This window comes from Pseudomonas acericola (SeqCode) (assembly GCF_053456465.1).
Genome location: NZ_JBRFJB010000008.1, coordinates 115,344 through 173,014, shown reverse-complemented (window position 1 = coordinate 173,014; position 57,671 = coordinate 115,344). Strand labels below are relative to the sequence as shown.

The window sequence follows — 57,671 nt, the reverse complement described above, 5'->3', positions numbered from 1 at the left end:
GCCGTCTGTTGCGCGGCCTGTTTGACTCCTACTACGCCGACAAAACCGCCACGCCCGTGGTGTTCGACACCAATCGCCAATGGTGCGCGCGCATGCCCGCGCTGCATGACCTGTTTCCCCAGGCCAAGGTCATCGCTTGCGTGCGCAACGTCGCGTGGATCATGGACAGCCTGGAGCGCCTGTACCGCGCCAATCCCTTCGAAAACACCAAGCTGTTCAACGATGATGTCGAGCGCAATACGGTGTACAGCCGCGTCGAAACCCTGGCCCAGCGCAACCGCATGGTCGGGTATGCGTGGTCGGCGCTCAAAGAGGCGTACTACGGCGAGCACGCTGATTCGCTGCTGATCGTCGACTACGACCTGCTGGCCCAGGCCCCCGAGCGGGTCATGCGGCTGATCTATGAATTTATCGGCGAGCCGTGGTTCGAGCATGACTTCAACAACCTCAGCTACGACGCTCCCAGTTTCGACCAGGACCTGGGCGTAACCGGCCTGCATAAGGTCAAGCCACGGGTGGCGCTGCAAGCGCGACGCAGCCTGTTGCCGCCGGATCTGTTCGAGCAATTTGCCCATATGGATTTCTGGCGTGACGGCAGCTTGAGCGCCGCCAATGTGATTCGCACCAAAGCCGATGCCGCGATCAGTTGATCGCGGTTTTTTTATTTGCGGGTATCAGCATTCGACAAGCGGGTGAGCAGCATGTGGTGGAGCAAAGGAAAGGCACGGCAAACGACAACAGGCGCCCACACTCAGGCGACGCCGATGATCATGTCCCTGGAACCGCGCATGCTGTTCGACGGCGCGGTCGCCGCCACCGTGGCCGACGTGGCGCAAGCCGACAGTCATGCCACGGCCGCCGATGCGGCCGCCAAGGCGCCGACCACCGAGCACGCCGGCACCGGTAGCGAAACCCATGCGCAAACCGATGCGCCCGTGACCCCGGCCCCGGTCGCCGTACCGGGTGAAACCGTGGTGTTCGTCGACGCGCGGGTCAAGGACTCTGCCGAGTTGCTCAAAGGCGTTGCCCCCGGCACCCAGGTGGTGCAACTGGACGCGAGCAAGGACGGCCTGCAACAGATCGCCGATTACCTGGGCAGCCACCAAGGCGTCAGCTCGGTGCAGATCATCGCCCACGGCAACGCGGGGGACCTGTGGCTGGGCAACACCTATTTGTCGGCAGACAACGTCGCGGCCCGCAGCGAAGTGCTGGCGCAGATCGGCCAGGACATGAACGTCGGCGGCGACATCCTGATCTACGCCTGCAACACGGCAGCGGGCGACAAGGGCATCAACTTTGTCGACTCGCTGGCGCAGCTGACCGGGCGCGATATTGCCGCGTCCACCAACCGCACCGGCGCAGGCAGCGACTGGACCCTGGAAATCGCCACCGGCTCCATCGAGAGCCACACCGCGCTGTCCTACGGTGGGATGTCGGGGTATCAGTACAGCCTGTCGACGATCACGGTGGCCAATGATGGCGACAGTGGTGTCGGCAGCTTGCGTCAGGCCCTGAGCGACGCGGTGTCGGGGGATTCCGTGGCCTTCGCTGCTGACATGACGATCAACCTCAACAGCCAGTTGATCATCACCAAGAACCTCACCATCGACGGCGATCGCAACAATGATGGCGTGGCGGACGTGACCCTCAGCGGGCAGTACAAAACCCAGGTACTGAAGGTCAACGCCGGGGTCACCGCGACCCTGGATGGCCTGATCATCACCAAGGGCCTGGCAGCCGGCAACGGCGCTGCGGCGGGCACCGACGGGACCGCGGCGATGGGCGGCGGGATTGTCAACGCCGGTAACCTGACCTTGAACAATGTCACGGTGACCAGCAACGCAGCCTCGGGCGGCGGCGGCGGTGGCGGGGTGACCTCGCCTTATGTCGGTGGCGCGGTCGGTGGTGGCGGTGGCGGTGGCGGCGCGCTCGGCGGGCAAGCCGGTGGTCACGGTGGTACTTCCGGCTTTGGTACAGGCGTGTATAGCGGTACTTCCGGGAGTACCAACACCGGCGGCAACGGCGGTGGCTATAACCCCAACTACATGGGCGGCAGGGGCGGCAGCAGCTCCGGCGGCGCGGGCGGTGTGGGCGCGGCCAACTACAGCAGTGGCGGCGCCGGTGGTACGGCGAACAATGGCACTATTTCCATTGGCGGCGGTGGCGGCGGCTCCGGTTGGGACAAACCTGGCCGGGCGGGTGCCTCGGCCAGCGGCGGTATCTACAATGCTTCCACCGGCACGCTGACCGTTGTTGGCACGTCGGTGATCTCCAACAACATCGCTGCCGGCGGCGGCGGTGGTGGCGGTGGTGGCCTGGGTGGCTCCGCCTCTTCGGGCGGCGCGGCCGGCAAAGGCGTTGGTGCGATCTGGAACAAAGGCACGCTGTTGATGACGGCTGCCAACTTTGCGGCCATGAGCGGCAACGTCGGTGGCAGCGGCAGTGGTGGCCCTGCGTTGGGCGGCGGTTCCACGGGCGCCTCTGTAGCGGCTGTGGACAACATCTTCAATGACGGCGGCACGCTGAACACGGCTTATTCCCCGGGGCCGACCGCGACCATCGTGATGTCCGATACGGCGCTGAAAATCGGCGATACCTCGCTGGTCACCATTACGTTCAGCCGTGCGGTGACCGGTTTCACCAACGCCGACTTGACGATCGCCAACGGCACCATGACCGGTGTGACCAGCAGCGATGGCGGCATCACCTGGACGGCGACGTTCACGCCGACCACCAGCATCACCGATGCCACCAACCTGATCACCCTCGACAACACTGGGGTGGCCGCGATCAACGACAGCGTGGCAGGCGCGGGCACCACCAATTCGGCCAATTACACGATCGACACCGTGCGGCCAACCGCGACCATTGTGGTCGCCGACAGCGCGTTGAAAATCGGTGACACCTCGTTGGTCACCTTTACGTTCAGCGAGGCGGTCACCGGCTTCACCAACGCCGACGTGACCCTCGCCAACGGCAACCTCACTGCCGTCAGCAGCAGCGACGGTGGCATTACCTGGACCGCGACGTTCACCCCGAGCGCGAGCATCTCCGACACCACCAACCTGATCAGCCTGGACAACACCGGCATCGCCGACGTGGCGGGCAACGCCGGCACCGGCACCACCGACTCGAACAATTACGCGATTGACACCGTGCGGCCAACCGCAACCATCGTGGTTGCCAACCCGACGCTGAGCGTGGGGCAAACCTCACTGGTGATCGTGACCTTCAGCGAAGCGGTGAGCGATTTCACCAATGCCGACTTGACGGTGGCCAACGGCACCCTGAGCGCGGTGAGCAGCAGCGACGGCGGCATCACCTGGACCGCGACGTTCACGCCGACCAGCAGTATCAACGACACCACCAACGTGATCACCCTGGGCAACAGCGGCATCAGCGACTTGGCGGGCAATGCCGGTAGCGGCACTACGACTTCCAACAACTACACCATCGACACCCAGCGCCCGACCGCGACGATCATCGTGGCCGACAACAGCCTGAAAATTGGCGAAACCTCGTTGGTCACCATCACCTTCAGCGAAGCCATCACCGGCTTTACCAACGGCGACCTGACGATTGCCAATGGCACGTTGAGCGCGGTAAGCAGCAGCGACGGCGGCATTACCTGGACCGCGACGTTCACCCCGAGCGCCAGCACCAGTGACGCCACCAACCTGATTACGCTGAATAACACCGGCATCGCCGACCTGTCTGGCAATGCCGGCTCCGGCACCACCGATTCGAACAATTACGCGATTGATACGGTGCGCCCAACCGCAACGGTCGTGGTCGCCGAGAACGTGTTGATCATCGGTGAAACCTCTCTGGTCACCGTGACGTTCAGCGAAGCCGTCAGCGGTTTCACCACCGCCGACCTGACCGTCGCCAACGGCACCGTGACCGGCCTGAGCAGCAGCGACGGCGGCATCACCTGGACCGCGACGTTCACGCCGTCCATCAACGTTACCGACACCACCAACCTGATCACCCTCGACAACACCGGCATCGTCGACCTGGCCGGTAACGCGGGCAGCGGCACCACCGACTCCAACAACTACGCCATCGACACCCAGCGCCCGACCGCGACCATCGTGATTGCCGACCCGAACCTGACCGCCGGTGAAACCTCGTTGGTGACCATCACCTTCAGCGAAGCCGTCAGCGGCTTTACCAACGCCGACCTGGCGGTTGCCAATGGCCAGCTCACTTCCGTGAGCAGCAGCGACGGCGGTATCACCTGGACCGCCATCTTCACCCCGACCGTGGGCGTCAAAAGCGCCACCAACCTGATCACCCTGGTCGGCACGGGCATCGCCGACCTGGCCGGTAACGCGGGCTCGGGCGCCAGCCACTCAGGAAACTACAGCGTTGACACCGTGGTGCCCACGGCGACCATCGTCGTGGCGAACCCGGCCTTGAATATTGGTGCAACCTCATTGGTGACCATCACCTTCAGCGAAGCCGTCACGGGCTTTACCAACGCCGACCTGACCGTCGCCAATGGCACCTTGAGCGCGGTTTCGAGCAGCGATGGCGGCATCACCTGGACGGCGACCTTTACGCCGACCAGCAATATCACCGACGCCACCAACGTCATCGTCCTGGACAACACGGGTATACAGGCAGCGGCGTCGGGGAACGCTGGCGTCGGCACGACCGACTCCAACAACTACGGCATCGATAACCAGCGCCCAACCGCCACGGTGGTGGTCAGCAATCCCGCGCTGGGGATCGGCGGATCGTCCGTGGTCACGATCACGTTCAGCGAAGCGGTCACAGGCTTTACCCTGGCTGACCTGACGGTCGACAACGGCACGCTGTCGGGTCTGTCCACCAGCGACAACATCACCTGGACCACGACGCTGACACCTGCGGCAGGCATCAACCAGGGCAACAATCATGTGGTCTTCGACAACACCGGCGTGGCCGACACCTCCGGCAACTCCGGGTCTGGCACCACCAGCTCGAACGCCTACGCAGTCGACAGCGTGCGCCCGACTGCGACCATCGTCATCGCCGACCCGACCCTGAGCGCCGGTGAAACCTCGTTGGTGACCATCACCTTCAGCGAAGCGGTCACCGGGTTCACCAACGCCGACCTGATCGTGCCCAACGGCACCCTCACGGCGGTGAGCAGCGCGGACGGTGGCATCACCTGGACCGCCACCTTCACGCCGACCGCGGGTGTCCACGACACCACCAACCTGATCAGCCTGAACAATGCTGGCGTGAGCGACCTGGCCGGCAACGCCGGCATGGGCACCACCGACTCGGCTAACTTCACCATCGACACCGTGCGCCCCACGGCGACCATCATCGTGGCGAACCCGGCCCTGAATATGGGTGCAACCTCATTGGTGACCATCACCTTCAGCGAAGCGGTCACCGGCTTTACCAACGCCGACCTGACCATCGCCAACGGCACCTTGAGCACCGTGACCAGCGTCGATGGCGGCATCACCTGGACCGCGAACTTCACGCCGACCAGCAACATCACCGACACTAGCAACGTGATCACCCTGGACAATACCGGCGTCGCCAACGCCTCCGGCAACGCCGGCAGCGGCACCACTGACTCGAACAATTACGCGATGGATACCGCGCGTCCTACGTCCACCATCGTGGTCTCGGAAACGACGCTGAGCATCGGTCAAACCTCATTGGTGACGATCACCTTCAGCGAAGCGGTCACTGGCTTTTCCAACGCCGACCTGACCATTGCCAACGGCACTTTGAGCTCGGTGAGCAGCAGCGACGGCGGTATCACCTGGACTGCAACCTTCACACCAAGCGCCAGCATCACCGATACCAGCAACGTGATCACCCTGGACAACACCGGCGTCAACGACTTGGCGGGCAACGCTGGCAGCGGCACGACGGATTCGAGCAACTACGCTATCGACACCCAGCGCCCGACGGCGACTATCGTGGTCTCCGACGCGAGCTTGAGCGCCGGTGAAACCTCGCGGGTGACCATTACGTTCAGCGAGGCGGTCAGCGGTTTCACCAATGCCGACCTGACTATCCCCAATGGCACCCTGAGCGCGGTGAGTAGCAGCGACGGCGGTATCACCTGGACGGCCACCTTCACGCCAGACGTGGGCATTCGCGACACCACCAACCTGATCAGCCTGAACAACGCGGGCGTGGCTGACCTCGCCGGCAACGCGGGTTCGGGCACCACCAGCTCGGCCAACTTCAGCATCGACACCGTGCTGCCAACGGCGACGATCGTGGTGTCGAACCCTGGGTTGAACATTGGTGAAACCTCGCTGGTCACTATCACCTTCAGCGAAGCCGTCACCGGTTTCACCAATGCTGACCTGACCATCGCCAACGGTACGCTGACCTCCGTGAGCAGCAGCGACGGCGGCATCACCTGGACCGCGACCTTCACGCCGACCACGAGCATCACCGATGCCACCAACCTGATCACCCTGGACAATTCCGGCGTGACCAACGCCTCGGGCAATGCCGGCAGCGGCACCACCGATTCGAACAACTACACGATTGATACCGCGCGTCCTACCTCGACCATCGTGGTGGCGGATACGGCCCTCAGCGTCGGGCAAACCTCGCTGGTGACCATCACCTTCAGCGAGGCGGTGAGCGGTTTCACCAATGCCGACCTGACCATCGCCAATGGCACCTTGAGCGCGGTGAGCAGCAGCGACGGCGGTATCACCTGGACCGCCACGTTCACCCCGGCGGCCGGCATCACCGACACCAGCAACCTGATCACCCTGGACAACACCGGCGTCGCCGACCTGGCGGGCAACGCCGGCAGCGGCAGCACCGATTCCAACAACTACAGTGTCGACAGCCAGCGGCCGACGGCCACGATTGTCATGAGCGACAGCGACCTGCGTCCGGGCGAAACCGCGTTGGTGACCATCACCTTCAGCGAGGCCGTCACCGGCTTCGACAACAGCGACCTGAGCGTGGCCAATGGCACCCTGGGCAACGTCAGCAGCAGCGACGGCGGCATCACCTGGACGGCGACGTTCACGCCGACGCTGAGTGTGACCGACACCACCAACCTGATCGTGCTGAACAACACCGGTGTCTTTGACCTCGCGGGAAACAGCGGCACCGGCACCACCAGTTCCGCCAACTATGCGGTGAACACCGAGGTGCCGACGGCAACCATCGTGGTGGCCGACACGCAACTGAAGGCGGGCGAAACCTCCCAGGTGACCATCACCTTCAGCCAGGCCGTCAGCGGCTTTACCAATGCCGACCTGATCCTCGCCAACGGCAGCCTGAGTGCGGTGAGCAGCAACGATGGCGGCATTACCTGGACGGCGACATTCACGCCGACCAGCAATATCACCGACACCAGCAACCTCATCGTGCTGGACAACAGCGGCGTGGCGAATGCCTCGGGCAACAGCGGCGTCGGCACCACTGTCTCCAACAACTACAGCATCGATACCCAACGGCCGACCGCGACCATCACCGTGGCCGACGCCCTGCTGGGCATCGGGCAAACCACCACGGTCACCGTGACCTTCAGCGAAGCGGTCAGCGGCTTTGATCTGTCGGACCTGAGCGTGGCCAATGGCACCTTGTCCAACCTTGTCTCCAACGATGGTGGCAAGACCTGGACCGCCACGTTGACGCCCACCGTCGCGATCACCGACCCGACCAACCTGGTAGTGCTGGACGCCAGCCTGGTGACCGACGCGGCGGGCAACGCCGGTGCGGGCATCGCGATTTCCAACAACTATGCGCTCGACGCCAGCCGGCCGACCGCGACGATCTCCGTCGCCAACCCGAACCTGACCGTCGGCCAGAGCACCACCGTGACGTTCACCTTCAGTGAAAAAGTCAGTGGTTTTGACCTGGATGATCTGAGCGTGGCCAACGGCACCTTGTCCAACCTCGCCACCAGCGATGGCGGCAAGACCTGGACCGCCACCCTGACGCCGACGGCCAACCTTAACGATCCGAGCAACTTCATCACCCTCGACACCAGCCTGGTGACGGATGCGGCGGGCAACGCCGGCAGCGGTTTCAGCAACTCCGGCAACTACGCGATCAACACCATCGCGTTGACCGGCGACCCGCTGTTCCGCGTCACCGGCCCGACGGCGCCACCGGGCGCGCCGGACGCGCCGCTGCAACCGATCATCTTTGGTCAGCCGAGCGGCAACCTGGGTTCGCCGATTGGCTTCCCGCCGTTGTTCGAGCAGCGTGAGTCGGGTAGCGGCTTGCCGCCGATCGGCAACATCTTTATCCGCAACAACGCCCTGGCGCCGAGCTATATCGCCCAGGTGTTCAGCACCGACGGCGGCAATGCGGCGAGTGCCGCCGGGTTCCTCGGGTTTGGCGGCGGCGATGGCGGGGTGTTCGGTTCCAGCACCTTGTCGGGCTTGTTCAATCGCGAAACCCACGGTGACGACGGTGGTTTCAAGGCTTTCGACGGCAAATCGATCAAAGGCCTGGGCGCCGGGTTGGGTGCACCGACCCTCGGTCAGCAATTGCAGCAGATCAACGACGTACAACAACGCCAGGTGATTGACCTGGCGCAAGCACTGCAACAGGTCGGCATCAACGAAATGCAGGCTTGAACACACTTAATTCAAGGCGCGGTAACAGGGGCAGTCCACGGATGAATAAAAGTCATAAGTTGTTCGGCGCCAGCTTGCTGGCCCTGGCGATCAGCGGTTGTGCGGTCACCAGCAAGCCGATTGAACGCAGTGTCAGCGAGCAGCGCGCTCGCAGCGACCTGCAAGGCATGTACAAGGATCAGGAACCGCTGAGCGGCCCGTTGACCCTGCACCAGGCCATGGCCCGTGCGGTGAAGTACAACCTCGAAGGTCGTTTGAAGGTGATGGAAGAGGCGCTGGCCAAGCGTCAATCCGATCTCTCCAGCTTTGACATGCTGCCGCGCATGGCGCTGTCGGCCGGTTATGCCGGGCGCAACAACACCAACGCCTCCAGCAGCCAGAGTGTACGCACCGGCACCCAGTCCCTGGAACCGTCCACCTCCCAGGACCGCGACCGTCGCGTGGCGGACCTGACCATGGTGTGGAACGTGCTCGACTTTGGCGTCAGCTACATCAGCGCCAAGCAGCAAGGCGACCAACGCCTGATCATCCAGGAACGCCGCCGCAAGGTGATCAACACTATCGTGCAGGACGTGCGCTCGGCCTACTGGCGCGCCGTGGCGGCCGAACGTTTGCTGGGCCAGATCGACAGCCTGATGGCGCGTGTCGATCAGGCCCAAAGCAACAGCCAGAGCATGAGCGAGCAACGCATCGGCGATCCGGTGCAAGCCCTCGGCTACCAGCGTTCGCTGATCGAGGCCACGCGCCAGTTGCAGGAACAGCGCCGTGCGTTGTCCCTGGCCAAGACCGAACTGTCGACCTTGATCAACCTGCCGATGGGCACCGACCTCAAGCTGGCCACGCCGGACGACTACAGCGTGCCGCAACTGAAGGTCAACCTCGCCAGCCTTGAGCAGGAAGCCCTGGCCAACCGGCCTGAGCTGCGCGAGCAGGACTACCAGACCCGCATCAGCGCCGCCGAAACCCGCAAAGCCATGCTGCGCTTGCTGCCGGGCCTGGAATTCAGCGCCGGCGGGCACTACGACAGCAACTCGTTCCTGGTGGACAACCGCTGGGCCGACTACGGCGCCAAGGTCACCTGGAACCTGTTCAACGTGATCTCGGCCCCGGCCGCCATCGACGTGGCCAAGGCCGGTGAAGAAGTCGCCACCGCCCGGCGCCAGGCGATGTCCATTGCGGTGCTGGCGCAGATCTACGTGGCCAACGCCAACTACCAGGACGCCGTGCGTCAGTTCAAGACCAACGAGCAACTGGCGAATATCGACGGGCAGATCCTCACCCAACTGCGCAACCGCCACCAAGCTGCCGGCCTGGGCGAGCTCGACCTGATCCAGGGCGAACTCAACACCCTGCAAGCCGACCTGCGCCGCGACCTGGCCTACGCCGACCTGCGCAACGCCTACGGCCAGATCTTCGCCAGCGCCGGTCTCGACCCGCTGCCCGAACAACTGGACTCCGACCGCGTGCAGACCATCGCCACCGCCCTGGCCGGCCGCGAATCGGCGTGGGCCGCGGGCAACATCGCAGCGCCGGTGCCGCGTGCCGTCGCCCAGTAATTTGGTGGCGCCGACGGCGAGCATCACTCGCCGTCAACGCGAGGCCCGCAATGGGCATCGCGGCATGGCGATCCTGCTCACCGGCTTGCCCGCGTCGGGCAAGTCCACCCTCGCCCAGGGCCTGCAAGCGGCGTTGTTCGAGCAAGGCCGACAGAGCGTGGTGCTTGACGGCGACGCCTTGCGCGGCGGCCTCAACCGAGACCTGGGGTTCGCCGACAGCGACCGCCTGGAAAACATCCGCCGCGCCAGCGAACTCGCGGCATTGCTGGTGGACAACGGCCAGATCGTGATCCTCGCGCTTATCGCGCCGTTGGTGGAGCTGCGCGCGGTATTCGCCGAGCGCCTGGGTGGCGACTATCGGGAAGTCTGGTGCAGCGCCTCGTTGGCGGTGTGCGAACGGCGTGACCCGAAAGGGCATTACGCCCGTGCGCGACGCGGGGAGTTGCCCGGGTTTACCGGGGTTGGCTCGCCCTATGAACCGCCGCCGCATGCGTCACTGGTGCTGGACACTGGCCTACTGTCGGCGCAGCAATGTGTCGAACGGTTGTTGGCATGGCTGGCGCCTGGGCTAGACTCGGGTGACTCATCTTCTTAGGAATCCGTTATGGAACCGCCTGTACATAGCTTGTCGTCGCTGTTCAAGCAGTTGGGTCTACCGAGTGACGCGCAGAGTATTGATCAGTTTTTGGCCGTTCACTCGCCGCTCAAGCCGGATCTGGAACTGGCCGATGCGTTTTTCTGGACGCCAAGCCAGAGTGCGTTTTTGCGTGAAGAGAAACGCAAGGACGCGGATTGGGCGGTGTTGGTGGATGAGTTGGACGTGTTGTTGAGGAAGGGGCGGGGGGTGTAAAAAACTTCGCGAAACCCCCAAAAGTTGAAAAAACGGGGGGTTATTTGGTTTTTAGAAAACGCTGGCATTACAGCGTTTTATATATTCGGTTTAACCGTGCTGATGCTTATTTCCATACCGCTTTCCTGTCTGCTGTTCTTTCTGGTGCTTGACTGACTGGCATTGGGGAAAGCCCGCCCTCGTTTTTCCACTCATCCGCGAAATTGTTTCAAAACTTGACGGCCTCCCGTTCATCCACCATATTGATAGTTAGCAAACTAACTGTATGCGAACTATCCAGTGCCTCAATCCCTCGAACAACTCCAGATGAACCTCAGCAGCAGCATGGTGGTGGGCGCCCGTAACTGGCGCAAAATCTGCCAGACCACGCTGGTGAGCTACGGTATTTCCGAAGCCTGCGCCGTGCCGCTGTTGATGATCGGCCGCCTGGGCGACGGTGTGCATCAGGTCAAAGTAGCCCAGGCGTCGGGGATGGAAAGCCCGTCGCTGGTGCGCCTGCTCGACCAACTGTGCAACGGCGGCTACGTGTGCCGCACCGAAGATATCCACGACCGCCGCGCCAAGGCGTTGAGCCTCACCGAACGGGGCCGTGAGCTGGTGCAAGCGGTGGAAGTGCAACTGGTGCGCCTGCGCAAGGAAGTCCTCGCCGACATAGCGCCCGACGACATGGCCGCCGCCTTGCGCGTGCTGCGTGCCTTTGAGGCGGCGACCCTTTGAACGGATTTTTCAGCGGCTTCCCGCCGGCCCGCGACTGGTTCTACGGCGTGCGCACCTTCGCCGCCTCGATGATCGCGTTGTACATCGCCATGCTCATGCAAATGCCGCGTCCGTATTGGGCGATGGCCACTGTTTATATCGTCTCCAGCCCGTTTGTCGGCCCCACCAGTTCCAAGGCGCTGTACCGCGCCATCGGCACTTTGATGGGCGCGGCGGCGGCGGTGTTTTTTGTGCCGATGTTTGTGCAGTCGCCCTACGTGTTGGTGGTGGTGATTGCCTTGTGGACGGGCATCTTGCTGTTCCTCTCCATGCACCTGCGCACCGCGAACAACTACGCGCTGATGCTGGCCGGTTACACCTTGCCGCTGATCGCCTTGCCGGTGGTGGATAACCCGCTGGCCGTGTGGGACGTGGCCGAAGCGCGTACCGAAGAAATCTTCCTCGGCATCGCCGTGGCGGCGGTGGTCGGCGCGATGTTCTGGCCACGGCGCCTGATGCCGGTGTTCGACGGCTCGGTGAGCAAGTGGTTTGCCGACGCCCAGGTCTACAGCCAGCGCTTTTTGACCCGCAACGTGACGCCGGAAGAAGTCAGCAGCTTGCGCGGCGGCATGGTCGCCACCTTCAACACCCTGGAATTGATGATCGGCCAGTTGCCCCACGAAGGCGCGCGGCCACAGACGGTGCGCAATACCAAGGAACTGCGCGGGCGTATGATCCACCTGCTGCCGGTGGTGGAGGAACTCGACGATGCGCTGTATGCCGTCGAGCAGCGCGCGCCGCAGTACCTCGATCAACTCACGCCCCTGTTGGAAGCCACCAGCCAGTGGCTGCAAAGCAGCGCAGAAAATCCCTCGATGGACAGCTGGCGCGCCCTGCGTGATCAGGTCGAAGCCCTGCAACCCCAAGGCGAAGCGCTGGACGAACGCCCCGCGCTGCTGTTCTCCAACGCCCTGTACCGCCTCGGCGAATGGATCGACCTGTGGCAAGACTGCCGCAGCCTGCAAGCCGCCATCGCCTGCGAAAGCCAGGTCACCTGGCGCGCCGTCTACCGCCACTGGCGCCTCGGTCGCCTGACCCCGTTCCTCGACCGTGGCCTGATGTTCTACTCGGCGTTTTCCACCGTCACCGCGATCATCGTTGCCTCGGTGCTGTGGATTTTGCTGGGTTGGACCGACGGCGGCAGCGCCGTGATCCTGGCCGCCGTGGCCTGCAGCTTCTTCGCCTCAATGGACGACCCCGCGCCGCAGATCTACCGGTTCTTTTTCTGGACGGCGATGTCGGTGCTGTTCGCCAGCCTCTATCTGTTTCTGGTCCTGCCCAACCTGCACGATTTCCCGATGCTGGTGCTGGCGTTTGCCGTGCCGTTTATCTGCATCGGCACCCTCACCGTGCAGCCGCGCTTCTACCTGGGCATGCTGCTGACGCTGGTGAACACCTCGTCGTTCATCAGCATCCAGGGCGCCTACGATGCAGACTTCCTCAACTTCGCCAACGTCAACCTGGCCGGGCCCGTGGGCTTGCTGTTTGCCTTTGTGTGGACGCTGATTGCGCGCCCCTTCGGCGCCGAACTGGCGGCCAAGCGCCTGACGCGTTTCAGTTGGCACGACATCGTCGGCATGACGGAGCCTGCGACCCTCAACGAACACCGTCACCTCGCCGCGCAAATGCTCGACCGCCTGATGCAACACCTGCCGCGCCTGGCGATCATCGGCCACGACACCGGCGTCGCCCTGCGCGACCTGCGGGTGGCACTGAACCTGCTCGACCTGCTGGCCTACTCGCCGCGCGTCCTCGGCGTGCCACGGGTGCTGCTCAACCAGGTTGTCGAAGGCGTCGGCGGTTACTTCAAGGCTTGCCTCAAGGCCGGTGAACGCTTGCCCGCGCCGAGCGGTCTGCTGATGACCCTCGACCGCACGCGCCGCGCCCTCAACGGCCAGGGCCTGCAAGACGCAGACGACACCCGCGTACACCTGCTGCACGCGCTGGCCGGCCTGCGCCTGGCGCTGTTGCCTGGCGTGGAATTCATTGGCGGCACCGAGCAGGAAGCGCCGCTACCCGATGGAGCGCCTTTATGATCGGTGATCTGGATATCAGCGGGGTGTTCCTGCCCACGCTGCTGGTGCTGATGGGCATTACGTACGTGTTGTTTTTGGTGGTGCACGGGTTGTTGACCCGGCTCCACTTCTACCGCCTGGTCTGGCACCGGGCATTGTTCAACGTGGGGCTCTACGCGCTGTTGCTGGGCGCGGTGGACTCACTCAGTCGATACCTGATGACATGAAAAAACCCTTTTTGACCATCGGCCGTGTAGTCCTCACGTTGTTGATCGTGACCTTTGCGGTCGTCGTGGTGTGGCGCATGGTCATGTACTACATGTTTGCGCCCTGGACCCGCGACGGGCACATCCGTGCCGACATCGTGCAGATCGCCCCGGACGTATCCGGGCTGATCCAGCAAGTCGACGTGCGCGACAACCAATTGGTGAGCAAAGGCCAAGTGCTGTTTGCCGTCGACCAGGACCGCTTCAAGCTGGCGCTGCGCCAAGCCCAGGCCGCCGTGGCCGACCGCCAGGAAACCCTGGCCCAGGCCAGCCGCGAATACAAACGCAACCGTGGCCTGGGCAACCTGGTGCCGAGCGAGCAGCTGGAAGAAAGCCAGTCCCGCGTGGCCCGTGCCCAATCGGCCCTGGCCGAAGCCCAGGTGACGGTGGATTCGGCCCAGCTCAACCTCGACCGCTCGGTGATCCGCAGCCCGGTGGACGGTTACGTCAACGACCGTGCGCCGCGCAATCAGGAGTTCGTCACCGCCGGGCGCCCGGTGTTGTCGGTAGTGGACAGCAATTCCTTCCATATCGACGGCTACTTCGAAGAGACCAAGCTCGACGGCATCCACGTCGGCATGGCGGTGGATATCCGCGTGATCGGCGACAACGCCCGCCTGCGTGGACGTGTGCAAAGTATCGTCGCCGGTATCGAAGACCGCGACCGCAGCAGCGGCGCCAACCTGTTGCCCAACGTCAACCCGGCGTTCAGTTGGGTGCGCCTGGCCCAGCGCATTCCAGTGCGGATCGCGTTTGAAGAGGTTCCGGCGGACTTCCGCATGATCGCCGGGCGGACGGCCACCGTGTCGATCATTCCCGACACGGTCAAAAACGGAGAGCAGCCATGAAGCAACGGCTGGCGATTGCCGCGCTGGGGCTGATGCTGTCGGCCTGCCAGGCGGTGGGCCCGGATTACACGCTGCCGAATGAGGCCGCGGTCAAACGCGGCGACCTGCAAGGGCAGATCGCGGGCGAGGGCAGCAACGTGGTGTCGGCGCCGGTGCCGGCAGATTGGTGGAAGCTGTACAACGACCCGCGCCTGGATGAGCTGGTGCGCCAGGCCATGGTCTCCAACACCGATTTGCGCGTGGCCGCTGCCAACCTGCAACGCTCGCGTTATCAGGTGCAGCAGGCCGAATCCGCCGGCGGTTGGAATGCCGGCGTGAAGGCCGAGGCCCAGCGCTTGCAGGAGTCCGGCGAGGCGTTTTTGCTCGCGGATAAAGTCCCGGTGGCGAACATCGGCAGCGTGGGCATCAGCACCTCGTATCAGTTCGACCTGTGGGGCACCTTGCAACGCGGCATCGAGAGCGCCCAGGCCAGCGCCGACGCCGCCCAGGCGGCCGCCGATATTGCGCGCATCACCCTGGTGGCCGACGTAGTCCGCTCCTACACCCAGGTGTGTGCGGCCAACGAAGAACTGGCGATTGCCAACGAATCCCTCGACCTGCAAGGCCAGAGCACCAAGCTCACCCAACGCTTGCGCGACGCCGGGCGCGGCGATGAAACCCAGGTGACCCGCTCGCAAACCCAATACAAATCCTTGCGCGCCGACATGCCGCGCTACGAAGCGGCGCGCCAGGCGGGCTTGTTTCGCCTGTCGATGCTGCTGGCCAAACCGCTGGACCAACTGCCAGCGGGCACCGGAACCTGCGCTGAGCTGCCGCATATCGCCCAGTTGCTGCCGGTGGGCGACGGCGCCGCGCTGCTCAAGCGCCGCCCCGATGTGCGTCAGGCCGAGCGCCAACTGGCCGCCGCCACCGCACGCATCGGCGTAGCGACCGGTGCGCTGTACCCGGACATCAGCATCGGCGCCACGGTGGGCACCGTCGGTATTCTCGATAACCTCGGCACCGCGCCCACCAACCGCTGGGGCTTTGGCCCGCTGATCAGTTGGACCGTGCCGACCAACGGCGCACGCGCACGCATCCACGAAGCCGAAGCCGCGACCCAGGGCGCGCTGGCGCATTTCGACGGCGTGGTGCTCAACGCCATCCGCGAAACCCAGACCGGGCTGGCGCAATACACCGCGCAACTGCAACGTCGCGACGCCCTGAACGAAGCTGGCGAGTCAGCCAAGGAAGCGGCGGACCAGACCCACCGCTTCTTCCAGGCCGGCCGCGCGTCGTTCCTCGCCGACCTGCAAGCCACGCGCACCTACACCGATGTGCGCGCGCAACTGGCGGCGGCGAACACCCAGGTTGCCATGAGCCAGATCGACTTGTTCCTGGCCTTGGGCGGCGGTTGGGAAAGCGGACGAACGCAAGCTGCGCAGGCCAGCAAACCCTGAGCGAATAGCTATGCTTTGACAGGCGGGCCGCCGTGATGGCCCGCAGGTCACTGCTCGCGTTTGCTCATGGGGATTCCAATAATGAAAAACCCTTATGCTCCCGCTTTCTGGTGCGTGTTCTTCGCACTGGTGTTGTTATCGGCTGCCTATTTCTACGGCGTCATGCTCGCTCACCAAATCGACAAGGCCATGGTGTTTCTCGACAGTGCCTGCCTGGTGATCGGCACCTTGTCCATCGGTGTGGTGGCCTGGGCGTCCTACCAGAACCAACGGGTGAAGCGAAAACTGCTCGAACAAGGCAAGACCCGCGTGGCGATCTGGGACACCAAGGTGGCGCTGCGTCGCGTCGAAACCGTGTTTGACCGCTATTTCTGGGGCAGCTACTGGCAGCCGGGGCGCACCTTCCAGGAGGTCATGGGCGAGCTCACCGGCACGCCCCTGGAAAAAAGCCTCGAAGCCTTGAAAAAACAGTGCGTGGCGTTGGATCAGCAAGTCGCCGACGGTAGGCATTGGCTGAATAACGCGCGGGAATTGTCCGACGTCGCCACGCAAATGGCCCGTGAGCGCTACCAGCTGGACTTCTGCGACCCCAAGGCCGACACCCCGGGCAACGCCGTGATACACCGCGAGTTTGAGGTGTTGGTGTACACCTGGACCGCGCGGCTGAAGAGTTTTGATCACCAGCTCGATGAGATTGAATCGGAATATTCGTGAACCATCTGCTGACCTGACCCCTCTGAAAAGCTGGGCCGTTCGCGGCCGCCAGTGCTAATCTTCCCCCGCTTTTGGCGGGCTTGAGCCAACCCTTTCGGGGTTCAAGGAAGACAGCCCACTTCTCACAGGATTTGATCAGGTCACTTCATGAATAAGCCAGCCGTAGTTCTTTTGGGTTTTGTCGTCGCTGTAGGCGCTGTCAGTGCAGGCGGCGCCTGGTACACCGGCAAGCAGCTGGAGCCGGTGCTGCAAACGGCGGTGCAGGACGCCAACAAGGAACTGCAACGTTCCATGGCCGGCGTCGATGGGCGTCTGGACCTGGAACTGGTGTCCCTGGATCGTGGCCTGTTCAGCAGCACCGCGCACTATCGCCTCAAGGCCCAGGGTTCGTTCTTTGGTGAGCAGAACCCGAACCCGGAATTGCTTTTCGTCGACCATATCGAACACGGCCCGCTGCCGTTCTCGCGCCTGGTGTCGCTGAAGTGGCTGCCGGTCATGGCCACCAGTCACTATTCGCTGGAAAAGAACCCGACCACCGAAAAATGGTTCGCCGCCGCCAAAGATGTGTCGCCGCTCAAAGGCGTGGCCAATATCGGCTACAACCGTTCGGTCAGCGGCAATTTCGAGTTGCTGCCGCTGGAGTTCAAGGACGACAAGTCCTCGGCCAGCTTCTCCGGCCTCAACCTGGACTTCGACAGCAGCGCCGAAGGCAAGAAGGTCAAGGTCAACGGCTACATGAACAGCCTCAAGCTGACCGCCGTCGATGGCGACGGCACGCCCTTTGCGGCCGATCTGGCCGGCCTGACGGTGGCCAGCAACCTGGAAAAATCCACCTTCGGCTTCTACACCGGGCAGAACACCGTTGAGCTGACCGACACCAAGCTGACCTTCGGCCCGCAACAAACCGTGCTGACCCTCAAGGGCTTCGAGCAGAAAGACACCAGCGACGTCAAAGACAACACCATGGCCGGCCGCGTTGACTACAAGATCGACGAGATCGGCTACCAGGGCAAACCGGTCGGCTCCGCCGCCATGGCCGTGAGCGTGAAGAACATCGACGTGCCGTCGGGCCTGCTGCTGACCAAGTTGTACCAGGACAAGATGCAGCCGGTGCAAGCCGCTGCCGCTGCGGGCCAGCCCGTGCCGGAACTGCAATTGACCGAAGCCGAGCAAACCCTGGCCGAAGCCAACGTCAACCAGTTGCTGGCCGCCAAGCCGCAAGTGGCGTTGGAAAACCTGTCGCTGAAAACCACCCACGGCGAAAGCAAGTTCAACCTGATCCTGGACCTGGCCAAGCCATCGTCCATGGAGCTGCCACCGGTTGAACTGGGCAAGCAGATCATTGCCTTGCTGGATGCCAACCTGACCCTGTCCAAGCCCATGATCGGCGACATTGCCGCCCTGCAAGCCCAGGCTGGCGGCGTGACTGACCCGAAAGCCATCGAGCAGCAATCGCAGATGGCGGCCGAGATGGTCAGTGGCATGGCGGTCGGCACCCAACTGGCGACCCTGGTGGGCAACGACGTGGTCTCCAAGCTGCACTACGCCAACAATGAAGTGACCTTCAACGGCCAGAAGATGACCGTGGAGCAATTCATTGGCTTCGTCTTGGCCAAAGCCGGTGCGATGAGCGGCGCGCAGTAAAGATTCTGCCTTCACCCAGAAATAAATAATGGGGGAGTGGAAGTGCCGGTAATCGGGGTCAAACAATCGACGCTCAGGTCTATTGAAGCCCCGTTATCACTGGCAAGTCCGCTCCCCCATTCGTATTTCAGATTCGCTGCCAATTCTGAACAATTGTTATGAATTGGGCTTTCCCCTACTTTCTTAAGGGATAGTTCCTACAGGAAAGCTAGGTCGGGTCACGAGACGCCGACACCCTGATGCAAATTGCTCAGGACCACCTATCGTTACAGCTTTCCGTGTGTAAGGAAGCTCACGATATGCTGCGAAACCTCCCACTCAGTGCATCAGGCCGGTTACGACTGCTGATCGGGGCAGCCTTGTGCAGCCAGTTGCTGATGCCCGCTTTCGCGGTGGCCGACCCTGCCTACGACGCCTTGATCATTCAGGCGCGCAACGGCAATTTCACGCCGGCCCTGACTCAATTGCGTCAACTCCCTGCCGAGCGCCAGACGCCGGGCCAGGTCAGCGATCACCTGGTGATTGCCGGCTGGGCCGGGCAGGACGCCGAAGTGCTCAAGGTGTACGAAGCCCAGGGCAAAAACCGCACCTTGACGCCCCAGGCGCTCGCCACCGTCGCGCGTACCTATCGCAACCAGAAGCAGTGGGCGCAAGCCGAGGCGGTGTATCGCCAGGCGCTTGTGCGTGAGCCGAACAATGTCGACCTGCAACTGGGCCTGGCCCTGACCGAGGCCGACGGCGGTAAAACCACCGAAGCGGTGCAACGCGCCCGCGCGCTGGTAGCGGCCAACCCGAATGATCCCAACCGGCGCATGGCCCTGGGCTACGCGCTGACCCGCGCCGGTTTCAACTACGACGCGCTGTTTGAGTTCGACCAGGCGTTCATCCGCGCCGGTGATAAACCGGAAGTCGCCCGCGAATACATCGTCGCCCTGCAAAAGGCGCGCTTGCCGGAGCCGGCATTACGCCTGGCGGCCAAGCGCCCGGGCCTTATCGACCCAGTGACCCAGCGCCGCCTGGAAGGTGACCTCGCCGCAGAACGCGTGCGCATGGCCGAGTTCGCCACGCGCAGCGAAAAGGAACGCTACGTCATTGCCGACCGCGCCCTGCAGGATTACGACAAGCTCCTCGCCCGCTGGACCCCGGACCCCACCGCCAAGGACGACGTGGTGGTGTGGCGCATCGACCGCCTCGGCGCCCTCAAGGCACGGGCGCGTACGGCTGAGGTGATCCGCGAGTACGAAACGCTGCAGGCCGAAGGGGTGAAATTGCCTACTTATGCTGTGCGTTGGGTGGCGGCGTCCTACCTCGACCAGCGTCTGCCGGAAAAGGCCGCACCGCTGTATCGCCAGGCCATTACGGCGCCCGATGCCGACGTCGGCGACCGGGTTGAAGACAGCACTGCCTTGTTCTACGCCTTGCTCGAAAACGACCAGGTGGACGAGGCGCGCACCGTCGCCAAGAACCTGGCCGACAGCCAGAAACCCCGGGTTGAACTCAAGGGACTGCCCATCGGCAACCCTAACGATGAGTGGATGGACGCCCAACAATTGGCCGCACAGGCCGGCACCTATGGCGCCGATCTGCCGTCCAGCGAGAAATCCCTGGAAGAGCTGGTGGGCAAGGCCCCTGGCAGCATCGGCCTGCGCCTGGCGCAAGCGGAAATGTACCGCGCCCGCGATTGGCCACGACGCGCCGAGCGTGTCCTCAAGGAAACGGAGGCGCAAAGCCCGCGTGACATCGGCCTGGAGATGTCCCAAGGCTTCACGGCCCTGGACCTGCAGGAATGGCGGCAACTCGACATCCTCACCGACGATGTGGTCGCCCGTAACCCGGACAACCGCCAGGTCCAGCGTCTGAGCCGCCTGCGCGATGTGCATGACATGGCCGAGCTGAAGGTCGAGGCGTACACCGGCAAAAGCTTCGGCGGCGGCAACAACGGCGATGCCGGGGCCGTCTCGGGCAGCCGTGACTGGGGCATCGAAAGCCGGATCTACACGCCGCCCATCGATGAGGATTGGCGCGTGTTCGCCGGTGCCGGTTATGCCACCGCCGACTTTGAAGAAGGCACCGGCCACCACCGCTGGCAGGTGGTCGGCGTCGAGCGGCGCACCCGCGACATGACCATCGAGGCCGAGGTGTCCAACCACTCCTACGGCGATGGCTCCAAACAAGGCGCGGCGGTGTCGATTGCGCGCGACATCAACGACAACTGGCAATACGGCGGCAGCCTCGGCTACCTGCTGTCCACCACACCGCTACGGGCGTTGAACGAGGGGATCACGGCCAACGGCGGCAGCGGGTTCATCCGCTGGCGTGCCAACGAAAGCCGCGAGTGGAAACTGACCCTCAGCCCGTCCCATTTCAGTGACGGCAACGACCGCTTCGAAGCCTTGCTCAGCGGTCGCGAAGGCCTTTACAGCTCGCCGAAAGTGCAAGTGGACCTGGGCCTGGAAGTCGGCGCCAGCCGCAACAGCAAGGAAGACACGATCTACTTCAACCCGAAGTCGGACTTCACCGTGCTGCCGGTCATCAACATCAACCATGTGCTCTATCACCGCTACGAGACTCAGTGGAGTCAGCAGTTCCAGGTCGGTGCGGGCACCTATAGCCAGCAGGATTATTCCACCGGTGGCATCGGTCTGGTGGGTTACGGCCAACGCTACCGCTGGAATGACGTACTGGAAGCCGGCGCGAACCTGAGCCTGATCAGCCGACCTTACGACGGCGATCGCGAACGCGATCTGCGCCTGCTCGTCGACCTCACTTACCGTTTCTAGAAGAGCCTGACCATGACCGTCCTCAGCCGTTGCCTGTTGATTCTGGGCGTAATGCTGGCCAGCGCCTGCGCCCAGCAACCCGCACCTTTTACCCCTCCCGCCGAGCGGCCTGTTGCGCCCAACGAAGTGGCGTGGCCGAAAAACCATTTCCTCGGCATTGCCTACCATGACGTCGAGGATCGCGACCCCGATCAGGCGGTGGTGGCGGTGCGTACCGAACGTTTGATCGAGCAACTGGCCTGGCTGCGCGAGAACGGCTACCAGGCGGTCAGCGTCGATCAGATCCTCGCGGCCCGCAACGGTGGGCCGGCGCTGCCGCCCAAAGCCATCATGCTCAGCTTCGACGACGGCTATTCCAGCTTCTACACGCGGGTGATGCCGATCCTGCGTGCCTACCGCTGGCCGGCTCTGCTGGCGCCGGTGGGTTACTGGATCGACACGCCGATGAACCAGCCGGTGGACTTCGCCGGCCAACCACGGCCGCGCGGCGAGTTCCTGACCTGGCAGCAGATCCGCGAAGTGTCCCAGTCGGGCCTGGTGGAAATCGCCGCGCACACCGACAACAACCACAAAGGCATCCTGGCCAACCCCCAGGGCAATCTTGAACCGGCGGCCACCTCGCTGCGTTTTGATCCGGCCACCGGGCGCTATGAAAACCAGGCGCAATTCGACGCGCGGATGCGGGCTGACGTCGTGGCGATTTCCAACAAGATCCAAAGCGTGACCGGCAAGAAACCACGGGTGTGGGTGTGGCCTTACGGCGCAGCCAAAGGCACCGCGCTGACGATCATTGGCGAACAGGGCTACCAGATGGCCCTGACCCTGGAAGATGGCCTCGACAGCTCCAGCGACCTGATGAACAGTCCGCGCTTCCTGGTGGCCTCCGACCCGGACGGCGAGCATTTCGCCAACAGCATGGTCGCGGTGCAAACCAAGGCACCGATGCGCGTGTTGCACGTGGACCTGGATAACGTCTACGACCCGGACCCGGTCCAACAGGCGCGCAACCTCGACCAACTGGTGCAGCGCGTGGTGGACATGGGCGCGGGCACGGTGTTCCTGCAAGCGTTCGCCGACCCCAAGGGTGACGGCCTGGTGCATTCGCTGTACTTCCCCAACCGTCACCTGCCGGTGCGTGCCGACCTGTTCAACCGTGTCTCCTGGCAGTTGCACACCCGTGCCCATGCCAGCGTGTATGCGTGGATGCCGGTGCTCAGTTTTGCCCTCGACCCCAAGCTGCCACGCGTGACGCGCTGGGACCCGAAAACCGGCCAGGTCGGCCTCGACCCGGATCAATACAAGCGCCTGTCGCCGTTTGACCCGCAAGTGCGCAAGGTCATCGGCGAGCTCTACGAGGACCTGGTGCGCAACAGCTCCGTCGACGGCGTGCTGTTTCACGACGACGCGGTGTTCAACGACTTCGAAGATGCCAGCCCTGCCGCACTCAAGGCCTATGCCGCCGCCGGCCTGCCGAACACCATCGAAGCCCTGCGTGCCGACCCGGCCGTGATGCAACGCTGGACCCGTTTCAAGAGCCGCTACCTGATCGACTTCACCAAGGAGCTGACCGCCAAGGTCCGCGCCATCGGTGGGCCGCAGCTGCTGACCGCGCGCAATATCTTCGCCGAGCCGATGCTCAACCCGCAGAGCGAAGCGTGGTTTGCGCAGAACCTGGATGATTTCCTCCAGACGTACGACTGGACCGCACCGATGGCCATGCCGCTGATGGAAGGCCAGGAGTACAGCAACTCGAATGTCTGGCTGGAGAAGCTGGTCGCCACGGTCAAGACGCGCCCTGGCGCGCTGGAACGTACCGTGTTCGAACTGCAAGCTAAAGACTGGCGCACCAAGGCCGCTCCCGACATCGACGCCAAGCAGATGGCTGAATGGATGGGCGTCCTCAAGCGCCAGGGTGTCACGAGTTTTGGCTACTACCCGGACAACTTCCTGGAAAATTCCCCGGACCTGAAGACTGTGCGTCCGGCCCTTTCCAACCAATGGAACCCTTGACCATGTTCGACAGAATCCTGGCTTTATTCGTGCTGGCATTGGTGTTGGGTGTGCCCCTGGGCCTGATCTTCCTGGTCACCGGGCAGTTCCTGATGGACTTCGTGTTTTTCTACCCGCTGTTCATGTCGGCGCTGTGGATTGCCGGCGGCCTGTACTTCTGGCTGCACTGGGAACGCCACTGGCCGTGGGAAGAGGACACACCGGCGCCGACCCTGGCCGGCAACCCGCTGATCTCGATCATCATCCCTTGCTACAACGAGGGCGATAACGCGGCCGAGACCATTCATGCGGCGCTGGACCAGGTGTACCCGAACATCGAAGTGATCGCCGTCAACGATGGCTCCAAGGACAACACTGCCGCAGTCCTCGATGCCCTGGCCCTGGAGCACCCGCGCCTGCGTGTGTTGCACCTGGCGCAGAACCAGGGCAAGGCCGTGGCCTTGCGCATGGGCGCGGTGGCCGCGCGCAGCGAGTACCTGGTGTGCATCGACGGCGATGCGTTGCTCGACCGCAATGCGGCGGCGTATATGGTCGCGCCGATGCTCGATAACCCGCGCCTCGGCGCGGTGACCGGCAACCCACGCATCCGCACACGCTCGACCTTGATCGGCCGGGTGCAGGTGGGCGAGTTCTCCTCGATCATCGGTTTGATCAAGCGTACGCAGCGGGTGTTCGGGCGGATCTTCACGGTGTCCGGGGTGGTGGTGGCGTTCCGTAAAAAGGCGCTGGACCGCATCGACTACTGGAGCACCGACATGATCACCGAGGACATCGACGTCAGCTGGAAGCTGCAACTCGATCACTGGGCGATCTTCTACGAGCCGCGTGCACTGTGCTGGATCCTCATGCCGGAAACCGTCGGCGGCCTGTGGAAACAGCGCCTGCGCTGGGCCCAGGGCGGTGCCGAAGTCTTGTTCAAGAATATCCGTGGCATCTGGCAATGGCGCCACCGCTACCTGTGGCCGCTGCTGTTCGAGTACTGCCTGTCCACCGGTTGGGCCTTCACCTTCCTGCTCTCGGTGATTTTCTGGGGCCTGGGTAAATTCATGGTGTTGCCGCAAGCGATTGCCGTGGATTCCCTGGTACCACCGGCGTTTACCGGCCTGGTGCTGGCGATGGTGTGCCTGGTGCAGTTTGCCGTGAGCATCCTGATTGACCGGCGCTACGAAAAAGACCTGTGGAAAACCCTGTTCTGGACGGTGTGGTACCCGATGGTGTTCTGGCTGGTCAGCTTGTTCACCACCCTGGTCAGTTTTCCCAAGGTGCTGTTCAACCAGCACCAGAAACGCGCGCGCTGGGTCAGCCCGGACCGCGGGATCAAACCAGCCAATGAGGACGTGTGATCATGAAACTGATCAGAACTCGCCAAAACTCGGTGATGTGGATCATCGACGTGGTGCTGACCCTGTTGGCCTGGGCCGGGTTGATCTGGCTGCTGGCGCGCGGGATCAACGCGATGCTGGAAACCCACGGCGGCCCGCGCATCGAGGCGCCGATCTTCGCCGCGCTCAACACCCTGCAGATCTACATGTGGATCGCGTTGTTCAACGCACTGATCCTGGTCTCGTGGGCGCGCTACCAGCAACGCAAGGGCCGCAAATTCGCCCAGCGCCGCGCCGAGGCCAACGCACTCAGCGACAAGAACCTCAGCGAAAGCTTCAAGCTCGGCGAGGGTGACCTGGAGCAACTGCGCAAACCGGGTGTGCTGGTGATCCACAACGACGAAGAGGGCGGTGTGGAGGAAGTGAAATCCCATGTCTCCCGTGATGTGGAAAAGCCGACATTGACCTTGGTGCCCGGCCAGGATCGCGGCAAAGACGCCAGCTGATCTGCGCGCTGTAGATCCTTTGGAATGCAGTCAATGTGGGAGGGGGCTTGCCCCAGTGACGGCCTGGCAGTCGGGCGATTTTTACCGGGTGTAAACCGGCTCTAGTGTGGGAGCTGGCTTGCCTGCGATGACTATGTGTATGGCGCTGGGGCTTTAAGGTCGGAGTACATATCCATTGCTGCGGTAACGGCCACTTAGGGTTCCGCTCTTACAGCGGCTAACCCGGCGTCCTGCCGGGTTGCCCACGGATTCAAGCCTGCGTTCGGCCAGCGTGGTTAACGGGGCGCCTAAGATCAAGATCAAAAGCCAGAGCCAGAGCCAAAGCTTCGGGGTTTGTCAGGTCCAGTAGTTGTGTAGATATCTATGCCCCGATAGCCCAATGTCTGCCAATGAGCTGGCGGAGGTGAGCAAGGGGTTGGAAGAGATATTGAGTTAGGATCGAAGGCCAAATAATCAAAACGCCACAATGGATTTGAGGTATCTGAAATGCCGCAATGGTCATCGCTGCGCAACTCAAGAGCCGCGGACATCGTCAGCGTACGAGAACCGAGTGTGCTCGCTTTGGAAGACGGCGTTTATAAAATTTCAGACGATCAATACATCCTGGCGGATGCTTTTCTCGATGAGGGAAATGAAAAACACCGGTTGGTATCCGTCTACTGGGCCAGCAGTGAGCCTGGCTTTCGAAGAGCCTACTCCATGGACATTGAAAACGATGACCTGGCTGTACGCCCGCCACCGCCCGAATTGCTGCCGGTGGGGGCCGATGGGACCTATGGCCAGATAAAAAACGCGCTAACTGAGGCCTCGTATATGGAGTGCGCCTCTTACCGCGTGATGACTGACGGCGCATTTATCCACAAGAGCTTGGAAAACGCGTCTGCCTCTTATTTTTTTCGCTCGCCTGAAATCCTGAGCGACGAGTTGCCTTTCGCAATCGTGTGGAAGTGTCGATGATCGCCCCCTGATTGCGACCCAGTTCACAAAGCGCCACCCCCTGCGCACTTCGTTTGAACATTCCGTTTATTCCAATGTCATTACCCCGCCCACCCCATAACTGGTCGGGCTGCATGGACTGCAGCGTTTTCAAATGACATTAAGGATTGATGTGAACCTTCCCCCCTTATTCCCCTGCCTGCCACCGCCCCTTGCGGTGTGCCTTCGTGCGCCCGGGTTTTATGCGGGCGCCCTGGGGGAATGCATTCGGATCAATTGATCCCTTCACTCGGTACACCGACTGCCGCCGGGCGTTTTGGCGGCAGTGAGCCGTAGTTCATGGAGTTAGAAATGAAGCGCAAGCCGTTCCAGAAAACCCTGTTGGCCCTGATGGTCAGTGCAGGTGCCGCGCAGGTCAGCGCGGTGGAATTCGACATCAGCAGCGGCCAGAACACCTGGAACAACCAGGTGTTCAGCGAGCCAGTGACTCTGGTCGGTTCACGCAATGTCGTGGCCACCCAGCGCAGCACCGACGGCGTGAGCATTGCCAACACTGATATCCAGGGCTCGCTGATCAACCGCGCGGACATCACCCTGGATGGCAGTGGCCAAGACGTGCGTGGGTTTGTCGTGGACGGCGCGCTGGACCCGGGCGGCATGAGCCGTGGCGGCACCATCACGGGTGATGTGATCCAGGCCGGCACGATCAACCTCACCAACCAGATCTGGGCCGAAGGCTTTGAAGTGGGCGCGGCCACCATCGGCGGCAGCGTGATCAACTCCGGCACCATCATCGCTGTTGACGTACCGGGTTCAGGCTCGCTGAGTGACGGCGAGGGCATGTACCTCAATGGCACCGCCGTCGCCGGTGATGTGGTCAACTCCGGCCTGATCGATGTGACGTCCTTCTACGGCTACGGCCTGATCCTGGACACCCACAACAACATGCCGGTGACCGTCGGCGGCAAGATTCTCAACTCCGGCACCATTCGGGTGACCGGCGAAGAGGCGCTCGGCTTTGTCATCGAAACCGACACCAACGACCTGAAAATCGAAAACAGCGGCCTGCTGACCGTCACCGGTGAGCGAGCGAAGGCGGTGCAGTTCTACAGCGGCAATATCGACTACCTGCTTAACACCGGCACCATTGAAGCCAAGGGCACCGAAGCGATCGCGGTGGACCTGCGCGGCGCCAACTTCACCAGCAACTTGCCGAGTGGCGAGCGCGGCATCGTCAACCGGGGCACGATCAGCGCCGGTTCGACGGCGATTTTCATCAACCCGACGATGCAGCTGACGCCGCTGGAAATCAACCAGCAAGCCGGTGAAATTCGCAGCAACTCCGGCACCGCGATTGACGCCAATAACCTCGCCAGCCTGAACTGGACCGGCGGCAAGATCGTCGGCGACCTGCTCAACCTCAGCGCGGTCAATATCGCCGGCCAGGCCGACTTCACCGGCAACCGCATCATTGCGCCGGTCTCGGTCAACTCCGGCTCCTTGAATCTTTCCGCGCAAGGCACCGCCATCACCGGCGACCTCAATGTCGCCAACGGCGCGGGCATCGACATGCACCTGTCCGACAGCGTCGTGCCGACCACGGCGTACCTGACGGTCAACGGCAACGTTACCTTCGCCAACGCCTCGAAGCTGACCGTGAGCGCCAACCCTGGCGACTTCGCCAGCACCAACGACGGTACGCAATACACCCTGCTGCAAGCCACCAGCGTGCAAGACAACGGCCTGTCGGTGAACAGTGCTTCGGCATTGCTCGACGTGCTCAGTTACTCGGCCGATGCGCAAACGGTCAAGGCCGTGGTGGCGGTCAAGGCCGACGCGCAAGTCCAGGAAGAGCTCGCCGGTGTAGGCGCCAGTGCGGCTTCGGCCACGGCGGTCAACAGCTTCAAGAACGGCGTGCTCAGCCGCCTCAGCGGTGACGACCAGGTCTTCCAGGCCCTGGCCAACGCCGGCACGGCCGCGCAACTGGCGCAGATCAGCGACCAGCTCCAGCCGGACGTCAACCGTGGCGCGCTGGACGTGGCTTTGTCCGGGCAAACCGTGGTCAACGGCGCGATCTTCAATCGCCTCACCGAACAACGTGAAAGCCAGCAACGCGGTGGCGTGTGGGTGCAGGGCCTGAGCAGCAACATGGACCAGGACGGTCGCGGCGGTGCCAACGGTTACTCGGCCAACAGCAGCGGCATGGCGGTGGGTGTGGACGGTCGGGTCAACGACACCACCACCCTCGGCGTGGCCTACAGCTACCTCAACTCCAACATCCATTCGGACCTGGGCAACAAGACCGACGTCGAAGGCCACGCGTTGTCGCTGTACGGTAACTGGTCGCTGCAAAACTGGTTTGTCGATGGCAGCCTCAGCTACGGCCATAACGCCAACGAGAGCAAGCGTCACATCGCCGGCACCACTGCCAAGGGCAGCTACGACAGCAACGTGTTGTCCGCCAGCGTGATCGGCGGCTACAGCTTCAAGCCGTCGCAGGCGGTAGTGATCGAGCCACGCGTGGCCGCGCGTTATGCCAATGTGCGCATGGACGGCTACGACGAGAAGGGTTCGTCGGCCGCGCTGAGCACCCGTTCGCAGCGTTATGAAGTGGGCGAGTTGGGCGCCGGTGTGCGCCTGGCCGGCAACCTGCCGATGGGCGCGGGCAGCTTGCAGCCGGAAGCGACACTGATGGCGTATCACGACCTGATGGGTGATCGTGTCGCGCAAACCTCCAACTATGTGCTGGGTGGTTCGGCGTTTACCGTCACCGGCGCGTCGGTGGCGCGTGACAGCTATGAAGCCAGCGTGGGCGTGAATTACCAGGTGTCGGACTTTACCGTCGGCGCCAGCTACACGCGCCAGGCGCGCAGCGGGTTTGATGCCGATGGCGTGATGCTCAAGGCGCGGTACGCGTTCTAACGGCAACTGCTGCACTTGTGGCGAGGGAGCTTGCTCCCGCTGGGCTGCGAAGCGGCCCCAGAATTTTTGGGAGCGCTGCGCACTCCAGCGGGAGCAAGCTCCCTCGCCACAGGGTTTTGTGTATTTTTTGGAGAGGGGCTATGGATCGATATGCAGGTAAACCGTTTCTGCGGCTGTTGGAGTGCTATGTCCTGGACGCCATCGGTGAACTGAGCGATGAGCAACAGGCCACCTTGCGTGCCATGGAGCCCAAGCTGCACGAGGTGTATGGCGTGTCGGGCAGTTGGCAGGCGGTGATCGAGGCGCAAATGGATTTCCCCGCGACGGTCGCCGACAAGATCAGAGAGATATGGCGCACCAACGCCGAGAAGTTTGCCAGCGCCGGGACCCCGATCAACGCTGAAGACTTCGCGCAACACTTTGTGGACACCAATTTTTCTTAAGGACCCTCAATGAAACCCGCAAAACTCTCCCTGCAAGCCTTCCTGATGTCCTGCCTGGTGGCGGGCTGGGGCCTGGTCTACGTGGGCCGGATCAAATGGGCGATCTGGGTCGCCGCGATTTTGTACGGCGGCGTGGTGTTGCTCGGCGTCTGCGGCCTGATCGCGTCGCCCATCGGGCTGTACGTATTTGCCGCCTTCGCGATTACGGTCAAGCTCAGTTCGGCGATCGTGTCGGCGGTGTTGGCGCGTCGCTACGACGGCCCGCCGGATGTGCCGCGCAAACGCTTCCACGCGCTGTATGTGGGCGTGTTGATGGTGCTCACCTTTGTGCTGCTGGAAGTGCTGCGGGGGCCGTTGCTGGGCTTCAAGAACTACTACATTCCGTCGGGCTCGATGGCGCCGACGCTGTCGATCGGCGACTACATCGTTTCCGATCTCAAGGCTGGTGCGCCGAAGGTCGGCGACATCGTGGTGTACCGCTGGAACGGCACCGAGGCGGTCAAGCGTGTGGCCGGCGTGGGCGGCGATACCTTGGCCATCGTCAATGGCGAGCTGATCCACAACGGTGAAAACCTCGGCCTGTTCCATGCCCCGGCTGACCGCGTGAACGGCGCGGCGTCGATGGAACTCGCGCCGCTCAAGGTCGAACCGGGTCACGTCTACCTGCTGGGTGACAACCGCAACAACAGCAACGACAGCCGCTTCATGGGCCAGGTCGCCGTTGAGGATGTGGTCGGCAAAATCACCGGGATCTGGTTTTCCGAAGATCGGTCGCGCATCGGGACGACGTTCCCATGACCAGAAGCTTGATGTTGCTCTGCCTCGTCGTGCTTGCTGGCTGCCAGGGCGTGCCCTATCGCGGCGCCGAGGATCAGGCGCGGATCAACAACGACCTCGCCCTGGCGGCAACCCCGGCGCAGTTCATCCCGTTGCGTTGGGCCTATTCGAACTACGGCGTTCAAGACGGCGTGCAGACCGAGGACGCGGTGGCCGTTGTGCAACCCGGGCTGGTCACGCTGGTGGGATATGAGGACGGGCACTATGTGCGCAAGGCCAGTTTCCCGGCGGCGGCGGTGGATTGTGCCTACGTGTTTGCCAGCGAGAGCAGTAATCGGCCGGTGTGGTTGCTACAGCAGGAGCGCTACGTGTTCCTGTCGCCGAGCGACCATCGTGGCAATGGCGATAGGGCCCGGCGGGTGCAATTGGTCAAGCAGCTGGCTAGCGGCGGATTCAGGATTCAGACCGATGCCCAAGGCTCGGCGTACCGTGCGACCGGGAAGTCGGAGCGGCAGTTGGTGCTGAATACGGTGATTGGGCATCACATGGAGGAAGTGGCCGAGAACCAGGCGTACAACGTGTGCCGGCCTCAATAATTGCGGTGTTTGGGCGAACGCCATCGCGGGCAAGCCCGCTCCCACCTTGGAATGCAGTCAACTGTGGGAGCGGGCTTGCCCGCGATAGCGGTGGCCCAGGCAACGACAATGCCGAGTGACAGCGCACGCAACTGACCAAATACACTTGAGAACCCCTCCTAACTCCGTAAAATGCCGCGATTGTTTAAAGCTCGATACTGTTCAGGGATGAATTCATACATGCGCTTGCTTGTCCTCTTTTTCGCCGTCTGCCTCATGGCGGGCTGCGCCTCCAAGCCGGAGTACTACGTCTCCCCGGCGCCGGTCACCATTCCCAAGACTGCAACCTTCTGGCTCGACACGTTTGATGTTGAGGTGGTGGGTAAAAACGAGCGCTTCCTGCCCGACGACAAGGTTCGCCAAGCGCTGGGGGTCGATATGGTCAACCGTTTGCTCAAGGCCGGTCGCTACGCCACCAGCAAGGACAAGGCCGACTATCTGCTGGATATGAACATTGTGTACACGCGCCATATCCAGGACTCGAAAGGCGGGCTCGCCACCCTGATCGTCGACGACAACAAGCTGCTGCTCAGTGTCGATTTCAGCTACAAGGTCGCGGTCAAGAAGAACGGCACCGAGGTGCTGCACTTTTCCAAGGCCCTGTATGACCAGGTGCCCGGCGGCGTGATCGGCAACTTCGAGCAGTACAAAACCATGGGCGCCCTGGTGACGAATAAAAGCAACGCCAGTGTCGAAGGCTTCTACTTCAGTGTTTATAGCCGCGACATCGTCAACGACATACGCAACATTCCCACCCGTTAGTTTTACCTGCTGCACCTGCTGATTTCTCACTCTAGGAGCACTCTGTGAAAGCACTGTCCAAAATCCTGCTGTCGGGCTTCACCGCCGCAGCGCTGCTCGGCGTGGCCGGTTGCGCCACCGAGAGCAACCGCGCCCTGCCGGTGGAAAAAGTCGCCAGCGCTGGCGTCGTTTACAACGGCGTGCGCGTGCCGATTGCCGTGGGCAAATTCGACAACCGCTCCAGCTACATGCGCGGCATCTTCTCCGACGGCGTTGACCGCCTCGGCGGCCAGGCCAAGACCATCCTGATCACCCACTTGCAACAGACCAACCGCTTCAGCGTGCTGGACCGCGACAACATGGGCGAAATCTCCCAGGAAGCGGCGATCAAAGGCACCGTGCAGAAGCTCAAGGGCGCTGATTACGTGGTCACCGGCGACGTTACCGAGTTCGGCCGCAAAGAAACCGGCGACCGCCAGCTGTTCGGCATCCTCGGTCGCGGCAAGACCCAGGTGGCCTACGCCAAAGTCGCGTTGAATATCGTCAATATCAGCACTTCCGAAGTGGTGTATTCCACTCAGGGCGCCGGTGAATACGCGCTGTCCAACCGTGAAGTGGTCGGCTTCGGCGGCACCGCCAGCTACGACTCCACCCTCAATGGCAAGGTCCTCGACCTGGCCATGCGCGAAGCCATCAACCGCTTGGTAGACGGCATCAACGCCGGCGCCTGGAACCCGCGCAACTGATCAGCAACACCTCAAGGAGCAGTACACGGATGAGCAAGGCAGTGAAGTTGGCGCTGATGCTGACAGCAAGTGCAGTAGTCGCCGGGTGCCACACGGCGCCCCAGCCCCTGTATCAATGGGAAAGCTACCAGCCGCAGGTTTACGAGTACTTCAAGGGCGAGCCCAAGGAAGCGCAGGTCGAAGCGCTGGAACGGGATCTGCAAAAGATCAACGCCAGTGGCCGTAAAGCCCCACCGGGTTACCACGCGCACCTGGGCATGCTGTACCTGAGCATGGGCAAGGATGACCAGATGGTGCAGGAGTTTCGCACCGAGAAGGCACTGTTCCCCGAGTCTGCCTCGTACATGGACTTTTTGCTGAAAAACGCCAAGACCGGAGTCGCCACTAAATGAGCCTGTTGAAACTCACCGGCGCCTTGCTGGCCCTGGCTTTGCTCGGCGGTTGCGCCGCGCCCAAGACCGTGGATTACACGGCGTACAAACAGGCGCGGCCCAAGTCGATCCTGGTGCTGCCGCCGCTCAATGAGTCGCCGGAAGTGCAGGCGTCCTACAGCCTGGTGTCGCAAGTCACCTACCCGTTGGCCGAAGCCGGCTACTACGTGTTGCCGATTGCCCTGGTGGACGAAACCTTCCGCCAGAACGGTCTGACCACGGCCAACGATATCCAGGCACTGCCACCGACCAAGCTGCATGACATCTTCGGTGCGGACGCGGCGTTGTACATCACCGTTACCGAGTACGGCACCAAGTACATGCTGATCGCCAGCGATACGGCGGTGACGGCCTCGGCCAAACTGGTCGACTTGCGCACCGGCACCACCCTGTGGACCGGCTCGGCGCGGGCTTCCAGCGAAGAAGGCAACAACAACGGCGGCGGCCTGGTGGGCATGCTGATCACGGCGGCGGTCAAGCAGGTGATCAACAGTTCTACCGACGCGGCGCATCCGATTGCCGGGATTACCAGTGCGCGGCTGCTGTCGCCAGGGCAACGCACGGGGATTCTGTACGGTCCGCGTAATCCGAAGTACGGTACTGACTAAGCCCGTTGTGCTGTAGGCAAAAGCCCTCTCTGGCAGTACGCGGGGAGGGCTTTTTTCGTTGTGGAGCGATTCAGCCACGGCGCCTGCGCAGGCGCTGCTTACGCTTGCGTTTGGACTTGCTCGCGGGCAATGGCGCGGTCTTGAGCTGAATGATGTCTTCCGGTTTGACCTGGCCACGGGTGTTGATCAGCAGGTCGGCACGCCCGTCGCCGGTCAGGTCGATGGAGACGCTGCCGTGTCCGGTTTTTTCGTCGTACACCAGCACCGTTTCGCCCGCCTTGCTGCTGAACGCTTGGACAAGCATCAGCGTGGCGGTATTGGCATTTTTCATCGCGCCAGACACGTCAATCTTATCGATGCCGCTGGTGAAGTCCATCAGGGTGTCGGGGTGCTCGGGCGTAGAGTCGCTGGCGTTGTTATAGATGAAGGTGTCGGCCCCGCCGCCTCCCTGCAGTTGGTCGCCCCCCGCGCCACCCGTGAGCCGGTTATCGGCGTCGTTACCAATCAACGTATCGTGGCCATGCCCGCCGATGGCATTTTCAATGATGCAGTCCCTGGCGATGGAGACGTTACCCTCCAGCCCGCCGACGTCCGAGAACGAGCCCGCCCGCAGGTTGATGTTCTGGTTCGATTGATAGCCGGAGACATCCAGCGTGTCATTGCCGGCGCCGTCCCAGATGCAGGCGATGAATCGATCCTGGGCAGAGTTGAGTGTGTAGTAATCCCGCTGGGTATTGGAGTTGAAGCCGTAGGTGTTGTCTTCTTTTCGTGTTTGATGATTGGCGCCGTACTTTTCCTGGATCGCTGCAATGTCATCCATCATCGGTGCGAGGGGTTTTGCGCCGAGTTGTTTGCCACTGTATCCAGCGTTGAAGTAACTCATCACGGTATGGGCGGTGGAGTCCTGCGCATACACTCGCTGGTGTTCTTCCGCACGGCCATCGTAGTTGCCGGGGTGATTGAGGCCGAGGGCGTGCCCGGTCTCGTGGATCATCATCTCGCGCGTCGCCATCGCGGGGTTGTAGACGGTTTCGCCTCCCCGTCCGCCATGGGGTGTCGGGTGATTCGCGTATGCGGTCCTGACCGAGTTTGAAATGGCAAACGTCACTCGACCTTCGGCGGCACCACCGTCTTCTGTAAATTCCAGGTTGGCCAGATCGCTCCAGGCGGTTAACGCCTGTCGGGCATCCTGTTTCTGCTGGTCGTTGAACCCACCTTGTTTAAATGAGTAGGCAATCTCGGTCTTGTTGTTTCGATTGGTGTCTTGCCATGTGGAGATGCCGCGTGTGAGTTGCTCGATCGCCCGCTGCCTGTCGTAGGACTGCTTGTTCACCTTGGCGATGTAAGGGTCGTCCTGGCGCTGGGTCATGTCCTTGCCCTCCCAGTTGCGGGGGCTGCTGCTGTCCGGGTTTTGCAACGAGACACGCGCGGTACGGGTGGTCGGTTGCTGTGGTTGCTGTGGTTGACGCAAGGCTGGGTGCAGGAACGGCCGCAGCCAAGGGTGGCTGATGAAGGGTTGGATGAAGGGCCGGAAAATAAGTGGCAGATTGAACGGGCGGAAGAAGTACTGCGGCCTTGGTGGCTTGATGAAATGGGTGAAAAACGCAGGTGCTCCAGGGGCAATTATCATGGTCAGACTGTCCTAACACTGTTTCTTTTTCCTTGGTGAGGTTTGTAGGCAATCTCCGTTTGCGTCTGAACACGTTTGCATTGGGGCAATGCCTGTGCCAATTGCGCAAATGTTACGGGTCAGGCGCTAAACGACACTGTCGTGCGTTGTAGCAACTTCTGGCGCTTCGTGTTTTTTTCTAGAGGTTTGAGTTAGAGCAAGTTCCCATCGGATCTGTTTTTTCATTTTGCTAAAACAGCTGAGATAGAAAACAACTGACTCACATATACGTTCACAGGAAACACCTCAACGTTTAACCCGAAACTGGCCAGGTTTGCGTCTGAAGGAATGAATACACCCTTCATCCCCGAGGTTTCGCCGCCATGATCCGTCCTACACTGCCGCTCCTGCGTCCCGTCGCCCAAGGCCTTGCTATCACCTCGTGGATCGCGCTGGCCGGGTGTGGGGCGTCGACGTCCCCAACCCCGCATACGACCGTCGAGCCGGTGGTGGTCATGCCCATCGCCGCGCCACAACGTGAGCAGTTGCGCGCCGAAGGCGCCTTGGTCAAGCGTGCGGCGCCTGCGCCGATGATGCTGAGCGACTCGGTCGTCAGCCAATACCGCAGCGAACCTCGCGAGCAATACGCCAATTTGCCGGATAACCCGGTACACCGTGTGGCCGAAACGCCCGTCTCTACCTTCAGCGTTGACGTCGATACCGGCAGCTACGCCAACGTCAGGCGTTTCCTCAACCAAGGCAGCCTGCCGCCCGAAGGCGCTGTGCGATTGGAGGAGATGGTCAATTACTTTCCCTATCATTACGCAATGCCCACCGATGGCTCGCCCTTTGGCGTGACCACCGAAGTCGCCCCTACGCCGTGGAACCCGCACAGCCAATTGTTGCGCATCGGCATCCGCGCGTCCGACCACGCCGTGGCAGACCTGGCGCCGGCCAACCTGGTGTTTTTGGTGGACGTATCCGGCTCCATGGACCGCCGCGAAGGCCTGCCGCTGGTGAAAAGCACCCTGAAACTGTTGGTGGATCAATTACGCGAGCAGGACCGTGTGTCACTGGTGGTCTACGCCGGCGAGTCGCGCGTGGTGCTACAACCCACCTCCGGTCGCGAAAAGGCCAGGATCCGCAACGCCATCGATCAACTGACCGCCGGCGGCTCGACGGCTGGCGCATCGGGCATCGAACTGGCCTACCAGATGGCCCGCGAAGGGTTTATCGACAAGGGCATCAACCGCATCCTGTTGGCCACCGACGGTGACTTCAATGTGGGTGTCAGCGATTTTGACAGCCTCAAGCAAATGGCTGTCGAGCAGCGCAAAAGCGGTGTATCCCTCACGACCTTGGGGTTCGGTGTGGATAACTACAACGAACACCTGATGGAGCAACTGGCCGACGCCGGCGATGGCAACTACGCCTACATCGACAACCTGCGCGAGGCACGCAAGGTGCTGGTGGATCAGCTCGGCTCGACCCTGGCAGTGGTGGCGCGGGATGTGAAATTGCAGGTGGAATTCAACCCGGCACGCGTCAGCGAATACCGTTTACTCGGCTATGAAAACCGCGCCTTGAAGCGTGAGGACTTCAGCAACGACAAGGTGGACGCGGGTGAGATTGGCGCAGGGCATACGGTAACGGCGCTGTATGAAATCGTCCCTACGGGCGAGAAAGGCTGGTTGGAGCCGTTGCGCTACGCTGCCGGGTCCAAGGTGCAAAACAAAGCCGATGAACTGGCAATGTTGCGCGTGCGCTACAAGCCTGTTGCAGGCGGTGCGAGTCAGCTGATTGAGCGGCCCATCAACAACCTGTCCACAGCGGCCAGCGATGACCTGCGGTTCTCGGCTGCCGTGGCCGCCTTCGCCCAACAGCTCAAGGGCGATGGCCGCTACACTGGCAGCATGAGCTTGCGGGATACCGCCGCACTGGCCCGCTCGGCCCTCGGCGATGACCCGTTTGGGCTGCGCCATGAGTTCGTGCAGTTGGTGGAGTTGGCGCAGAGCCTCAAACACTGATCCCGCATACACCAACGCTCCATTGTGGGAGCTGCATTGATCCATCGAAAGGAGTTCGCCATCGACATGGCCGTTCCAGAGGATTCACCCAGCGACGAATCGCTGCTGGCCCGCTATCGAACCGGTGATGCTGCCGCGTTCGAAGTCTTGTACGCGCGGCATCGCCAAGGCCTGTATCGCTTCCTCGTGTCCCTGAGCAACAAAGCCGAACTGGCCGAGGAAATCTACCAGGAGACCTGGCTCAGCCTGATCCGCAGCACCACCCAGCCACAGGGCCGGGCGAGTTTTCGTACGTGGTTGTTCCAGATTGCCCGCAACCGCCTGATCGACCATTGGCGCAAGCACGGCATCCATAACCCACTGCACGACAGCTACGACGAGCAGCTGCATGCCCAGGCCGACGACAGCGCCGGCCCCGAGCAGCAACTGAGCCTGAGCCGCGACCAGGCGCGGCTCGACGCGGCGCTGCAAGACTTGCCCGAAGACCAGCGCGAAGTCTTCCTGCTGCGTCTGCACGGCGACCTCGAAGTGCCGCAAATCGCCGCGCTCACCCAGGCCCCGCTGGAAACCGTAAAAAGCCGCCTGCGCTACGCCCAGCAGAAACTGCGCCGCCTGCTGGCCGAGGAGATACCCGCATGACCGACTCCCGACACACTTCAGATGCCGACGACGTGCTGCTCCAGCACTACCGTCAACAGTCCACGGGCGAGCCACCCGCGTCCCTCGACGCCTTCATCCTCGCCACCGCCCGCCGCGAAGCCCCGGCGCCGCAACCGAGCCTGTGGCAACGCTGGCTGCACGCCTGCCAACGACCGCGCTGGCAAATGGCATTCGCCACCGTCGCCGGTTTGGCGCTGATGGTGGGCGTGGTCACGCGCTCGCCCGTGCCGCAGCCGGAAATCTCCACTGCGACGTTCTCGGCGCTGCATGAAGAGGCCGCCAGTCCACCGCCGCCCATGATGTCCGCGCCGGCGCCGGTGGCGCGAATGGCTGCCGCGCCGAAGGCTGAGAGCGTGCAGGTCATGGGGGCGATGGCGGATGAGTCCAGCGCGAAGCTCAGTAAGCGTGCGCCGGTGGCGTTGCCTTCGTTGGAGGAGGGGTTGCGGGAGATTGTGCGGTTGCGGGCGGCGGGGCAGAGCAAGGCTGCGGATGAACAGCTGCTGGCGCTGCATGAGCGCTTTCCCGAGGAGGATTTGCCAGCGCGGTTGGAGGCGTTGAAACAACGTTGATTCAACGTCCACAAAAAAGCCCCAGGCCTTTCGACCTGGGGCTTTTTCATCTGGATCTGGTGCACCCGGCGGGATTCGAACCCACGACCCCTGCCTTCGGAGGGCAGTACTCTATCCAGCTGAGCTACGGATGCTTGTGCGGGCGACATCATACCCATGTCGCCCTTGGGCGTCCATGCTGGTTTTTGGCCGCTGAACCGTAGGAAATCGGCGCGCTGGCGCCCTAAGTCGGGCGCCGCCGGTCAAGGCGGCGGAACCCGGGCCAATCACGCTGATCCGAAAGATCCGGCAAATGCGCCGTTTTCGTTCTTTTTTTCGAACAGACTATTGCCCTGTACCCCCATTGATCCTAGGATTCGTTTGAGATTTCAAACGCTCTGTCTCCCGCGTGCGCTTCACTTATCCCGCGCGCTGGGGCTGATTTCCCTGACGGCAGCCCACAAGGCGCCTTTCAACAACTCTAATTCGCTCCGCGTGCGCGCGGTGCTGTTAAGGAAAGCCGACATGCAGCTTAAAGATGCCCAGTTGTTCCGCCAGCAAGCCTTTATCGATGGTGCTTGGGTCGATGCGGACAACGGTCAGACCATCAAGGTCAACAACCCTGCCACGGGCGAGATTCTCGGCACCGTGCCAAAGATGGGCGCCGCGGAAACCCGCCGCGCCATCGAAGCCGCCGACAACGCCTTGCCGGCCTGGCGTGCGCTGACCGCCAAGGAGCGCGCGAACAAGCTGCGCCGTTGGTTCGAACTGCTGATCGAAAACCAGGACGACCTCGCGCGCCTGATGACCCTCGAACAAGGCAAGCCGCTGGCCGAAGCCAAGGGCGAAATCGTCTACGCCGCCTCCTTTATCGAGTGGTTCGCCGAAGAAGCCAAGCGCATCTACGGTGACGTGATTCCCGGCCACCAGCCCGACAAGCGCCTGATCGTGATCAAGCAGCCGATCGGCGTGACCGCTGCCATCACCCCGTGGAACTTCCCGGCCGCGATGATCACCCGTAAAGCCGGCCCGGCCCTGGCCGCCGGTTGCACCATGGTCATCAAGCCTGCTTCGCAAACCCCGTTCTCGGCCCTGGCCCTGGTTGAACTGGCGCACCGCGCCGGCATCCCGAAAGGCGTGCTGAGCGTGGTCACCGGCAGCGCTGGCGACATCGGCGGCGAGCTGACCAGCAACCCGACCGTGCGTAAATTGTCCTTCACCGGCTCGACCGAAATCGGTCGCCAGTTGATGGCCGAATGCGCCAAGGACATCAAGAAAGTTTCCCTGGAGCTGGGCGGCAACGCGCCGTTCATCGTGTTTGACGACGCCGACCTGGATAAGGCCGTCGAAGGCGCGATCATCTCCAAGTACCGCAACAACGGCCAGACCTGTGTCTGCGCCAACCGCCTGTACATCCAGGATTCGGTGTACGACGCCTTCGCCGAAAAACTCAAAGTGGCCGTGGCCAAATTGAAAATCGGCAACGGTTTGGAAGACGGCACCACCACAGGCCCGCTGATCGACGAAAAAGCCGTGGCCAAGGTTCAGGAACATATCGCCGATGCCCTGAGCAAAGGCGCGACGTTGCTGGCGGGCGGCAAGGTCATGGAAGGCAACTTCTTCGAGCCGACCATCCTCACCAACGTGCCGAAAAATGCCGCTGTGGCGAAGGAAGAAACCTTCGGCCCGCTGGCGCCGCTGTTCCGTTTCAAAGACGAAGCCGAAGTGATCGCGATGTCCAACGACACCGAGTTCGGCCTGGCCTCCTACTTCTATGCCCGCGACCTGGGCCGTGTGTTCCGTGTGGCCGAAGCCCTGGAATACGGCATGGTCGGCGTCAACACCGGGTTGATCTCCAACGAAGTGGCGCCGTTCGGCGGCATCAAGGCCTCGGGCCTGGGCCGTGAAGGCTCCAAGTACGGGATCGAGGATTACCTGGAAATCAAATACCTCTGCCTGGGCATCTAAGCCCTGTAAGAGATTGCAGTGAACGCAGAGGGCACGAGAGCGCTGACCCTTTGCGTGTTTCAAGACGTTATTCGTAGTGGCCGGGAACGCTGTGGCAGTCGATCATCGCATGCTGCCGCAGTTGCCTCCCCGCCACGTATTCCTTGGACCACGCCACCCGATGAGTGGCGAATGAGGACTTTATGAGCAAGACCAACGCATCCCTGATGAAACGCCGCGAAGCCGCTGTACCGCGCGGTGTCGGCCAGATCCACCCGATCTTCGCCGAATCCGCGAAGAACGCCACGGTGACCGACGTTGAAGGTCGCGAGTTCATCGACTTCGCCGGCGGTATCGCCGTGCTGAACACCGGCCACGTGCACCCGAAAATCATCGCCGCTGTGACCGAGCAGCTGAACAAGCTGACCCACACCTGCTTCCAGGTCCTGGCCTACGAGCCGTACGTCGAAGTGTGCGAGAAAGTGAACGCCAAGGTGCCTGGCGACTTCGCCAAGAAAACCCTGCTGGTCACCACCGGTTCCGAAGCGGTGGAAAACGCCGTGAAGATCGCCCGCGCCGCCACTGGCCGTGCTGGCGTGATCGCCTTCACCGGCGCCTACCATGGCCGCACCATGATGACCCTGGGCCTCACCGGCAAAGTCGTGCCGTACTCGGCCGGCATGGGCCTGATGCCCGGCGGCGTGTTCCGCGCGCTGTACCCGAACGAACTGCACGGTGTGAGCGACGACGACTCCATCGCCAGCATCGAACGCATTTTCAAGAACGATGCCGAGCCGCGTGATATCGCTGCCATCATCATCGAGCCGGTGCAGGGCGAAGGCGGTTTCTACGTCGCGCCGAAATCCTTCATGAAGCGCCTGCGTGAACTGTGCGACAAGCACGGCATCCTCCTGATCGCCGACGAAGTGCAAACCGGCGCCGGCCGTACCGGCACCTTCTTCGCCATGGAACAGATGGGCGTTGCTGCCGACCTGACCACCTTCGCCAAATCCATCGCTGGTGGCTTCCCACTGGCTGGTGTGTGCGGCAAGGCTGAATACATGGACGCCATCGCCCCAGGCGGCCTGGGCGGCACCTACGCCGGTAGCCCGATCGCGTGCGCGGCTGCGCTGGCGGTGATGGAAGTGTTCGAAGAAGAGCACCTGCTGGACCGTTGCAAGTCCGTCGGCGAGCGCCTGGTGACTGGCCTGAAAGCCATCCAGGCCAAGTACCCGGTGATCGGTGACGTGCGTGCCCTGGGCGCGATGATCGCCGTCGAGCTGTTCGATGGCGGCGACACCCACAAGCCAAACGCTGCGGCCGTGGCTGCCGTGGTGGCCAAGGCGCGTGACAAGGGCCTGATCCTGCTGAGCTGCGGCACCTACGGCAACGTGTTGCGCGTACTGGTCCCGCTGACTGCGCCGGACGAGCTGTTGGACAAAGGCTTGGCGATCATCGAAGAGTGCTTCGCAGAGCTTTGAGCGGCAAGCTATAAGCTGCAAGTGATACACGGCTTGCAGCTTGCAGCTCGAAACTTGCAGCTCAAAGAAGCCGCCCGTGAACAAAAAAACCGCATATGCGGTTTTTTTTTGCTCGCGGGCGGCTTCTTTGACTAAGGTGCAAGCATTGCCGATGGAGCGTGCTGGATGACTGCTGTTGATTTACCCGCTGTACCCCGTGTGTTGATTGCCGAAGCGGACCCTTGGTCGCGGGACCTGCTCAAGCAAGTGTTGTTGAACGTGCGCTGTGACGCACGGCTGGATGTGTGTGCCGATGGTCAGCAAGCGGCTACCTTGCTGCGGGAAAAAGCCTACGACTTGATCCTGGCCGATTGGGAGCTGCCGGGCATTGATGGCCTGAGCCTGCTGCGCAGCGTGCGCCAGAAGCGCCGCTCGCCCGCGCTGCCGTTCATTCTGTTGAGCAGTCGCAATGACAGCGCCAGTGTGCGTGAAGCCCTGCCCCTGGCGCCCACGGCGTACCTGACCAAACCCCTGAACATGGAAAGCCTGACCCAGCGTCTGCAAGACCTGCTGCTCAATGAAGGCGAAACGGTGTACTGCGAAATCCCGCCGCTGGCGCCGGGCATCACCCTGCCGGCGTTCCTTGAGCGCCGTCGTGAAGCCTCTGACGGCGCACCGTTGCGCGTGGATGTGAAAGACGCCGTCCAAAAAAGCCTTGGCCCCGAGGGCCTGGACCTCAAGCGCCTGGAAGACCAGGTGCGCATGGACCCGCAAATCACCGCCGTGCTGATTGCCGCTGCCAACAGCGCCGGCCATCACGGTACGCCGGTGCAAACCCTGCCGGCGGCGTTGCACAAGCTGGCTGCCGGGCAAAGCATGAACCTGATCCTCGGCCTGTCCCTCAAGCACAACGTGGTGCTGGGCGACCCGGCGTTGGTGGCTTATGCCGAGCGTCACTGGCAGTTGTCCCAGGACACCGCCGACTACGCGCGTCGTCTGGCGCGCATGCTGGAGTTGGATCACGAGCGCTGCTACAGCGCCGGCATCCTGCACCGGCTCGGCGACCTGGCGTTGTTGCGCTGCCTTGAGGACTGGCGTCAAGGCGGCGGTGAGTTGGATGACGAAGCGATTGGCGAGGCGCTCTACACCTTCGGCGCGGCCTATGGCTCAGCGTTGCGTGCGCGTTGGCGCTTGCCCCATGAGTTGCGGCAGTTGATCGCGGCGATCTATTCGCTGGAGGGCGGGGTGTATGCCCGCGATGCGCTGGTGGTGAACCTGGCGGCGCAGATGGCGCGGTTGACTGAGCATGAAGGGTTGGAGGCGCTGGCCAATGGCAAGACTGCGCGATTGCTCAAGGTGGGTTTGTCGGAGCTGATGCGGGTGCGCAAGGCCTAGAAGACACGGCGATCAAAAATGTGGGAGGGCTTGTTGTGGCGAGGGAGCTTGCTCCCGCTGGGTCGCGCAGCGGCCCCAAAATCTTGGGAGCGCTTCGCACTCCAGCGGGAGCAAGCTCCCTCGCCACACAAGCCCACATTGGATCTGCTCCACAGTTGGATCTGTGCCTAGCTCGCGACCACGCGATTCTTACCCAGCCGCTTGGCCTCATACATTGCCGCATCCGCGCGGGCGAACAGCCTGTCCAACGTCGAGTCCTCTTCGCTCAGGCTGGCCAAACCCTGGCTCACCGTCACCGTAAACGCCAAGCCTTCATAGTTGAAACTCAACGCCTGGATCTCCTTGCCCAGCCGTTCAGCCACCTGCAATGCCATCTCCGGCGCACAACCGGGCAGGACGGCGGCGAATTCTTCGCCGCCAATGCGCCCGAACAGGTCGCCACGGCGCAACACGCCGCGACCGCTCTCGGCGATACGCCGCAACACCTGGTCGCCTTCCAGATGGCCGTAGGAGTCGTTGACGTCCTTGAAGTCATCGATGTCCAGCAACAGGAACGCCAAGGGCGCGCCTTGGGCGCAGGCGCTGTCGAATGCCTGGTTGGCGCATTCGAAGAAGTGCCGGCGGTTGCTGCTCTGGGTCAGCACGTCGGTGGTGGCGAGGCGATGCAGCTCCAGTTCCAGCTGCTTTTTCTCGGTGATGTCTTCGGCCATGCCGACCACGATCACCGGCTCGCCAGGTTCCACCTGCTGGTTGATGTAGCACTTGTCGCTGAGCCAGCGGATCTGCCCGTCGGCGGTGATGATGCGGTACTCGCGGTCTTCCACGGCGCCCTGTTCCAGCACGCGGGCGAGGCTGTGTTCGGCGTAGTCGAGGTCTTCGGGGTGAATGCTGTTGCGCCATTCCCGGTGGTCGGCCAGCAGCAAGCCGGCCGAACGCCCAAATACTCGCTCATAGGCCGGGCTCACGTACAACACGCGGCGCGTTTCCCAATCGATGGCCCATAGCACGGCGTTCACGCTGACCAACAGTGAGCTGAGCAATTGTTCGCGCTCGCTCAGCCGCTCGACTTCGCCCTGGGCGTGCATCAGCGCCAGCAGCGTCGCCGCCGCTGCGGGGCGCGGGTGCTCGGCGCTGGGGGGATCGGGCTGGTAGGGCTTTTCGTGAACCATCGGCACAACTCTCTCTGGGCGCGCCGCAGGATGGAACAGCGGTCACAACAAGGGGCCACCATGATGGCGAAGTGTTCATTGAGAGAGGGGAATTGCAGCGAAGTTCCGTCATCGGACGTGATTGACGGTGTCCGAGAAATGGCGCCAAAAAGCCGGTGGGTGGGAGGGCTAGCCCTCCCACCGTAGGGTCAGACCGCTGCAGGACGCAGCGAATAGGTCTTCAATTGGTGGGCAAAATCGCGCAGGGACTGGATGCCGCTGGCCTCGGCCTCGTGCACCCATTCCTTGATGGCGGCGAGCATGTCGTGGCCATTGGTGCTGGTCTTGAGCCAGATCTGTTGCAGTGCCAGGCGCTTTTCGTAGATCACTTTCAGGGCCTGGCTGTGCTCCAGCATGCTCTGGATGCGCAGGTGATGGCGCTCATCCAGCAGGCTGGTTTCCCGTGAGAGCAAACGCTTGGCGCGGTGGAACTGGTGGCGCACCGAGTGATCGACCTTTTCCAGCTCTTGCTTGACCAGCGGGCCGATCACCAACTTGCGGTACTGGGCCATGATCTGGAAGCGGTTGTTGAGGATCGCCATCGCGGTGTCCATGTCCAGGTGGCCCTTGCCCTCGACGCGGTGGGCAATCGGCGCCACGCGCTGCACCTTGGCCAGGCGCAGCCAGCTGAACACCTTGATCCAGGCCCAGCCCAGGTCGAACTCCCATTTCTTCACCGACAGCTTGGCGGAGTTGGGGTAGGTGTGATGGTTGTTGTGCAGCTCTTCGCCACCGACGATGATGCCCCACGGCACCAGGTTGGTCGCCGCGTCACGGCATTCGAAGTTGCGATAGCCCACGGCATGGCCCAGGCCGTTGATCACGCCGGCGGCCCAGAACGGGATCCACATCATCTGGATCGCCCAGATGGTGATGCCGATGGTGCCGAACAGCAGCAGGTCGATCACGCCCATGATCGCCACGCCCAGCAGTGGGTAAGGGGTGTAGATTTTGCGTTCGATCCAGTCGTCCGGGCAGTTTTTGCCGTAGATGCGCAAGGTCTCGGGGTTTTCCGCCTCGGCGCGGTACAGTTCGGCACCTTTGCGCAATACGGTGGACAGGCCTTTGATCACCGGGCTGTGCGGGTCATCGACGGTTTCGCATTTGGCGTGGTGTTTACGGTGGATGGCGGTCCACTCGCGGGTGTTCTGCGCCGTGGTCAGCCACAGCCAGAAGCGGAAGAAGTGTTTCAGGCCGGCATTGAGTTCCAGGGAACGATGGGCTGAATAGCGGTGCAGATAGACGGTGACCCCAACGATGGTCACGTGGGTCATCAACAGAGTGACTGCCACCAGTTGCCAGGCTGACAGGTCAAGAAAACCGTTGTACCACATAGGCTGTATGGCCCTCAGATATAGAAAAAAACAGCTCACGCATTATCACTAAGCCTACAGAGAAAACCAGCCACCCTTTCAGATAGGAGTGACTGGATGTTTCTTATTCTATAATCCGCAGCCTTTGTAGGGCGATTCTGTTTTTTTAGTAAGGATTACTGAGCATATGCTGCTTTCATACCGAGGTGCCCTGCGTGTAGGGCTGGTATACCTGCTGGTGTCCATTGTCTGGCTCCAGCTCAGCAACCAGGTATTGATCAACTTTCTCGATGAGCCGAGGGACTTGGGTCATTGGTTTCAGGTGCGCGGCTATGTGTGGGTGGCCCTCAGCGCGCTGGCCATTTACCTGATCTGTGCGCGGTTTGACCGGGCCCACCGGCTTGCCCAGCCCCTGCAGGAAAATCGCGAGCGCCTGCGCCAGGCCGCCGCCGTGTTCGACTGCACCCGCGAAGGCGTGCTGGTCACCGACGCCAAGGGCCTGATCGTGCATGTGAACCGCGCCTTTGTGGAGATCACCGGCTACCGGCGTGAAGACGTCATGGGCCAGCAGCCGAGCCTGTTCAAGTCCGGGCGCCATTCATCGGGTTTTTATCAGCAGATGTTCCAGGCGCTGGGGCGTACCGGCGAATGGAGCGGGGAAATCTGGAACCGACGCAAGAGCGGCGAGATTTATCCACAGTGGCAAACCATCCGCGCCGTGCAGGATGACCTCGGCCACGTCAGCCACTACGTCGCAGTGTTCTCCGATATCAGCGCCATCAAGCATTCCGAGCACGAACTGGCGCACTTGGCGCACCACGATCCACTCACCGACCTGCCCAACCGCCTGCTGTTCACCGACCGCGCCGAGCAGGCGCTGGCCTCGGCGCAAGTGCACAAGCGCGGCTGTGCCTTGCTGCTGCTGGACCTGGACCACTTCAAGATCATCAACGACAGCCTCGGCCATAACGTCGGCGACCAACTGCTCAAGCTGGTGGGCGAGCGGCTCAAGGCGCTGTTCGGCCCCGGCGTGACTCTGGCGCGACTGGGTGGCGACGAGTTCGCCGTGCTGGCGGAAAGTTGTCCACAGGTGGTGCAAGCCGCCGGCCTGGCGCAACGCATGCTGGACGCGATGAAACAACCGTTCATCTTTGATGGCCACCAGCTGTTTATCAGCGCCAGCGTCGGCATCAGTCTGTTCCCCAGCGATGCCCTGAGCGCCGAGCAACTGCTGCGCAACGCCGACTCCGCGCTGTTCAAGGCCAAGAGCGCCGGGCGCGAAGGCTACGCGCTGTACACCGAAGAACTCACCGCCCACGCGCAAAACCGCGTGGAAATCGCCAGCGAACTGCGCCGCGCCCTCGACCAGCACGAACTGCGCGTCTACTACCAGCCCGTGCACGACCTGCAAGACAGCCGCCTGATCGGCGTCGAGGCGCTGGTGCGCTGGGAGCACCCGGAGCGTGGCCTGGTGCCGCCGGGGGATTTTATTCCCATCGCCGAACGCACCGGGTTGATCGCCGACATCGATGCCTGGGTGCTGGACCAGTCTTGCCGCCAGATGGGCCAATGGCTGGCCGATGGCGTGGCGCTGAATTTTATTGCGGTCAACGTCTCCAGCCGTCTGTTCGCCCGTCGCGAGCTGTACGACCAAGTCGCCCAGGTGCTGCACGCCACCGGCCTGGACCCGGCTTTCCTTGAGCTGGAAGTTACCGAAAGCGCGGTGATGGACGACCCCGAAGCCGCCCTGGAGCAACTGCACCGCCTGCGCGAACTGGGCTTGCGCCTGGCCATCGACGACTTCGGCACCGGTTATTCCTCGCTGCTGCGCCTCAAGCGCCTGCCGGTGCAGAAACTCAAGATCGACCAGGGCTTTGTCGCCGGCTTGCCGTGGGACGAAGACGACGCCGCCATCGTGCGCGTGGTGATCGCCCTGGCGAAAAGCATGGGCATGCAGGTGCATGCCGAAGGGATCGAGCAGGTGGAGCAGGCACGGTTCCTGTTGGAGCATGAATGCGATCTGGGGCAGGGCTACTGGTTTGGCCGGCCGGTGCCGGCGAGTGAAATCGATTGGAACCGAGCCCCCCCAATCCAGAACTGAAATGTGGCCAAAAATGTGGGAGCTGGCTTGCCTGCGATAGCGGACGATCAGCCAGTGATGTGCTGACTGACACACCGCTATCGCAGGCAAGCCAGCTCCCACATTTGGATTGTCATAAGGCTTTATTTCAGCGTGCGGGCATAAAACCCGCACGCAACCCCACGTCCCACCAGAAAATTCTTTCTGGTTATATAAACATTCTTAAATAGTATTTTTAAGAATATCCGCGCTTATCTACTATCGCTCTCACGCCACCCGCAGTGCCGCCACTGCAAGGCACTCTTTATTTCAGGAGCGAGACCATGAGCGCATCTCTACGTAGCGTCGACGGCCAGGACGAAGCAGCCATTTTGCGTGAGATCCAGAGCGCATTGCGCGACCTGCGCTTTGGCGCAGTGGAAATCACCGTGCATAACGCGCAAGTGGTACAGATCGAACGCAAAGAAAAATTCCGCCTGCAGAACCCGGGTAACAAACCGAGCTAAGCAGTCACGGCGATTCGCATGCTAGACCCGCACTTATAAGAAAAAGCCAACACCCAGAATTTTCAGGAGCTTCTATGTCGTCGATTCGCCGTTACGCCCTGGCCGCCCTGGCCAGCGCCGTGTTTGCAGGTTCCGCCGTTGCCAAGGACTACGAGTTGCTCAACGTCTCGTACGACCCGACCCGTGAGCTGTACCAGGACTACAACGCTGAGTTCACCAATTTCTGGAAACAGTCCCACCCCGGCGACAACGTGAAAATCCAGCAGTCCCACGGTGGCTCGGGCAAGCAAGGCCGCGCCGTGATCGACGGCCTGCGCGCCGACGTCGTGACCCTGGCCCTGGCCGGCGACATCGACGAAATCGCCAAGCTCGGCAAGACCCTCCCGGAAAACTGGCAGACCCGCCTGCCGGACGCCAGCACCCCGTACACCTCGACCATCGTGTTCCTGGTGCGCAAGGGCAACCCTAAAGGCATCAAGGATTGGGGCGACCTGATCAAGAAAGACGTTTCGGTCATCACTCCGAACCCGAAAACCTCCGGCGGCGCCCGCTGGAACTTCCTCGCCGCCTGGGCCTACGGCCTGAAAACTGGCGGCAGCGAAGCCAAGGCCCAGGAATACGTGAAAGAGCTGTTCAAACACGTGCCTGTGCTGGACACCGGCGCACGCGGTTCGACCATCACCTTCGTCAACAACGGTCAGGGTGACGTGTTGCTGGCCTGGGAAAACGAAGCCTTCCTGGCGCTGAAGGAAGACGGCGGCGCCGACAAGTTCGACATCGTCGTGCCGTCCCTGTCGATCCTCGCCGAGCCGCCAGTGGCCGTGGTCGACAAGAACGCTGAGAAAAAGGGCAACACCGAAATCGCCACTGAATACCTGAAACACCTGTACAGCCCGGCTGGCCAGGAGATTGCGGCGAAGAACTTCTACCGCCCACGCGATGCGAAAGTCGCCGCCAAATACGCCCAACAGTTCCCGAAACTGGACCTGGTGACTATCGACAAAGACTTCGGCGGCTGGAAAACTGCCCAACCGAAATTCTTTAACGACGGTGGCGTGTTCGATCAGATCTACACGGCGCAGTAAGCCAAAGTACCTGTAGGAGCCTCGCTTTTCTGTGGGAGCTGGCTTGCCTGCATCGCAGGCAAGCCAGCTCCCACACAAAGCGCGCTCCTACAGTGGTTTCTACCCTTTTACCAAGGACTCTTATGTCGCGTCGTATCTCCCCCGTCATACCCGGCTTCGGGCTGACGCTGGGTTACACCGTGGTGTACCTCAGCCTGATCGTACTCATCCCCCTCGCGGCGATGTTTGTACACGCCGCTCAACTTACCTGGGATCAGTTCTGGAACATCATCTCCGCCCCGCGCGTGCTGGCGGCCTTGAAGCTGAGCTTCAGCACTGCGCTGTATGCGGCACTGATCAACGGCGTGATCGGCACACTGCTGGCCTGGGTGCTGGTGCGCTACACCTTCCCTGGCCGCAAGATCATCGATGCGATGATCGACCTGCCCTTCGCCTTGCCCACCGCCGTGGCGGGTATCGCACTGACCGCCTTGTATACGCCTAATGGTTTTGTCGGCCAGTTCGCCGCCGACCTGGGCTTCAAGATCGCCTACACCCCGCTGGGCATCACCCTGGCGCTGACCTTTGTCACGCTGCCATTCGTGGTGCGCACGGTGCAGCCGGTACTGGCCGATATCCCCCGGGAAATCGAAGAAGCCGCCGCCTGCCTGGGCGCCAAGCCGTTGCAGGTGTTCCGCTACATCCTCGTGCCGGCGTTGCTGCCCGCCTGGCTCACCGGTTTCGCCCTGGCGTTCGCCCGTGGCGTGGGTGAGTACGGTTCGGTGATCTTCATCGCCGGCAACATGCCGATGAAAACCGAGATCCTGCCGTTGCTGATCATGGTCAAGCTCGACCAATACGACTACCGCGGCGCCACCTCCATCGGTGTGCTGATGCTGGTGGTTTCCTTTGTCTTGCTGCTGCTGATCAACTTGTTGCAGCGGCGCATCGAACGTCCATAAGGAGGCGCGGAACATGTCCCAATCGTCTATTTCCGCCGCGTCCTCGGCCAACGCTGCCCGCCGTGGCAGTGCGGTGTCGCGACGTATCCTGATCAGCCTCGGCTGGCTGGTGTTCGCATTGTTCCTGCTGTTGCCGCTGTTGATCGTGGTGACCCAGGGCTTGAAGAACGGCCTCGGCGCGTTCTTCACCGCGATCCTCGAACCCGACGCGCTGTCGGCGCTGAAACTCACGGTGATCGCCGTGGCGATTTCGGTGCCGCTCAACGTGGTGTTCGGCGTCAGCGCCGCCTGGTGCGTGAGCAAATACTCGTTCCGTGGCAAGAGCATCCTGGTGACGCTGATCGACCTGCCGTTCTCGGTGTCGCCGGTGATCGCAGGCCTGGTCTACGTGTTGATGTTCGGCGCCCAGGGCTTCTTTGGCCCGTGGTTGCAGGACCACGACATCCAGATCGTGTTCGCCTTGCCCGGCATCGTGCTGGCGACCATCTTCGTCACCGTGCCGTTCGTGGCCCGTGAACTGATCCCGCTGATGCAAGAGCAGGGCACCCAGGAAGAAGAAGCCGCGCGCCTGCTGGGTGCCAATGGCTGGCAGATGTTCTGGCATGTGACTGTGCCGAATATCAAATGGGGCCTGATCTACGGCGTGGTGCTGTGTACCGCACGGGCCATGGGTGAGTTTGGCGCGGTGTCGGTGGTGTCCGGCCACATTCGCGGCGTCACCAACACGCTGCCGCTGCACGTCGAGATTCTCTACAACGAATACAACCACGTCGCCGCGTTTGCGGTGGCTAGCCTGCTGCTGATCCTGGCGCTCTTTATCCTGCTGCTCAAGCAGTGGAGCGAGAACCGTATCAACCGCCTGCGCAACAGTGCCGGTGAGGAATAAGTCATGTCGATCGAAGTCCGTAATGTCAGCAAGAACTTCAACGCCTTCAAGGCCCTGAACAGCATCAATCTGGACATCCAGAGTGGCGAGCTGGTGGCGTTGCTGGGTCCGTCCGGCTGCGGCAAGACCACCTTGCTGCGCATCATCGCCGGCCTGGAAACCCCGGATGACGGCAGCATCGTGTTCCACGGTGAAGACGTCTCCGGCCACGATGTGCGTGATCGCAACGTCGGCTTTGTGTTCCAGCACTACGCGTTGTTCCGCCACATGACCGTGTTCGACAACGTCGCCTTCGGCCTGCGCATGAAGCCGAAGAACCAGCGCCCGAGCGAAAGCCAGATCGCCAGCAAAGTCCACGAGCTGCTGAACATGGTGCAGCTGGACTGGCTGTCCGACCGCTACCCGGAACAACTCTCCGGTGGCCAGCGCCAACGGATCGCCCTGGCCCGCGCCCTGGCGGTGGAACCGAAAGTGCTGCTGCTGGATGAGCCGTTCGGCGCCCTCGACGCCAAGGTGCGTAAAGAACTGCGCCGCTGGCTCGCACGCCTGCACGAAGACATCAACCTGACCTCGGTGTTCGTGACCCACGACCAGGAAGAGGCCATGGAAGTCGCCGACCGTATTGTGGTGATGAACAAGGGCGTGATCGAGCAGATCGGCTCACCGGGCGAAGTCTACGAAAACCCGGCCAGTGATTTCGTCTATCACTTCCTCGGCGATTCGAACCGCCTGCACCTGGGCGAAGACAACCATGTGTTGTTCCGGCCCCATGAAGTGTCGCTGTCGCGCCATGAACTGGAAGACCACCACGCCGCCGAAGTGCGCGACATCCGCCCGTTGGGTGCGACCACGCGCGTGACGTTGAAAGTGGAAGGCCAGAGCGAGCTGATCGAAGCCGAAGTGGTGAAAGACCATGACAGCCTCACCGGTTTGGCCCGCGGAGAGACGTTGTTCTTCAAGCCCAAGGTTTGGCAAAAAGCTTAAAAACACTGCAAAACCCACTGTGGGAGCGGGCGCTTGTGTGGGAGCTGGCTTGCCTGCGATGCGGACACCTCGGTACATCAGTTGCACCGAGGTGATGCCATCGCAGGCAAGCCAGCTCCCACACAAGCCCGCTCCCACATTTAAATCCCGCTAGGCTTTAGATCGCGGCGCGCCACCGGCCCCGAGCGCTCCTCGATCTGCTGCTTGAGGTCATGCCGCAGCCCCACGAGAAACGCCAACTCCGCCACCACAAACAACGGCCCGACGATCAGCCCCGACACATCATCCACAAACGCGGGCTTTTTACCCTCGTAATAGTGGCCGACAAACTGAATCACCCAGCCCACCACAAACATCCCAATCCCGCTGCCCAGCCACACCAGCGTGCTCTGCGCCGCCAACACATGCCCGGCCCACACCGACAAGCCCATCAGCCCCGTCATCAACACGCCGAGCGCCAGCTCCAGGCGCAGGTAGAACCACGCCGAAAACAACGCGAGCAGCACCGCCGGTGAAATCCACAGCGCGCCCACCGGCCATTCGGGACGCGATAGCAGCACGGCCACCGCGACCACAATCAACGGGATGCCGATAAAGTGGCTGGCGATATTGCGCGGGTCGCGGTGGTAGGCAGCGTATTGGCTGAGGTGATCGACGAGGCTTTTCATTGTTGTTCCTCCTGTAGGATGTTTGATCATGCCCTGTCAGCCTTTGCCTGACTGTCAGCTGGGCGACAATCTTCGGAGTTCCCATGGATGCAGCGCAATGGCACGCGCAACTGGCGACAGGCCAGTGGTTCAGTCACCTGCCCGCACCGTTTCAGACTAGCTTGCTGGCCCACGCCCGGTTGCGTCAGCTGTCGGCGGGGCAATACCTGTTCAAGCGCGGTGACCCGCCGTGCGGCTTGTATGCGGTGCTCGAAGGCAGCTTGCGCATCAGCGCGGTCAATGAACATGGCAAGGAAGCGGTATTGAGCCTGGTGGAGCCGCCTTTCTGGTTTGGCGAGATCTGCCTGTTCGACGGCCTGCCGCGCACCCACGACGCCTGCGCCGTCGGCCCGTGCACGCTGTTGCAGGTGCCGCAGCAGGCGCTGTTGAAAAGCCTCGATGAAAATCCGCGCTACTGGCGCGACCTGGCGTTGTTGATGAGCCAGAAGCTGCGCCTGAGTTTTATCGGCCTCAAACAACTGCGCCTGATGCCGGCGTCGGTGCGCCTGGCCCATCGCTTGCTGATGATCATTGACGGCCACGGCGACATCGAGCCCGCGCGGCGCATCGTGCAACTGCCCCAGGAAGACCTGGCGGCGATGCTCAGCCTGTCGCGCCAGACCACCAACGCCTTGCTCAAGGACCTGCAAGCCCAAGGCATCGTGCGGCTGGGCTACGGCGAGATCGAAATCCTCGACGCCGGGCGGTTGCGGGAGGCGGCGCACACCTGAGGGTGTTAGCCTGCTGGCCTGATCAATCGAGGTGTCTTATGCGCGTGCTGTTAGTGGAACATGAATCCGACGAGGCACAGCGGATGGCCCAGGGCTTGAACGAGGCCAGCTACAGCGTGGACGTGGCGGCCAACGGCATGGCCGCCCAGCGTCTGGTTGAGGACGGCGAGTACGACCTGGTGATCCTCGACGTGATGCTGCCCGGGCTGAATGCCTGGAAATTGCAGCAAGCGATTCGACAGAAGGGCGACACGCCGGTGTTGTTCCTGACTACGCCCGGCGGCATTGAAGACCGACTGCGTGGGTTGGAATTGCATGAGGATGACTACTTGCTCAAACCGTTTGAGGCCAAGGCGTTGGTGGCGCGGGTGAGGTCGGTGTTACGCCGTGACCGGGGGCGCTGACCTTACGGGCGCCATCGCGGGCAAGCCCGCTCCCACAGGTGACCGGGTTCCAACCTTGGAATGCAATCAAATGTGGGAGCGGGCTTGCCCGCGATGAGGCCCTCAAAACCAACACAAATCCCCCTATCGCAACCCCTCCCGAAACTGCCCCGGCGTCACCCCCGTCCACCGCTTGAACGCCCGGCTAAAACTGCTGGTATCAGCAAACCCCAACAAATGGCTGATCTCCGCCAACGAACACTGCGGATCCCGCAAGTGCAGCAACGCCAAATTCTCCCGGCACTCATTGAGCAACGCATCAAACCGGCAGCCTTCGTCCGCCAGATGCCGCTGCAAGCTGCGCAAACTCAAGTGCAACGCCTGGGCGACCCGTTCTGCACTCGGCTCGCCGTCGGGCAGTTGCGCTTCGATCACCCGGCGCACCTTGCGCTCCCAAGTCAGCGGTTGCAGCTGGGCGAGGGTGCGTTTGAGCACGGTTTCATTGTGTTCGGCCAGTTCGGGGTTGGCGTCGTCGAGGTGGCTGTCGAAGTCCTGGGCGGCGAATTCCAGGCGGTCTTCCTCGGCGCCAAAAAACACCGGTGCGCGAAACACCGTGTGCCAGGGCTGGGGATCGGCTGGCTCGGGGCGCCGCAAGTAAACGGCTAAGGGTGCGTAGTCACGGCCCAGGCGATTGCGGCACGTGCGCACATAAATCGCCGCAAACGCATCAATGGCTTCGAACGCCGGCGCCGGGCTGCCGGCGGGTTGCAGCAGGCGAAAGCGATAGCGTTCTCCATCGCCGTCCAGCGTCAGGGTCAGGGCGTCGCTGACCACCTGGTGATAACGCACGATGCGCTCGAACACCTCGCGCAAACTGCCACTGGCCACCAGCGCATAACCCAGCGCATGAAAGGTGGTGGGGCTGACAAACCGTGACACCCGCAAGCCAATCGCCGGGTCGCCGCTGGCCTGTACCGCCAGTTCCCACAGCCGCGTGGTGGCCGACAGCGGGTAGCGTGCATTGGGGTCGTCCATCTGCTGTGGATCGAGCCCGGCTGCCACGCACAGCGCGGCGCTGTCGAGGCCGAGGGCGTCGAGTTGCTTGCGCAGGGCGCGGGTCCAACTGGCGAGGGAGGTGGGTTCGGGCATGGCGATTGGCGCTTGCGGTCAACAGGTTGGCGTCCGGGGCTAGCGCCCTGCCAGATCGCGTGGGGCAGGATGGACGCATCAATAACCAGAGGATGGAAGCATGGACGGTACTTCTGCAAGTCCCCAGCAGATGAACGCGCAACAGCGTTCGGCGCATATCCGTGAAGTGGTGCTGGCCGAAGGCGTGCGCTTGCGCCAGCAGCACCCGTGGCTGCGGCATCAGGACGCGCTGGGTGCGGGCATCCTGGCGTTTGCGCTGCTCGGCATGCTGGGCTCGGCAGCGCTCTATATCACGGGCCACATGGCCTGGTGGGCGTGCTTGTTGATCAACGCGTTCCTGGCCTCGCTGACCCACGAGCTGGAACACGACCTGATCCACAGCATGTACTTTCGCAAGCAGCGCATCCCCCACCACCTGATGATGGGCCTGGTGTGGCTGGCGCGGCCGAGCACGATCAACCCGTGGATTCGCCGCCACCTGCACCTCAACCATCACAAGGTGTCCGGCACCGAGACGGACATGGAAGAGCGCGCCATCACCAACGGCGAGCCGTGGGGTTTTGCGCGGTTGTTGATGGTCGGCGACAACGTCATGTCGGCGTTTATCCGCCTGCTCCGGGCCAAGACCTGGAAGCACAAGCTCAGCATCCTCAAGCGCTCGCTGCTGGTGTACGCGCCGCTGGCGCTGCTGCATTGGGGCGCGTGGTATGTGTTCCTCGGTTTCCATGCGGCCAATGGCATCGCCAGCCTGCTGGGCGCGCCGATCGAGTGGTCAGCCACGACCTTGCAGGTGATGCAGGTGATCGACATCGCCGCCGTGGTGATCATCGGCCCCAACGTGCTGCGCACCTTTTGCCTGCACTTTGTCAGCTCCAACATGCACTACTACGGCGATGTGGAACTGGGTAATGTGATCCAGCAGACCCAGGTGTTGAACCCGTGGTGGCTGTGGCCGTTGCAGGCGTTCTGCTTCAACTTTGGCAGCACCCACGGCATCCACCATTTTGTGGTGAAGGAGCCGTTCTACATCCGCCAGATGACCGCCAAGGTGGCGCACAAGGTGATGGCGCAGATGGGCGTGCGCTTCAATGACTTTGGGACGTTTGCGCGGGCCAATCGGCTTGGTTTTCCACCGCCAGCAACGTCTCGATCAACGCCTTCGCCGCAGGCGACAAGCGCGCCCCAGCGCGGCTGATCACCCCGCAGCGGTTGCTCAAACTGTCGAGGGCGTGGGGCAGGTTGCGCCAGTGCAGCACCTGCAACGCGCCGCTAGCGAACTCATCGACGAAGGCTTCTTCGGTGCCCAGGCCAATCGCATCGGACTGGCGCACGATGCTCGCCAGTGCGGCGAACTGCTCCAGCTCGATGGCCGGCGCAAAGTCGATGCGCCCACTGAGGTTGGCCAACAGTTTGCGAATGCCCGGCGCGATCAACGGCGTGGCCAGCGGGTAGCCGAACAGGTCGTTGGTGGACAGGCTGTCCTTGGCCAGCAGCGGGTGCCCGGCACGGCAGAAAAACACGCTGCGCCGGGGCGTCAGGGCCTGGGTCTGGAAGTTCGGGTCGGCCTCGAAGTGGCGCACGTCGGCGATAAAAAATTCGATCTCCTCGCGGCTCAGGCTGCGCCCGAGCCGCTCCCAGTTATCCACCTGCAAGGCACTGCGCACCTTGGGGTAGGCGCTGACAAACCGCGCCAGCGCCTGGGGCAGCAGGTTGACCGCCGCCACCACGTCGCAGCCCAAGCGCACCTCGCCGGCGTCGAGCTTGGTCATGCGCGTGACTTCATGGCTCAGCAACGCGGCGCCTTGCACTAGGCTCAGGGCATGTTGCAGCACCACCTGGCCTTCCGGGGTGGGGCGCAGCTCTTTGTGGGCGCGGTCCACCAGCACGCAGCCGAATTCTTGCTCCAGGCCTTGGATGCTGCGGCTGAACGCCGGTTGCGTGATGCCCATGGCGTCGGCGGCGCGCACGAAACTGCGGTGCTCATTGAGCGCGATGAAATAGCGCAGTTGGCGAAGATCCATGGGGGGCCCGGCGTCCAAGAGGAGAACCGGGATTTTAAGCGGCGTGCTTATTCCGTCAATGAAGCATGTTTGTTTTATCTAGATCTTAAACGCATAACTATAGAGCGGGCGCCGTGCGGTAGGTCGCCGGGCTGAATACCCGCGTGACCACCAGCATCGCCACGGCGGTGACGGCCAGCACCACCCAGGCGCTGATGAAGTTGCCGGTGAGTTCACGCAGCCAGCCGGTCATCCACGGCGACACGGCGTTGATCAAGAAGCCCACGCCTTGCACAAAGGCCGCCAGTTGCCCGGCCTGGCGCGGGTCGCGATGGTGGTCGAGGGTCAGCAGCAGGCTCAGGGCAAAACACGCGCCGAGGCCAAAGCCACACAACGCGACCCACAGATGGGGAAATTGCAGCGGTGCAATGATGAGGCCCAGATAACCCACGGTCTGCGCCAACAGGCTGATGCCGAGCAACGGGCGCCGGTCGATCCCGCGTTGTGCCAGCACCGGCATCAACAACGCGG

Annotated in this window: 47 protein-coding genes and 1 tRNA gene (2 of these 48 cut by a window edge); 40 read left to right on the top strand and 8 right to left on the bottom strand. The window is 62.4% G+C overall.

From position 1 onward, the window contains the following. The 25 genes from ACU688_RS24270 to ACU688_RS24150 all read left to right on the top strand — a co-directional run. Positions 1-650 carry the 3' portion of a sulfotransferase family protein gene (locus ACU688_RS24270; protein WP_448186665.1) on the top strand. Its footprint begins 208 nt before the window's first position, so 650 of the gene's 858 nt are visible here — the last part of the coding sequence; its start codon lies off the left edge, out of view; the stop codon is at positions 648-650. A gap of 138 nt (positions 651-788) precedes the next feature. After that, positions 789-8,576 carry an Ig-like domain-containing protein gene (locus tag ACU688_RS24265; protein ID WP_448186693.1) on the top strand — a complete coding sequence of 2,596 codons (7,788 nt, stop codon included), beginning with the start codon at positions 789-791 and terminating at the stop codon, positions 8,574-8,576. Positions 8,577-8,617: 41 nt separating this feature from the next. After that, positions 8,618-10,132, top strand: coding sequence for a TolC family protein (locus tag ACU688_RS24260; protein ID WP_448186664.1), 1,515 nt, complete (start codon positions 8,618-8,620; stop codon positions 10,130-10,132). Further along, complete coding sequence (gene cysC, locus ACU688_RS24255) at positions 10,116-10,727, top strand: adenylyl-sulfate kinase (RefSeq protein ID WP_448186663.1); 612 nt, start codon at positions 10,116-10,118, stop codon at positions 10,725-10,727. The genes ACU688_RS24260 and cysC overlap by 17 nt, the downstream gene beginning before the upstream one ends. Before the next feature lie 9 nt (positions 10,728-10,736). After that, positions 10,737-10,982, top strand: a complete 246-nt coding sequence (locus ACU688_RS24250) for a DUF2789 domain-containing protein (RefSeq protein ID WP_448186662.1) — start codon at positions 10,737-10,739, stop codon at positions 10,980-10,982. A 306-nt stretch (positions 10,983-11,288) separates the two neighbouring features. Next, positions 11,289-11,699, top strand: coding sequence for a MarR family winged helix-turn-helix transcriptional regulator (locus tag ACU688_RS24245; RefSeq protein ID WP_124526276.1), 411 nt, complete (start codon positions 11,289-11,291; stop codon positions 11,697-11,699). Continuing rightward, a complete protein-coding gene (locus ACU688_RS24240; protein WP_448186661.1) occupies positions 11,696-13,774 on the top strand; it encodes an FUSC family protein in 2,079 nt (692 codons plus the stop codon). Before ACU688_RS24245 ends, ACU688_RS24240 begins: the two co-directional genes overlap by 4 nt. After that, positions 13,771-13,980 (top strand): DUF1656 domain-containing protein, encoded by a 210-nt coding sequence (locus ACU688_RS24235; protein ID WP_010214247.1) that lies wholly within the window; start codon positions 13,771-13,773, stop codon positions 13,978-13,980. Before ACU688_RS24240 ends, ACU688_RS24235 begins: the two co-directional genes overlap by 4 nt. Then, positions 13,977-14,867, top strand: a complete 891-nt coding sequence (locus ACU688_RS24230) for an efflux RND transporter periplasmic adaptor subunit (protein ID WP_448186660.1) — start codon at positions 13,977-13,979, stop codon at positions 14,865-14,867. Before ACU688_RS24235 ends, ACU688_RS24230 begins: the two co-directional genes overlap by 4 nt. Then, positions 14,864-16,306: an efflux transporter outer membrane subunit gene (locus ACU688_RS24225; protein WP_448186659.1), complete on the top strand. Its 1,443-nt coding sequence runs from the start codon at positions 14,864-14,866 to the stop codon at positions 16,304-16,306. The genes ACU688_RS24230 and ACU688_RS24225 overlap by 4 nt, the downstream gene beginning before the upstream one ends. Before the next feature lie 81 nt (positions 16,307-16,387). Next, positions 16,388-17,020, top strand: a complete 633-nt coding sequence (locus ACU688_RS24220) for a hypothetical protein (protein ID WP_026137109.1) — start codon at positions 16,388-16,390, stop codon at positions 17,018-17,020. A gap of 147 nt (positions 17,021-17,167) precedes the next feature. Further along, positions 17,168-18,664 carry a YdgA family protein gene (locus ACU688_RS24215; protein WP_448186658.1) on the top strand — a complete coding sequence of 499 codons (1,497 nt, stop codon included), beginning with the start codon at positions 17,168-17,170 and terminating at the stop codon, positions 18,662-18,664. Positions 18,665-18,963: 299 nt separating this feature from the next. Continuing rightward, complete coding sequence (gene pgaA, locus ACU688_RS24210) at positions 18,964-21,444, top strand: poly-beta-1,6 N-acetyl-D-glucosamine export porin PgaA (RefSeq protein ID WP_448186657.1); 2,481 nt, start codon at positions 18,964-18,966, stop codon at positions 21,442-21,444. Positions 21,445-21,456: 12 nt separating this feature from the next. Beyond that, a complete protein-coding gene (gene pgaB, locus ACU688_RS24205) occupies positions 21,457-23,454 on the top strand; it encodes a poly-beta-1,6-N-acetyl-D-glucosamine N-deacetylase PgaB (RefSeq protein ID WP_448186656.1) in 1,998 nt (665 codons plus the stop codon). A 2-nt stretch (positions 23,455-23,456) separates the two neighbouring features. Then, positions 23,457-24,797 (top strand): poly-beta-1,6-N-acetyl-D-glucosamine synthase, encoded by a 1,341-nt coding sequence (pgaC, locus tag ACU688_RS24200; protein ID WP_017739205.1) that lies wholly within the window; start codon positions 23,457-23,459, stop codon positions 24,795-24,797. A gap of 2 nt (positions 24,798-24,799) precedes the next feature. Continuing rightward, positions 24,800-25,282, top strand: a complete 483-nt coding sequence (gene pgaD, locus ACU688_RS24195; RefSeq protein ID WP_448186655.1) for a poly-beta-1,6-N-acetyl-D-glucosamine biosynthesis protein PgaD — start codon at positions 24,800-24,802, stop codon at positions 25,280-25,282. 486 nt (positions 25,283-25,768) lie between these two features. Further along, positions 25,769-26,239, top strand: a complete 471-nt coding sequence (locus ACU688_RS24190) for a hypothetical protein (protein WP_448186654.1) — start codon at positions 25,769-25,771, stop codon at positions 26,237-26,239. A 330-nt stretch (positions 26,240-26,569) separates the two neighbouring features. After that, complete coding sequence (locus ACU688_RS24185; RefSeq protein ID WP_448186653.1) at positions 26,570-29,140, top strand: autotransporter family protein; 2,571 nt, start codon at positions 26,570-26,572, stop codon at positions 29,138-29,140. A 140-nt stretch (positions 29,141-29,280) separates the two neighbouring features. Beyond that, positions 29,281-29,583, top strand: a complete 303-nt coding sequence (locus ACU688_RS24180; protein WP_448186652.1) for a hypothetical protein — start codon at positions 29,281-29,283, stop codon at positions 29,581-29,583. A 9-nt stretch (positions 29,584-29,592) separates the two neighbouring features. After that, a complete protein-coding gene (gene lepB / locus ACU688_RS24175) occupies positions 29,593-30,381 on the top strand; it encodes a signal peptidase I (protein WP_448186651.1) in 789 nt (262 codons plus the stop codon). Continuing rightward, positions 30,378-30,956, top strand: a complete 579-nt coding sequence (locus ACU688_RS24170; RefSeq protein WP_448186650.1) for a hypothetical protein — start codon at positions 30,378-30,380, stop codon at positions 30,954-30,956. Before lepB ends, ACU688_RS24170 begins: the two co-directional genes overlap by 4 nt. A 219-nt stretch (positions 30,957-31,175) precedes the next feature. Beyond that, positions 31,176-31,757, top strand: a complete 582-nt coding sequence (locus tag ACU688_RS24165; RefSeq protein ID WP_448186649.1) for a hypothetical protein — start codon at positions 31,176-31,178, stop codon at positions 31,755-31,757. A gap of 44 nt (positions 31,758-31,801) precedes the next feature. Continuing rightward, the gene (locus ACU688_RS24160) at positions 31,802-32,482 is read left to right on the top strand and encodes a CsgG/HfaB family protein (protein WP_448186648.1); all 681 of its coding nucleotides are present in this window, start codon (positions 31,802-31,804) and stop codon (positions 32,480-32,482) included. A gap of 29 nt (positions 32,483-32,511) precedes the next feature. Next, on the top strand, positions 32,512-32,874 hold the full coding sequence (locus ACU688_RS24155) for a DUF4810 domain-containing protein (RefSeq protein ID WP_017739195.1): 363 nt from the start codon (positions 32,512-32,514) through the stop codon (positions 32,872-32,874). Next, positions 32,871-33,521: a DUF799 domain-containing protein gene (locus tag ACU688_RS24150; RefSeq protein WP_207040891.1), complete on the top strand. Its 651-nt coding sequence runs from the start codon at positions 32,871-32,873 to the stop codon at positions 33,519-33,521. Before ACU688_RS24155 ends, ACU688_RS24150 begins: the two co-directional genes overlap by 4 nt. A 70-nt stretch (positions 33,522-33,591) precedes the next feature. On the opposite strand, the gene ACU688_RS24145 is transcribed toward ACU688_RS24150, so the two are convergent. Continuing rightward, complete coding sequence (locus ACU688_RS24145; protein ID WP_448186647.1) at positions 33,592-35,151, bottom strand: M10 family metallopeptidase C-terminal domain-containing protein; 1,560 nt, start codon at positions 35,149-35,151, stop codon at positions 33,592-33,594. 362 nt (positions 35,152-35,513) lie between these two features. On the opposite strand from ACU688_RS24145, the gene ACU688_RS24140 reads away from it, so the two are divergent. The 3 genes from ACU688_RS24140 (at position 35,514) to ACU688_RS24130 (ending at position 38,386) form a co-directional block, all read left to right on the top strand. Then, positions 35,514-37,157 carry a vWA domain-containing protein gene (locus tag ACU688_RS24140; protein ID WP_448186646.1) on the top strand — a complete coding sequence of 548 codons (1,644 nt, stop codon included), beginning with the start codon at positions 35,514-35,516 and terminating at the stop codon, positions 37,155-37,157. 66 nt (positions 37,158-37,223) lie between these two features. Then, positions 37,224-37,796, top strand: a complete 573-nt coding sequence (locus ACU688_RS24135) for an RNA polymerase sigma factor (RefSeq protein ID WP_448186692.1) — start codon at positions 37,224-37,226, stop codon at positions 37,794-37,796. Beyond that, a complete protein-coding gene (locus ACU688_RS24130; protein ID WP_448186645.1) occupies positions 37,793-38,386 on the top strand; it encodes a hypothetical protein in 594 nt (197 codons plus the stop codon). Before ACU688_RS24135 ends, ACU688_RS24130 begins: the two co-directional genes overlap by 4 nt. Positions 38,387-38,443: 57 nt before the next feature. Here the strand turns inward: ACU688_RS24130 and ACU688_RS24125 are convergent. Beyond that, positions 38,444-38,520: transfer RNA gene (locus ACU688_RS24125), tRNA-Arg, on the bottom strand. 370 nt (positions 38,521-38,890) lie between these two features. Here ACU688_RS24125 and gabD point away from each other — a divergent pair. The 3 genes from gabD to ACU688_RS24110 all read left to right on the top strand — a co-directional run bounded on the left by gabD (position 38,891) and on the right by ACU688_RS24110 (position 43,167). After that, positions 38,891-40,333: an NADP-dependent succinate-semialdehyde dehydrogenase gene (gene gabD, locus ACU688_RS24120; protein WP_448186644.1), complete on the top strand. Its 1,443-nt coding sequence runs from the start codon at positions 38,891-38,893 to the stop codon at positions 40,331-40,333. 182 nt (positions 40,334-40,515) lie between these two features. Next, positions 40,516-41,793, top strand: coding sequence for a 4-aminobutyrate--2-oxoglutarate transaminase (gabT, locus tag ACU688_RS24115; protein WP_448186643.1), 1,278 nt, complete (start codon positions 40,516-40,518; stop codon positions 41,791-41,793). A gap of 165 nt (positions 41,794-41,958) precedes the next feature. Beyond that, positions 41,959-43,167, top strand: a complete 1,209-nt coding sequence (locus ACU688_RS24110; RefSeq protein WP_448186642.1) for an HDOD domain-containing protein — start codon at positions 41,959-41,961, stop codon at positions 43,165-43,167. A 167-nt stretch (positions 43,168-43,334) separates the two neighbouring features. On the opposite strand, the gene ACU688_RS24105 is transcribed toward ACU688_RS24110, so the two are convergent. Both ACU688_RS24105 and desA read right to left on the bottom strand, forming a co-directional pair. After that, on the bottom strand, positions 43,335-44,336 hold the full coding sequence (locus tag ACU688_RS24105; protein ID WP_448186641.1) for a sensor domain-containing diguanylate cyclase: 1,002 nt from the start codon (positions 44,334-44,336) through the stop codon (positions 43,335-43,337). Positions 44,337-44,524: 188 nt separating this feature from the next. Then, positions 44,525-45,709 (bottom strand): delta-9 fatty acid desaturase DesA, encoded by a 1,185-nt coding sequence (gene desA / locus ACU688_RS24100; protein WP_257782444.1) that lies wholly within the window; start codon positions 45,707-45,709, stop codon positions 44,525-44,527. A gap of 166 nt (positions 45,710-45,875) precedes the next feature. Between desA and dibA the strand changes: the two genes are divergently transcribed. The 6 genes from dibA to ACU688_RS24070 all read left to right on the top strand — a co-directional run bounded on the left by dibA (position 45,876) and on the right by ACU688_RS24070 (position 52,170). Then, positions 45,876-47,789 carry a phosphodiesterase DibA gene (dibA, locus tag ACU688_RS24095; RefSeq protein ID WP_448186640.1) on the top strand — a complete coding sequence of 638 codons (1,914 nt, stop codon included), beginning with the start codon at positions 45,876-45,878 and terminating at the stop codon, positions 47,787-47,789. Positions 47,790-48,091: 302 nt separating this feature from the next. Beyond that, on the top strand, positions 48,092-48,274 hold the full coding sequence (gene oscA, locus ACU688_RS24090) for a sulfur starvation response protein OscA (RefSeq protein WP_003170956.1): 183 nt from the start codon (positions 48,092-48,094) through the stop codon (positions 48,272-48,274). 74 nt (positions 48,275-48,348) lie between these two features. Further along, positions 48,349-49,359: a sulfate ABC transporter substrate-binding protein gene (locus ACU688_RS24085; RefSeq protein ID WP_028615255.1), complete on the top strand. Its 1,011-nt coding sequence runs from the start codon at positions 48,349-48,351 to the stop codon at positions 49,357-49,359. A 122-nt stretch (positions 49,360-49,481) separates the two neighbouring features. Continuing rightward, a complete protein-coding gene (gene cysT / locus ACU688_RS24080; protein ID WP_017736173.1) occupies positions 49,482-50,300 on the top strand; it encodes a sulfate ABC transporter permease subunit CysT in 819 nt (272 codons plus the stop codon). A gap of 13 nt (positions 50,301-50,313) precedes the next feature. Beyond that, on the top strand, positions 50,314-51,186 hold the full coding sequence (gene cysW / locus ACU688_RS24075; RefSeq protein WP_207040913.1) for a sulfate ABC transporter permease subunit CysW: 873 nt from the start codon (positions 50,314-50,316) through the stop codon (positions 51,184-51,186). A gap of 3 nt (positions 51,187-51,189) precedes the next feature. Continuing rightward, entirely contained in the window at positions 51,190-52,170 is a 981-nt protein-coding gene (locus ACU688_RS24070) for a sulfate/molybdate ABC transporter ATP-binding protein (protein WP_017736171.1), read from the top strand. 140 nt (positions 52,171-52,310) lie between these two features. On the opposite strand, the gene ACU688_RS24065 is transcribed toward ACU688_RS24070, so the two are convergent. After that, on the bottom strand, positions 52,311-52,838 hold the full coding sequence (locus tag ACU688_RS24065) for an Mpo1 family 2-hydroxy fatty acid dioxygenase (RefSeq protein ID WP_448186639.1): 528 nt from the start codon (positions 52,836-52,838) through the stop codon (positions 52,311-52,313). An 83-nt stretch (positions 52,839-52,921) separates the two neighbouring features. Here ACU688_RS24065 and ACU688_RS24060 point away from each other — a divergent pair, with 83 nt between their 5' ends. Both ACU688_RS24060 and ACU688_RS24055 read left to right on the top strand, forming a co-directional pair. Beyond that, entirely contained in the window at positions 52,922-53,608 is a 687-nt protein-coding gene (locus ACU688_RS24060; RefSeq protein ID WP_448186638.1) for a Crp/Fnr family transcriptional regulator, read from the top strand. Between the two features lie 38 nt (positions 53,609-53,646). Continuing rightward, complete coding sequence (locus ACU688_RS24055) at positions 53,647-54,012, top strand: response regulator (protein WP_448186637.1); 366 nt, start codon at positions 53,647-53,649, stop codon at positions 54,010-54,012. Between the two features lie 123 nt (positions 54,013-54,135). On the opposite strand, the gene ACU688_RS24050 is transcribed toward ACU688_RS24055, so the two are convergent. Further along, positions 54,136-55,140 carry an AraC family transcriptional regulator gene (locus ACU688_RS24050; RefSeq protein WP_448186636.1) on the bottom strand — a complete coding sequence of 335 codons (1,005 nt, stop codon included), beginning with the start codon at positions 55,138-55,140 and terminating at the stop codon, positions 54,136-54,138. 100 nt (positions 55,141-55,240) lie between these two features. Here ACU688_RS24050 and ACU688_RS24045 point away from each other — a divergent pair, with 100 nt between their 5' ends. Then, a complete protein-coding gene (locus tag ACU688_RS24045) occupies positions 55,241-56,335 on the top strand; it encodes a fatty acid desaturase (protein ID WP_448186635.1) in 1,095 nt (364 codons plus the stop codon). Here the strand turns inward: ACU688_RS24045 and ACU688_RS24040 are convergent. Then, positions 56,226-57,161: a LysR family transcriptional regulator gene (locus ACU688_RS24040; RefSeq protein WP_448186634.1), complete on the bottom strand. Its 936-nt coding sequence runs from the start codon at positions 57,159-57,161 to the stop codon at positions 56,226-56,228. The genes ACU688_RS24045 and ACU688_RS24040 overlap by 110 nt on opposite strands. Positions 57,162-57,258: 97 nt before the next feature. Continuing rightward, positions 57,259-57,671, bottom strand: the end of a protein-coding gene (locus tag ACU688_RS24035) for a CynX/NimT family MFS transporter (RefSeq protein WP_448186633.1). Its footprint extends 757 nt past the window's final position; the window shows 413 of its 1,170 coding nt (coding positions 758-1,170); its start codon lies beyond the right edge, outside the window — the gene reads right to left on this strand; its stop codon occupies positions 57,259-57,261.

Bases quoted from the DNA above. Each gene is read 5' to 3' on its own strand.
- desA (WP_257782444.1), bottom strand. From the start codon at position 45,709: ATGTGGTACAACGGTTTTCTTGACCTGTCAGCCTGGCAACTGGTGGCA.
- ACU688_RS24130 (WP_448186645.1), top strand. From the start codon at position 37,793: ATGACCGACTCCCGACACACTTCAGATGCCGACGACGTGCTGCTCCAG.
- dibA (WP_448186640.1), top strand. From the start codon at position 45,876: ATGCTGCTTTCATACCGAGGTGCCCTGCGTGTAGGGCTGGTATACCTG.
- ACU688_RS24135 (WP_448186692.1), top strand. From the start codon at position 37,224: ATGGCCGTTCCAGAGGATTCACCCAGCGACGAATCGCTGCTGGCCCGC.
- ACU688_RS24105 (WP_448186641.1), bottom strand. From the start codon at position 44,336: ATGGTTCACGAAAAGCCCTACCAGCCCGATCCCCCCAGCGCCGAGCAC.
- pgaA (WP_448186657.1), top strand. From the start codon at position 18,964: ATGCTGCGAAACCTCCCACTCAGTGCATCAGGCCGGTTACGACTGCTG.
- ACU688_RS24065 (WP_448186639.1), bottom strand. From the start codon at position 52,838: ATGAAAAGCCTCGTCGATCACCTCAGCCAATACGCTGCCTACCACCGC.
- ACU688_RS24220 (WP_026137109.1), top strand. From the start codon at position 16,388: ATGAAAAACCCTTATGCTCCCGCTTTCTGGTGCGTGTTCTTCGCACTG.
- cysT (WP_017736173.1), top strand. From the start codon at position 49,482: ATGTCGCGTCGTATCTCCCCCGTCATACCCGGCTTCGGGCTGACGCTG.
- ACU688_RS24250 (WP_448186662.1), top strand. From the start codon at position 10,737: ATGGAACCGCCTGTACATAGCTTGTCGTCGCTGTTCAAGCAGTTGGGT.
- ACU688_RS24190 (WP_448186654.1), top strand. From the start codon at position 25,769: ATGCCGCAATGGTCATCGCTGCGCAACTCAAGAGCCGCGGACATCGTC.
- pgaD (WP_448186655.1), top strand. From the start codon at position 24,800: ATGAAACTGATCAGAACTCGCCAAAACTCGGTGATGTGGATCATCGAC.
- pgaB (WP_448186656.1), top strand. From the start codon at position 21,457: ATGACCGTCCTCAGCCGTTGCCTGTTGATTCTGGGCGTAATGCTGGCC.
- ACU688_RS24055 (WP_448186637.1), top strand. From the start codon at position 53,647: ATGCGCGTGCTGTTAGTGGAACATGAATCCGACGAGGCACAGCGGATG.
- ACU688_RS24260 (WP_448186664.1), top strand. From the start codon at position 8,618: ATGAATAAAAGTCATAAGTTGTTCGGCGCCAGCTTGCTGGCCCTGGCG.
- ACU688_RS24150 (WP_207040891.1), top strand. From the start codon at position 32,871: ATGAGCCTGTTGAAACTCACCGGCGCCTTGCTGGCCCTGGCTTTGCTC.
- ACU688_RS24225 (WP_448186659.1), top strand. From the start codon at position 14,864: ATGAAGCAACGGCTGGCGATTGCCGCGCTGGGGCTGATGCTGTCGGCC.
- ACU688_RS24235 (WP_010214247.1), top strand. From the start codon at position 13,771: ATGATCGGTGATCTGGATATCAGCGGGGTGTTCCTGCCCACGCTGCTG.
- oscA (WP_003170956.1), top strand. From the start codon at position 48,092: ATGAGCGCATCTCTACGTAGCGTCGACGGCCAGGACGAAGCAGCCATT.
- ACU688_RS24230 (WP_448186660.1), top strand. From the start codon at position 13,977: ATGAAAAAACCCTTTTTGACCATCGGCCGTGTAGTCCTCACGTTGTTG.
- ACU688_RS24085 (WP_028615255.1), top strand. From the start codon at position 48,349: ATGTCGTCGATTCGCCGTTACGCCCTGGCCGCCCTGGCCAGCGCCGTG.
- ACU688_RS24180 (WP_448186652.1), top strand. From the start codon at position 29,281: ATGGATCGATATGCAGGTAAACCGTTTCTGCGGCTGTTGGAGTGCTAT.
- gabD (WP_448186644.1), top strand. From the start codon at position 38,891: ATGCAGCTTAAAGATGCCCAGTTGTTCCGCCAGCAAGCCTTTATCGAT.
- ACU688_RS24045 (WP_448186635.1), top strand. From the start codon at position 55,241: ATGGACGGTACTTCTGCAAGTCCCCAGCAGATGAACGCGCAACAGCGT.
- ACU688_RS24265 (WP_448186693.1), top strand. From the start codon at position 789: ATGCTGTTCGACGGCGCGGTCGCCGCCACCGTGGCCGACGTGGCGCAA.
- ACU688_RS24245 (WP_124526276.1), top strand. From the start codon at position 11,289: ATGAACCTCAGCAGCAGCATGGTGGTGGGCGCCCGTAACTGGCGCAAA.
- ACU688_RS24060 (WP_448186638.1), top strand. From the start codon at position 52,922: ATGGATGCAGCGCAATGGCACGCGCAACTGGCGACAGGCCAGTGGTTC.
- ACU688_RS24170 (WP_448186650.1), top strand. From the start codon at position 30,378: ATGACCAGAAGCTTGATGTTGCTCTGCCTCGTCGTGCTTGCTGGCTGC.
- ACU688_RS24145 (WP_448186647.1), bottom strand. From the start codon at position 35,151: ATGATAATTGCCCCTGGAGCACCTGCGTTTTTCACCCATTTCATCAAG.
- ACU688_RS24050 (WP_448186636.1), bottom strand. From the start codon at position 55,140: ATGCCCGAACCCACCTCCCTCGCCAGTTGGACCCGCGCCCTGCGCAAG.
- cysW (WP_207040913.1), top strand. From the start codon at position 50,314: ATGTCCCAATCGTCTATTTCCGCCGCGTCCTCGGCCAACGCTGCCCGC.
- ACU688_RS24155 (WP_017739195.1), top strand. From the start codon at position 32,512: ATGAGCAAGGCAGTGAAGTTGGCGCTGATGCTGACAGCAAGTGCAGTA.
- lepB (WP_448186651.1), top strand. From the start codon at position 29,593: ATGAAACCCGCAAAACTCTCCCTGCAAGCCTTCCTGATGTCCTGCCTG.
- ACU688_RS24040 (WP_448186634.1), bottom strand. From the start codon at position 57,161: ATGGATCTTCGCCAACTGCGCTATTTCATCGCGCTCAATGAGCACCGC.
- gabT (WP_448186643.1), top strand. From the start codon at position 40,516: ATGAGCAAGACCAACGCATCCCTGATGAAACGCCGCGAAGCCGCTGTA.
- ACU688_RS24140 (WP_448186646.1), top strand. From the start codon at position 35,514: ATGATCCGTCCTACACTGCCGCTCCTGCGTCCCGTCGCCCAAGGCCTT.
- ACU688_RS24185 (WP_448186653.1), top strand. From the start codon at position 26,570: ATGAAGCGCAAGCCGTTCCAGAAAACCCTGTTGGCCCTGATGGTCAGT.
- ACU688_RS24070 (WP_017736171.1), top strand. From the start codon at position 51,190: ATGTCGATCGAAGTCCGTAATGTCAGCAAGAACTTCAACGCCTTCAAG.
- ACU688_RS24110 (WP_448186642.1), top strand. From the start codon at position 41,959: ATGACTGCTGTTGATTTACCCGCTGTACCCCGTGTGTTGATTGCCGAA.
- pgaC (WP_017739205.1), top strand. From the start codon at position 23,457: ATGTTCGACAGAATCCTGGCTTTATTCGTGCTGGCATTGGTGTTGGGT.
- ACU688_RS24165 (WP_448186649.1), top strand. From the start codon at position 31,176: ATGCGCTTGCTTGTCCTCTTTTTCGCCGTCTGCCTCATGGCGGGCTGC.
- ACU688_RS24215 (WP_448186658.1), top strand. From the start codon at position 17,168: ATGAATAAGCCAGCCGTAGTTCTTTTGGGTTTTGTCGTCGCTGTAGGC.